The following is a 57,671-nucleotide window of genomic DNA, read 5'->3' on the forward strand; positions in this document are numbered from 1 at the left end:
ATTTTATGTATCTATAATAGATGATAAAACAATCAAAAGATCTAAAACGTTGATCGAATCAATTTTTCTGATCGAAATGCAAGTTACATATATTTTCGAAAATGTTTGACTGGAATGAACAGAAAGCAAAAAAATTGAGTAACGAATGTGAAACGAATGAAACTGAGTGAAAGTTTTCAAAGCAATTCCTAAGGAAAATGATCACTGAAGATAGACAAAATTTAAAAGCAGCAAAAAGAAATAAAAAAGAATTATTCTTGCGTATTGAATAGTCAAAAGGAAACCAAAAATAGTTAGTTTTACCATATAAATATAAGGAAAGAAAAAGCGGGAAATTGACTTGGAGAACCAAGAGCAATACCCGCTTTGATTTTTTAAGAATTCAGATTATTCGTGGTGATGCCCATGCCCGCAGCATTCGTGATCGCCATCTTCATGGTGATGCCCATGTCCGCAGCATTCGTGATCGCCATCTTCATGGTGATGCCCATGTCCGCAGCATTCGTGATCGCCATGTTCATGATGATGCCCATGTCCGCAACATCCGCCGCGTTGGCTTAAGACAATTAATTCACCGTCTTGTAAATCGATGATGACATTTTCAACGACGTCTTTTGCATCACCTTCCATTAAAATTTTTACACCTTGAATATCTTCTGGTTGATCGCCTTCATCAAAGCGAACGAGTTGGAATGTAGGCATTACACCGCAGCAGCCTTCTTGAAGGATGACTTCAAGACCTTCAGCGCCATTTGCGGATAAAATATTATTCAGCTCAACTAAAGCTGGTTCTGTAATTTTCATATTCAGATCCTCCGTCTTCAACAGTTTAGCCTAAACAAATCGTTTTGAAAAATCTAAGACATATAAAATATGGAGAAATGAGAAAGAAAATAACCAAATGGCAGAGGGTCTTTTTCTGATTCGGATTCATGATTTTTTGCACAAGAGTTTTTAAAAATAAAGATGATGAAAACAGAATTGAAATGATTTTGCTTTAAACGTGCTATAATCCGCAACGATGAATGAGAAAAAGAAACAATTATTTATTGAAGGAATGAAAGCCTCGATTCCGATTGCTTCAGGCTACTTTGCGGTTTCGGCAGCGTATGGAATGGCGGCGATTGTTCAAGGTATGACCGTTACGCAAGCGGTGATGACTAGCTTGCTCAATTTGACAAGTGCTGGCCAATTTTCGGGAACGACTTTGATTTGTGCGCAAGCTTCTTTAGTGGAACTTGTGTTAACCCAACTTGTGATTAATGCGCGTTATTTTTTGATGTCCATTTCTTTGGCGCAAAAAACAGGAAACAAGATGCCACTTAAAAAACGATTGATCATGTCGTTTGGCATCACGGATGAAATTTATGCAGTAGCAATATCACAAACAGGCGCTGTGAAATTTGTTTGGTTTTTAGGTTTGATGATCCCGCCAATTATAGGTTGGACACTGGGAACTTTATTGGGCGCAAGTGCAAGTTCAGCATTGCCGGATCAATTAGTCAATGCCCTGGGCTTAGCAATGTATGGGATGTTTATTGCGATCTTTGTTCCTGTGGCAAGAAAAGAACGTCCGATTTTATATTGTGTTTTATTGACGGCATTTGTTAGTGTCGGACTCAATTTAATTCCGGCATTTCGCCAAGTGTCTTCTGGTTATACGTTGATTATGATTACGGTTGTGATTAGTGCGTTTATGGCTTGGCGTTTCCCTAGAGAAGATGCGAATCAAAATGATGATCTAGAAAGTGAGGAAGAATAATGGATTCGCTTTACACGTATAGTGCGATCATCGTGATGGCAGTAGTGACTTATATTATTCGCATGATTCCTATGGCATTGTTCTCGAAGCCAATTCAAAGTCGATTCTTTCAATCGTTTTTATACTATGTGCCCTATGTTGTTTTATGCGCGATGACTTTTCCTGGGGTGTTTTCCTCTTCTTTGTCGACAGTCGCTTGTGTGTTGGGTGTGCTTGTAGCAATTGTTGGTGCGTGGTTTGGAGCAAGTATGTTACAAGTTGCGATTATGGCGGCAGTTGTCGCTTATATCAGTCAATTAATTTTTTAAAAGTAAATTGAAAAAGACGGCATGATGAAAGTTATGCCGTCTTTCTTTTAGTAAAGGAAAAATCAATATTTTGTGATGTTTAGGAAAGGAAAAAAGAAAAAGAGAAGACCAAATTTTTGGAAAAAAGACGAGAAATTGCAAATTAAACGACCAAAATAAGCAAGTTAACGTCCAAAAAGTGGGGATTATTGACTCGAATTTGGCCAAAACGTTCTAAATGGTTTCATGAATAACATATAATGGATACAAGAAGGAGAATATTATGGAAAAACAAGAAAAACTCCAGTATTTCAAAGTCATTTTGACTGCATGTTTTATGGTTGCAGCAAGTACCGGACTTTGTTTCTATTCAAGTGGAGTCTTCTATCAACCGCTCGCAAATGGGTTGAATATCTCTTTGGGTCAAGCTTCAAGTTCAACAACTTTTGTGCTTGTCTTCATGGCTTTAACCGCTTTGTGTGTTCCTTATTTATTGCGAGCAGTAAAACTAGAAACATTGCTGTTGATCGGAACGACAATAAGTTGTGCTGCTGTACTCTTTATTTCGTTTAGCTTTAACCGCTACTTCGTTTATGCATTTTGTTGCTTATTAGGAGTGGGTGCTTCCTTGATTGGTTTAGTACCGGCGACAACTTTAATCAACAACTGGTTCGATCAAAAGAAAAACTGGACGACTTCCATCGTTCTGGCTGCTTCAGCTTTAAGTACCGCACTCTTTTCACCTTTGATGGCATTTAGTGTCGAAATGCTTGGTTGGCGAATGGGATTTGTAATTCAAGCGGTATTGATTTTAGTTTTTATGGCACCAGCTTTATATTGGCGTGTGCCATTGCATCCGGCAACAGCAGGAAAAGTTGCTTATGGACAAGAAGAAGCGCCATCCAATAATAAGAGAAAAGCACCACGCGAGCTATTAATTAGCTTTGCGCTGATCGCAGTGTTCTCGGCATTCTTAGTTGCATTACCGATGCATTATTCTTCGCTTGCCCCTTCCATTGGCAAATCCGCACTCGTTGGCGCAACAGCGCTAAGCTGGTGCATGATCGGAAACTTAGTATTCAAATTGACAGCCGGTTGGTTAGCGGATCGCATTAAACCGGTTCTTGCTTCCGGATTATTGAATATCGTGGCGTTGATTGCCACAATCGGCATTACAATTTTGATTTTAATGCACATTGGCAATGGACTTTATCCACTTTGCTTCTTGTTCGGTAGTGCCTTTGCACTAAACGAATTATCGTTACCATTAATCGTATCAAACCGTGTGGATAAACGTTATTATTCGACGGTTTATGCGATCTTGAACTTCTTATCCACATTAACTACAGCATTGATGATCAGCTTAGTTGGCTTTATGTACGACAAACTGACGTCTTATTTATGGGTATACATCATCGCTATTTTGATGGAAGTTTGCATTGCTGGATTGATCTATTATCTGATTTCTAATGAGAAAATGGATGATTTAGTCACGAATGATTTTACTCGTTCCTTTATTGAGCGGGTGCGTGATGAAAGCAAAAAACGGCAAATGATGAAAGTGGAAAAAGAACGTCAAAAAGCGTTTGAACAAAAAGCACAAGAAACTGACTCATCACAAACAGATGACGATCATCCATCTGCTGTTTTCAACAAACAAATGGCTTTATTTGAAGAAGCACCACATGAAGTTCCATCCAATGATGAACGGGACACTTTGACAGAAGACAATTTAGATGTTCAAGAAACAAACGTAGATGAATCGATCAATCAAAAAGAAGAAACTCCTGTTGAATCAGAAGAAGAACAAGATGATTCTACAAAATAAATCTACAATATAAATATGGAAAAACCAGAGCACTCCAATGGAGAAAAACGCTCTGGTTTTTTTATCGAATATAAAATTTTGCATCGTCATCGCTCGATGAGTTTACAGGGATTTCGACAATATAGCTAGAATAGCCATTGATCGCCGTGGTGTTTTCAATTTGATAAAGACGGGGAAAATCACCATAAGTGAAATGGACGTGTCCATGAAAGAAATAACGCGGTTGATATTGATGAATCAATTGTTTGAATGTTTCAAAGCCTTGATGACATAAATCTTGACCATCATGATATCCCTTTGCGGGGGCATGAGTGACGAGAATATCAAATCCTTTTTGTTTATATAAGGAAAGCCATAACTTATGGACGCGTTTTTTCATTTGTTTTTCGGTGAGCTGATAAGGGTGAGAAGAAAAGCCCATGGCACCGCCTAATCCTAAAATGCGCAGGCCATGCCAGTTGATTAATTGGTCATCGATACCAATACAACCTTGCGGAGGATGTTGAAGATAACGTTCATCGTGGTTACCAGCAACGTATAACACATCGCCATGAAACATTGTGGCGATAAATTCCAAATAACTTGCGGGAAGATCGCCACAAGAGATGATTAAATCGATTCCATCAAAACAATGTTCATCCCATTTTTGATCATATCGACGATCAATCACATCACTCAATAATAAAATTCGTAATTTATTTTGGCTCATGATCCATCTCCTGTGCGACATGAAAAGGCAAGGGATCGATGGAATCTAAACCATGGATTTGGACAACTTTTTCCGCAGAAGGAATCAGTTGGATATCCGTGGGAATCGTTCCGACGATATTATCAACAAGCCAGTTCATCGTGGCAATTTCTTCCATCGACAGTGGCGTGGAATCGGGAACTGGTTTTTGATGACTTTGGGCATTTGTTTCTTCAAAAATATTGAAATTGTTTTGGGCAATATTATTTTTAATCAGTTCAATCATTCGCTTTGTTTCAAAAGGTAACTCTTGACTAAAGCTGACATCAATTAAACCGTTGGAGATGCCTAGCCAATAGTTAATCGAGGATCCTTTAGCCTCATCAAAACGATAAGTCCGATTTAAAATCGATTGAATAATTTGGGTATAGAAGATACTCCATTTCTGTTGGATCGTCGACAAATTAGAGAATTTTGAAGCCCGAACATCGAATAAGCCAAAGCGTTTTCCTTTTTGAATTGCAGGATCGAATTCTTGACCGGCAATATAAATCATATCGATATCCATAGGAAACTCACGATTAGTGGCCATCGTTGTAGTTGACCAATCTAAATACACTTTGGCGTGGGGGCGGACCATCTTGACGCCAAGGGCAAAGGCATTAATATTGGCAATCGCACCATAAATCGGATAATCTGCGATATATCCGATATGACTAGAATGAGATAAAGCGCCAGCAGCGAGTCCTTGTAAAAACATAATTTCATAGCCGCGCGTAGAGTACGAGCGAACGGCCGTGGATTCGGGATTTAAGGAGCAATTCAAAAAGCGAACTTTAGGATATTTGGCCGCAAAGCGATTCGTGATTTGTAACAATAAAGGATGGGAAGTGAAGATCACTTGTGCACCCCATGCAATACTGTTTTCCATTGCTTGAATAATTTCTTCGTTTTGATGGCCAGAATAACATTGAATGGCAACCTGGTTTTGGAGAGCATTCGCCATTTTGTGGAAAGCCTGTTCATGAGTAGCTGTCCAAATGGAAGTTTGCGGATCTCCTTGGCTAATTAAAACGGCTTTAATGGGTTCTTTAAAAGCCGCAAATAGCGATTTATGATCGGAAATTTCTGCTTTGGTCAATAAAGCGGCTTTAGGAGAATGGGGATAAGTTTTAATTGTAGGCAAAATGCGCATTAACTCTTTTTCGATTACAGTATCGGGAATGATTTGACCTTCGGGATATCCATAGACTTCTAAAAATAGTAAAAAGGCATCGCCAGGGGTTGCTGCAATCGGTTCAAGGACGATTTTGGATAAAACTGTTTCAAATGTTTTGAAAAAAGAAGAGAGATCTTCTTTTTGATGATCATTTAGCTCTTCTTGATTGTCTTTGAGAATCAGCTTCAATAATCGATCATAGTTTTTCGCTTTAGACATCAATAATGTTGTGATTCCACTAGCTTGGCGAAAATTTAAATAGGCAGAATATAAATCACTTTGCTCAAGACTTTGGCAATCGACAATCAATTCAATTACGTTTGCTTGAATTAAGGGGTTATTCAACAAGCGGGTAACCGAGACGCGTTTATTTCCTTCTTCAACAAAATAATGACCGAAAAACAGATAAACCGTAATCGCATCATGAAGGCCTTCACTTAAAGCGTATTGATATAAGTTCATCCATTTATTCGCAAATTCAGTGTTGGTCTCTAATAACGGCATAAAGTTTGCCGCAAAAGAATGGGTACGTCCTTCATGACACGTCCCGATGATGGAATGAGTGGGGATTTCTTGTAGACTATGAAATTCTTTTTTGATAATCGTTTGGTCTTTTAAAATATGATCGAGGACGGGAAGATAAGGGTCTTCGTTTAATCTTTTCTTCTCGTTTACACAAGCAAGCGCTTGTTTGCGGGCTTGAAGATAAACATCAGTTACGTTTGTCATATCACAACCTCCATTCTTTTATTATCATTGAGTATTTTGGTTGGGATTTCTATGTCTAATGATTAAAACGTTTCAGAGTGTCAACAGGGCGAAAAAATGAAACGTTTTCGCGCAAATGATTTTGTTTTAAAAAGGGCAAAGAACCGAATAAGCCATTTTAATATCCAACTAGGTCCGTTTGTGATTTCAATAAAATGGATCCTCTACAATGAAAATGTAAAAAGAAAGATATCCTTTTTACATTGAATAAATGGGGCTGTTGCCCGCTAAGAGAGGAAGATTGAAATGGTTTTAAGTGGAGAAGAAATGCAGTTATTAGAAAACTTAGTTGGGCGCAAAGCAGAACGAGTCATTGTTCCCGTAAAAAACGATTCGATCAGCAAGCCTGTAGAAACGATTTTGGTTTTATCGAAAGACAAAGGAATTAAAATTGATTCTTGTTTCCGAACCCAACAAGCAATCGAAACCCCAGAAGCATATCCACAGTTGCGGGTACGCTTAATTCATGAAATTCCACAATATACAGATGGCGATGAAATTGAATTTTCAAATACTGGAGAAATCGTTCGTTCGGTAAAAGTAATCAGCGAACGAGTCAATACGCCTAATGACACAGCAAGCTACACAAAGTCGATTCATATTGAATTAACAGGGTCTCGCGATGTTACAATTACTCGTGAAACATTCCGTTCACCAAGCTTGCGGGTGTATGAACATGAACCAGATTCGCCAATTGAAGAAGAAAAAGATGCGATCATTACTCAATTTGTCCAAACATTCTAATGAGGACTATCGATTCCCAACAATTTATGATGAAACAAGTAGCTACTCATTTAAAAAATGAGTAGCTCTCTTTTTTAGGGAAAATTAGCGAAAATAGAAAACACCGAAAAAGGGTGGTTGACTTGCCTATGAGTGTTTTCTATACTTTCGATGTACTTAATCTCAACGTTGGGGGACGTGGGTTTTGGGTACGATAGGTATAAGGACAATCTATTATCATTAAAAAACGATCATGTATTCATTATATTAATCTCTACTACCTTCTGATGTGTTCATAACTTACGTTTTAACTATCCTTATACCACAACTATCGAGAGGTTTTGTACGGACAAAACCAAAGAAGAGCCTGCGGGCTCTTTTCTTTTTATTCAAAAAAGGCGAATTTTCCTTTTCTAATTTTTGGTACAGGTTTTGTATCGTAATAACCTAAAGCGGCAATGCCATAAACGACCATGGAATCATCAATACCTACTTTTTCTAAAAATGTGCGAAGGTTTTTGGAATCCATATAATGTCTTAATTGGTTAATCCATACTGAACCGATATTTAAACTATGACTGGCAAGAAAGATATTTTCCAAAGCACAAGCATTATCTTCCATGCCATGACTATTATCCTTTAAGTTGGCGGGGATAATTAATGCAGTTGGATGATACATCGTATACGCGTTGTTATTTAATTCAACTTTCATAATATCAATCAATTCATTAATCAAATCTTGATTGGTCACAACCGCAAAGTACCAGGTGTCTTTTCCCATTCCACTTGGAGCGTGAATGGCGCAATCGACAATCAATTCTAAGTCTTCTTTAGAAATCGGTTTGTCATTAAACTGACGAATCGATCTTCTTGTTTGTATTGAATTTATTACTTCATTCATTTTGATCACCTCACCTGTTATTTTATTTTAAATCATCACAAATGGCTTTTAGTTTTGCTTGGCTAGAAAAACTAAAAGCTGATTTCATCAAAGAAAATCAGCTTTTTAGTTAATCTACTTTTAACATGCGATATCCAACCCCAATATGGGTTTGGATAAACTGTGGAGAGCCCTTTTTTGATTCGAGCTTTTTACGCAGTGTGGCCATAAAGACGCGAAGGGAAGCAATATCATTATCCGAATTCGTTCCCCAAATTTTTTGTGTGATGTAGTTATGCGTTAAAACACGACCGACGTTTTTAGACAACAAAGTGAGCAGTTTGAATTCAATAGGGGTTAAATGCAGTTCTTCATTATTGATCAGTGCACAACCTGCCGCATAATCGACTTTTAAAGGACCATTGATAAAGATGGAATTATTGTTTGTAGGTAAAGATTGATTAGATAAGTGTCGTTCTACAACGCGTAAGCGAGCGAGTAATTCGACAATCGAAAATGGTTTTGTTAAATAGTCATCAGCACCGGCGTCTAAAGCGGCGAGCTTATCATCGTCATCACTCCGTGCGGAAATAACAATGATCGGCATATTCGACCAGCTTCTAATTTTATGAATAATTTGAACACCATCGATGTCCGGTAAGCCTAAATCTAAAAACATGACATCTGGATTGTGCGTCGATGCTTCGAGAATTGCATTTTTTCCATCACTGGTCATCAAATACTGATAGTCATGAGATTTGAGGGTTGTCCCAATCAAATTACGGATAGAATTATCGTCTTCAACGACGAGAACAGTAGTTGTTTTCATATTTGATCACCTTGTTTTGTTTTATTATTATAGCGAACAACAACGGGGGAATACAAATCGAATGAACATCACTTTCCTATAAATCAAAGACAAATCCCCCACTCTTTGTTCGTGAGTAGGGGATTCATGTTTAAATAAAAATCAAATTACACCGCTTTTTTTGTCTGGATTTGTTGAACAACTAAAATCTTACGGGCAAAAAGTTCATCAACAATAAAATAGGTTTTATACATTGAAAATTTAATCAATGCTGAAAAGAAGATCCAAACTTGAACTAGGGCTAAAAAAGCAGTTGAGGCTAAAATTGAGTAGGCCGCCCAATCAAGAATTTGCGGGAAAACCCGATGGATGAGCAGTTGACATAATACTGGAATCAACAAGAGGTTCATAAAGGAACAAAAGATTCTTGTTGGCAGTAATAAGATATCTTCCACATTCTCTTTGGATTTAAAGTTAATGGCCGAACGATAAAGAATTACTTTTTTATAGATGTTCGTAAGTTCTGGATTTTGCTGATTTAAAATTTGGTTTAAGGTTGTGTAAAGTTCTTCGTTGCGAATGTAGTGACGCATAAAGATCTCCGTTTTTAATGATATAAATATGAAATTATTTCTTTGCGCATAATGGGGACATATTGTGAAAATACAAGGGATGTACCTGTTACTAACTTAGCCGATTCAATCGCATTCATCAAGTAAAATCACGTGTTTATGACGATTTTCTTTCGAAAATTCAGCGGTAAGAAGAAGATGAAAAAGAAGCGCAAAAAAGAAAAAAGCGCCTTGATTTTCAGGCACTTTTCACAAAAATGAAACTCATTAAACGCTACGTAAAAATAAATTGCTTTTTTATTTCACTTCGATTTTACGATAAAAATGGGCAGTCGAAATTCCCCAAGTTTTTGTGCGGACTTTTTCTAATACGCCAATTTGATCCGGCATCTCTTTTTCTTTTTTGGTTCGGATCACAATTTCTCCATCCTCTTTGATCAAAGCAGCATCACTTAAAGCTTCCATGACAGGGATAAAAATTGAATCAACAGTATAAGGGGGATCGAGATAGATTTTATCGAAAGTTTGTTTTTTGTTTTTTAAATCTTCAATCGCAACGAAGACATCTTGTTCCAATACGCGAATATTGCGATTTTCAAAATGGCATGCTTTGATGTTACGACGAATGACATTGGCGGCTTCTTTTCCTTTTTCAACCATGATGACACAGTGCGCATGGCGACTCATTGCTTCTAGGCCCATTGAACCGGAACCAGAAAAGAGATCGAGAAAGTCGCAATTCGGAATATCAAACTGCCATATATTAAATAGTGCTTGGCGAATCTTATCCGTAACAGGGCGGGTATCTAAACCTTGTGGGGCTTCGATGATTTTGCCACGAGCATCTCCAGAAATAATTCTCATTGTTTATCCATCCTTACTTGCCAATATCCTACCATCAAAGTGCGAATTCACGAATAATAAGAATGTAACAAGTATCAAACGAATGCTTTCATTCCAAAAGAAATCGGCTCTTAAAGGATGATTCGAGTATTAACACTCTCGAATTGAAGAAACAAAAAGCAATTCAAAAAGAAAATGGAGTAAAAACAAGAGAAACAACAAACTAAAAAATAAGTAAAACAAAAGCGATTCGTTTGTGGAAAAATCAATATTTTCACAAGTGTAAAGCAGAGATTTAGAATAACGATTAAAAAACCTTGAATTCATTTTAAATGGATTTGAATCTTTAAATAGGACACAAAATGAACTGTTTAAAACATTGATGTAGGTTGTAAACTTACAGTAAAACTAGAGATTCCTCTAGTTGAATTGGTTTTGCATTCTGGAGGTGAAGAGTATGAATACACGCAATTTACAAATTCATTTAGAAAATAAGCTTTCTTCACTTGCCAGTGCCTGCATGGATAATAATGCGGTAGATGATGGGTTAATCTATGAAATCTTAGCAAACGATGAGATGAGCGACGAAACACGCTTGAATTATATTTGCCAGATCGAAGTTCGCCTACCTTCTAACTGCAAATCAAAACGAAAAACCGAAACGGATTTGAATTCCCTCTATCAAGAACCAGAGGAAGTTCGAAGCCAAAAGCAAGAACGTTGGAATAAACTGCATCAAATCGCAGTCGAATTAAAAACAAATCATGAAAATAAAGAAGTTCCTCGCGAACGCTTCTATCAGCTTGTCAGCATCTTGACTGTAGACCCAAAACCAGCAGGCACTGTTTCGAATCATTCGAAACACGAAAGAGATTGAAAACTTGAATGATCAAGCAGACTCAAATCAAGATAAAGAGTCTGCTTTTTTTCTGTCGATAATTTTAAAAAGGGTAGATCGTGTTGGATTCTTACATACCAATGTCACAAAAATCCATATAAAGCAGCGAGCCTTCATGATTGAAGCAATGTAATCAAATTGATTTATAGCGCAAGATATGGAGTTATATTTTAACTAAAAATACGTTGTATATAACTCGAAATGATGATGTTCGAAAGAGGCCGAAGAGAAAAAAAGAGAATAGGCGAAAAAAATCAGATGGCGAAAAGGGAGAATTCGTCAATTGTCTAACGGATAATTTAGTAAAAAAGTTAGTGCCATTTTTAATGGGCACTAGACCATACACTTTTGAAAAGATTCGTACAATAATAAAAAGAAAAAGATAGACGAGAGGAATGAATATGGAACGCAACCAAACAGTGAAATCCCCGAGTGATGGATTGGAATTAGATATTTTAGAAGTCCTTCCGGATCATGGAACAGTGGTGGGGATTGTTCAAATCGCCCACGGCATGCAAGAACATAAAGAACGCTATCGCGACTTTATGAACTATTTAGCAAGTAAAGGATATGCCGTTGTCTGTGCGGATCATCGCGGACATGGAAAAAGTATTCAATGTCCTGAAGATTTGGGCTATTTCTATGATGAAAGTGGCGATGCAATCGTAGAGGATCTCAATGCGGTTCAAGAAAATTTACGCCAAGAATACCCTGGTGTACCTGTTTTCTTAATTGCCCATTCAATGGGAACTTTAGTCGCTCGAAAATATATTCAATCTTATGATGATCGCATTTCAGCTTTAGTGTTATCAGGGGCAGTGTATAAAAATCCGGCAGCTAAACCAGGTAAAATGTTAGTCAATGTCATTCGCGCATTCAAAGGAGATCGCTACATTTCCAAATTTGTCGCCAATCTTGTGGAAGGTTCGTTTGATAAAGGGATTGCCGGTGAACAGAAAAATCGGTGGTTGTCTTACAATGAAGACAATGTAGATCGCTTCAATGCGGATCCAATTTGTGGCAAACCTTTTACTTTGAATGGCTATGCCAATTTATTGCAGCTCGTCATCGATTGTTATCGAAAAAAAGGCTGGGCATTGAAAAATCCACAATTGCCAATTTTCTTTGTCGCAGGAGCAGAAGATCCGGTGATTGGCAATGCTCAACAATTTATGAAGATGCAACAGTTTTTAAAAGATCGTGGATATCAAAACGTAGCAGGAAAATTATACGAAAAGATGCGTCATGAAATTTTAAATGAGACAGATGGCCAACTCGTTTATGAAGACATCTATACATTTCTTGAAACGCAGCGCAAAGAAGCGACATTAAAATAAATGGATAATAAAGTAGAAAAAAAGGAACAAATCGAGGATAATCGCTCGCTTTGTTCCTTTTTCATTATGGGTTATTCAAGTATGTATTGAATTTCAACGGCATCATATTCCGGTAAAGGAATCGGGGCAGAATAAGCAAAAGTATGCTGATTGGTTGATGCATCGAGATCGACCATTTCGGCAAATACGACTTCTCCTTTATTTTTAAAGAGAATATTGGCATTTCCGTAAAATACACCATCAGAATCAAGGCTGACTTGATATTGAACAACACCATTTTGTTGATCAACGCCATCGGAAATCACTTCGATTCGTGGGTTTTGTTCAGGATGGCGTTTCAAATAGTGCCAAAGGATATTTTCGTATGTCGCATCTTCGCCTTCGTCGAGATAGTAATCATAATCCATAAGACTTGTTGTATAGGAAGATTCATAATCGACATCTACTTGAATATCTTTAGCATCCACACCTTCAAGTTGGGAAGACGTGTAGAGCACGCTCGTCCAAGCGTCTTCTTGGCCATAACCGAGTTCAATGTGCGAAAAATTATACAGTTCTCCATAGTCTTCATTGGCAGTAATTTCTACATCGATAAAAAGAGAGGCATAAATCGCCGGATCATCTTTAGTAAGATGAAAATTGATCATAACGGTATTGTCAGTCGGTTTGGAAACTTGGAATGGTTCGGCACGAACACAAGACGGAAGTCCTTTGTCATGATCAGAAGAAATATATTCTGCTCCAGAAGAAGAAGAGGGAAGAAACATCATCCCCACAAAACTAACCAAGATGGCTAACCAAGAACACAATAACCATTGTCCGGGTTTAAAGCCTTTTTTCTTTGTTGAAGTTTTTTTTCTGGGATTTTGTGGCTTTGTTTCCAAAGAAGAGAAAGAATGATCTTGTTTGGCATCTTCAGGAATTTCAGGAAGATCAGGGAGTTCGGGAATTTGAGGTGGCATTTGATGATTGGAATCGGACATAAAAACCTCCAAGTTCTAGATCAGGTTTACATCAAAATGTAATGAGGAATCAAAGTGAAAATGAATGTAATTTGATTTTATCAAATCTAAATGATGGAGGAATAAAATCAGGGGATTTCAATCATTTTGATCATGAATTTTTGATTTTATGGAGGTCTTTTGACAAGAGGGATGATGTAACGTTTTGATAAAAAATTAGAAAGAAGCAATACAGCGGTAAGAACCATAAAAAAATTATAAAAGTCTAAGGAAGATCAAAAAGAATGATAAAATGTGAATAGTTTTCAATGTAAAAATAAGGATAAAAAATTTTAAACTTCAATCGCATAGAGGATGAGGGATGTTTTATGGCTTCTAGAAATCAACGAACACGAAAAGTTGGATTTTTCAAAAAAAGTATATATGAATTAACAACATGGAATCGGATCTTTTTATTCATTTTGGCGGGAGGAACATTTCTGTTCTCGTTTTTAATGATGATTGGCTCTTTTGGAGTAGGTTACATGCAGAACTCGATTGTACCGTATTGTTATATTTTGGCGACTGTTTTCTCTTTTGGCGCTTTGCTTGGTGGTTTTTGCGGAATCAATACGAGTGAAAAACAGGCCCCTAGAGTGAGTAGACAAACAATTTCTCCGGCACCTAAATCCAAATCAACAAAAGCGAAAATACATAAAAAATATAAAGTCATTTTAAAGAATTTAGAGAACATCCAAAAAGATGCGCAAGAACGCTACAACAGTGTAGAAGAACTTTTACAAGAATATTTTGGGGATTCAACGATTTCGATCGCCCGCTATACCGATGTTTTAACAAAGGCGAATCAAGTATTAGAACAAAATGTTGAACATGCCAATAAGGCCGTGGAATTATTTGGAAACTCCGAACCAACGCCCGCTCGACTTGAGATTTTGACGCATTATGTTCATGATTCACAAGATGTCCTCGATAAAATTAACCAAATCGTAGATGAACTCATCCGCATTCATCAAAGTTCAAGTTTTGAAAAAGGCGATGCCCTTGACGAAAGACTGGATGAACTCGTTCAAACCACGCACTATTATGCCAATAAAAGTGAAGACAAAAATATTGGCCAATAGCGATTTGAGCAAGGACTAAGATTAAAAATCAACAAAAAGCAGAAGATCAATTGTTTGAATAAAAATCTTCTGCTTTTTTTGTGCCAAGAAAAAGAATATAAAAAATGCCCAGTGGCGATTGGCTATCGCTTAGGGCATTGGAAATTTATTCGAGTTTGACTTCAATCACTGTATCCTCTTGGATTGGCGTTGTGGCGGGGATACTTTGCCAGTGGACTCGACCATAGCCATCAGCAGAGATGGATATGCCGGTTAAGTTCCAAAAGGCGGTGATATCTTTTCTTGTCCAGCCGATCATATCCGGCATTTGGCGCGTAGAACCGTTGGTTAATAACATGACGTTATCGTTGGAGTTGATTGTTGTGGAAGGATCAGGGAATTGAGCAACCACAGTATCGCCATCGCCAATGATAATTGTATTCACTTTAGTGCCGGCTAATCTTTCTTGGGCATAATTCAAAGAATGACTCGTTAAAGAAGGCATTGGTGAAGAAACCCATTCTTGATGTTGTTCAGTGACACTGCGATCGGTACCCGTATTGACATTGACCGTTTGCAGGGCACTTTTCATAATTTCTTTAAAAGGATCTGCCGAATAATTTAAGTAGTTCGGACCTTGCATGCCGTAACAAACGAGAACTTTAGGATCATTCGCTGGTGCGGCAGCAATAGTGGAAGACGTATAGTTTTCTTTATCATACGTATGCGTATCTTCATTATAGATTTCCCCGGTACCTGTTTTTAGAGCCATGTCGATCCCTTCAATCGCAAAGCGATCCCCGGTCATTCCTGGATCGAGGACATGACGCATTAAATCGACAACTTGATGCGCGGTATCTGCAGAAACAGGGGTGCCGACAGCTTGTGGAGAATTTTTTTGGATCGTTTCTTCTGTGGAGCTATCGATAATGGAATCAACAATATAAGGTTGCATCATAATGCCATCATTGAAGATCGCGGTATAAGCTTTGCATAATTCCAAAATCGTCATGGAAGAAGCCTGACCAAACCCGGAAGATAAATAGTCGGTTGCCGAGGTGGTGTTTTTGATTCCGACTTGTTCGTTAACGAAGGGAATCCCAGTTTGTTCGAACAAATCGAACTCTTCTAAATAGCGATTGACGGTTTCTTTATTTAAGTGATTCGTGAGCAATTCACAAAGTGCGATGTTCGAAGAAAGAGCCAAACCATCTTCAAAAGTGAGCACACCATGGTCTTTTCCTAAGGCGTCAAGGATCGGTGGGATGGTGGTTTCATATTGTGAAGCAACACGGGTAATTTTTCCGGTAAGAGGATCTTCTGTATAGGCAAATTCACCTGCACGATACGTTTGATTATAAGGATAAACCCCGGCATCAATGGCCATCGCATAGTAGAGTGGTTTAATAATTGAACCAGGCTCTAAAGGATATTCCGAAACTTTATCGATATAGGAAGGAATATCTAAATGGCTATTTTGATCGTAAGTTGGATAAGAAGCCCAAGCGAGAATTTTTCCCGTTTCAACTTCCATAACTAAAGTCCAAGCAGCGGATGCTTTGGAATCTTCCATCGTAAAGCGCATTTGTTCTTCGACGGTTTGTTGTAAAGAGCTATCTAAAGTGAGTTTGACGTGGTCACCATTGACGGCTTCGGTAATTATTTCTCGCGATCCCGGTAATTCTTGGTTCGTATTAGTGGCGCGATATTGTTCTTGACCATCTTCGGATCCAAGATACAGTTCCATGGATTTTTCTAAACCAAGTTTACCAATGATGTTTTGCGCAGTGTCATCATAGGCGGCAAACCCGATTAAGTTCGAGGATAGAGGGGTAATCGGATAATCGCGTTTTGTTGTTTCAATAAAAGAAAGGCCAGGAATTTTCATGGATTCGAGTTTTTCTTTATCTTCACGACTAATTCGTTTCGTTCCAGTCCCCAGCTCGATTTGGCTTTTGCCTTGCATTTGTCCGCGCTCGATTAAGCGCACAAGTGTCTCTTCGTTGACGGCATCGCCAAGAACAGACTTGATGGCAGCGGCAAATGCTTGGGGATCTTCGACATAACTTCCCGTGTTTTGAGCATCGGCGGCAGCTAAAGCTGCTTCTGTTTGTTCAGTGCGACCATTGAGTTCGGCTTTATAGAGTGCGTTTTGCCGTTGTGCTTCGATTAAACGCTCTTCTGCGGCTTTTTCTTCTGGAGTTCGCGTATCAAAGTTTGCGGCTAAAGTATAAGCGATCGTTTGCCTTGCTAAAACTTGATTGGAGCGATCGAGAATGTCTCCTCGAACGCCATTGATCGTTCTAGCTTGAACGGAGTTGCGAATCATGGAATTAATGGCGAGGTTTCCTGACCAAAAATGCTTTTGGGTAACCATTGTATAAAGGAGGGTGCAACAAGCAAGTGCAGCACAACTGATTAAAACGGCACTCACTTGGAAAATATGGCGGTTGGAGGTGCAGTTTTCAGCACTTTTCGCTTGGCGTAAGCGGTGGCGAGCTCGTTTTTTGTTGATCTCTTCATAATCGACACCAGGGATTAAATCGAGTTGTTGGACATCTAAATGTTCGACTTGTTTCTTGTTTTTTCGCTTTTTTTGCATTCCGATCTCCTTTCTATATCTTCAGTTGAAACTATTTTTTTTAAATCTATGGCTCTTATTTTTAGTGGCCAACAAGAGTATATACCATGATAAAACGAGCAGTTAAAAAGAACTTTAAAACTAAAAGATTCTTTTCAACTGCCCGTTTTATTGTTCACTATCGTAGTAATAAACGTTATTTGAGTTTTCGCTGACTTGGCCTTCTAACATCCCTAAGACTCGACTTTTTTCTTGGAGTTGATAAATCTCATCTTTGAGTTCATCAACATTTGCAGAATAAGTAGAGATATCTGATGTGAGCTGTTGGTTTGTTTTTGCAAGGTTATCGGAATAAGAGCGTAACAGTAAGCAAACTCCGATGTAGCCTACAACAGAAAGAAACAACAAGGAATAAAGCACATGTAGAGGGGTGAAGATTTTCTTCTTTTTCTTTTTAGGATTTGTATGTTGATTTGGCTTAGTCATTGTCGATCCTCATAATTCCCCGCAATTTTGCGCTGTGGGCACGCATATTAACGGCTAGTTCATCTTCACTAGCGAGAATAGGTTTGCGATTGATGAGTTGATAATGCAATTGTTCATCGATGTTAACAGGCATACGGCGATTAACTTTTTTAGGAAGTGCTTTGGCAGCAAATGCTTGTTTAACAATGCGGTCTTCTAAAGAGTGGAACGTGATCACAGCCATTTTGCCATTAGGGGCTAATAAGTCTAAGCCTTGTTCGAGCACAGATGTGAGCTGTGGAAGTTCTTGATTAACCTCCATGCGTAGTGCTTGGAAAGTTTGTTTAGCAGGGTGTCCCTTTTTCTTGAGAACAGCAGCAGGAAGTGCGGATTTAATGACATCGACCAATTCAAAGGTTGTTTGAATGGGTGATTCGGAGCGTGCTTGCACAATACGAGCAGCAATCTTAGGGGCAAAAGATTCTTCACCATATTCACGGAGAATTCGAATTAATTCTTCTTTGGAATAAGTGTTGACGATCGTTTTTGCATCTAAAGATTGGCTTTGATTCATTCTCATATCTAAATCGGCATCAAAACGATAGGAAAACCCACGTTCGGGATCATCGAATTGGGGAGAAGACACGCCAAGATCCATTAAGATGCCATCGACGTGGTCAATGTTATATTTTGCGAGTTGTTCTTTCAGTTGTTCAAAGGGAGCGTGAATTAAAGTGAAGTGATCAGAAATGGCTTCTAAACGACTTCTACTTTCATCAATTGCGGTTTGGTCTAAATCGAATGCATAGAGATGACCTTGATCGAGACGTTTAAGAATTTCACTAGAATGACCAGCGCGACCTAGTGTGCAGTCGACATAGATGCCATCTTGTTTGACGTCTAACATATCAATAGATTCCTGTAACAGGACGCTGATGTGTTCCATATAAGTACTCCTGAACTATTCGAGAAATGGCGTTAAATTTTCCGCGAATTTCTCATAAGAAGGAAGCATTTCCTCCTGTAAAGTAAGCCAACGGTCTTTCGACCAAATTTCCACACGATTTGCAATGCCAATGATGTAACACTCTTTTTCTAAAGCAGCGTCTTTCATTAAATTGGCAGGAATCAAGATGCGTCCTTGCGCATCCACTTCTACTTCAGTCGCTTTTGCCATGAAAAAACGCATGAACATTCGTGCATCGGGATTAGTCGAAGGGAGGGAAGAGTATTTAGCATAGAGGTTTGTCCATTCTTGAAGAGGATAAACCGTTAAGCAGCCATCCATTCCGCGAGTGATGTAGACACGTTCACCAAGCTCTTCACGAAATTTGGCCGGCATGATCAGACGGCCTTTACGGTCAATGTTATGTGTGTATTCGCCCATGAACATGTGTCATCACCTCCCCACTTCGTGACACAATTACCTACTTTGTAGGTGCATTATAACCCGAAAATGAGGTTTGCTCAATTTAAAACACGCTGTTTGATGGGGAATTGCGAAAAATAAAAAAACTTTAAAAATCTAAAAAAAACGATAAATAAGGCATGAACGACAATAGCATTCAGAAATCTTGAAAAAGTGGGGGATTGTCCCACTATTTCAAAGGGAAATGGCGCGTTTTGAGAGCGGAACACCCAAAATTTTGAAAAATAGAATGATAAAAATTTTAGGTAGGTGAATTGGAAAATATCAGCAAAAGAAAAAAGTGTATGTTTTTTGAACTCTTTTGGAAAATAATTAAAAAGATAAAAAAGATCAAGGTGAAAGAGAAAGAAGAAAACGATAGAAAAATTGATCCAAAGTGCCAAAATGCCTTTAGAAATGGTGAAAAGAATAACAATGAAAGGGTCAACATAAATTCATTTCGAAAAATGTAAAAAGAATGTGAAGCAAAATATTTGCGTTTTATAATAAAAAGCGAACGAAATGGAGAAAAGAGATGAGTGAGTTAATTTTGAATTTTATCCTCGCTTTGTGTCCTATTATTTTGTTGATCATCATCATGATGGGCTTCAAACAACCGGCGTGGAAAGCGGCCATTGGCGCTGCGATTTTAGCTGCATTCGAAGCCTTCTTCTTCTGGCATCAACCAATTGAAGTCATTGGAATGTCAGCATTAGAAGGAGCAACAATGGCATTATGGCCAATTGTTGTGGTGATCATTGCAGCTGTATTTACATATAACTTAGTGTGTTCGACAGGTGGCATGGATGTCATTAAGTCGATGTTAAAAAGCGTATCTGCTGATAAACGCGTCTTAGTCATTTTAGTGGCTTGGTGTTTTGGTGGATTTATGGAAGGAATGGCTGGTTTTGGTACTGCCATTGCTATCCCGGCCGGCATGTTAATGGCAATGGGTTTCGATCCATTGTTCTCTTGCTTAGTATGCTTGGTTTCAAATGGGTTCCCAACACCTTGGGGATCAATTGGAATTCCGACGATTACCGTTGTCAATTTATTGGGGATGTCAAATTCAATTGACCTTTCCACATTCCAAGTGATGCAAACAGGAATCTTCTTTGTGATTATTCCTTTCTTACTTGTTGTAATGACCACAAAAAGTTTCAAGGCATTAAAAGATATGGTTTGGCTATGTTTAGGTTCCGGACTAGGCTTTGTGATTCCGATGTTTATCGTTTCTAAATTTGTCGGAGCAGAACTTGTTGTTGTAATTGGATCTGTTTGCTCACTTGCAATTACAATTTTATTAGCCAAAACGGTAAAACCAAATCCAGAATACTTGATGGAAGGCCCATCCGGTCAAACGGCAAAATTTACTTTAAAAGAAGCATTGGTGGCTTGTGCCCCATTCATCTTCATTTTTATTTTCTTATTGTCGACCTCTAAACTCGTGTTGCCAATTCATACTTTCTTGGCTCAGTTTGCTTCGACTGTGACATTTATGTCCCCAACAACATTTACTTGGATCAATACGCCAGGGGTATGGATTTTCCTATCCGCAATTTTGGGTGCGATTGTTCAAAAAGCAAGCTTCAAACAGTTTAAAGATGTCTTTATTGCGACACTCAAACAAATGCAGGGTTCCATTATTGTTATGGTGGCTGTTCTTGCGGCCGCAAAAATTATGATTTATTCCGGCATGATTGATGCGATTACTGCATTTGCGATTACCGTGATGCAAGGGGCATATCCTATTATTGCGCCATGGCTGGGTATGTTAGGTACATTTGTTACGGGAAGTGGGACTTCTTCTGGAGTTCTCTTTGGACAAGTGCAAGCCAATGCGGCCACAGCCCTCGAATTGAATCAGTCTTGGATTGTTGGCTTAAACGGACTTGGTGTAGGTGTTGGGAAAATGTTATCCCCACAATCCATTGCGATTGCATTATCAGCTGTTGGAGGATTAAAAGAAGATTCTAAATTATTAAAAATGGTTTTACCTTATGGTGTCGTCTTCTTGATCTTCACTTCAATTATTGCTTTTGTCGGCACATCGCTTGTAGGCTAATCCATAACTTTTAACGATTTAAATCCGCAAATTCCATATTGTATGGAAGATGCGGATTTTTTTTGATGGATAAAGAAAAAAGCCTTCCGCGTGCGGAAGACTGAAGGGGCAATACAAGATTAAATGTCGCGTTCGGTGTAATCAACATCGATCACATTGGGTAAAGATTGTCTGGAATTCATATTCGAACTTGTAGAAGAGCGATTAGAATTCAAATCATTAGGTGTAAATGTTCGTGTGTAGACTTTCACGGAAGGTCTAGAGAACATGAAGAACACCGGCATTAAAAGCATTAAAAATGGAAAAAAGAATCCAAGTAATGGGAAGAATAAAAAGAATAAACCCACTAACATCAATAGAATCATCCACATATAGAAAACCTCCTTGAAAACGAAGTCGGTAAAATTTCAATTCGTTTATCGATGTTCTTAATCTAACATTTCACCTTGTTAGCAATTCAGCAAGATTATGTGAAGTTTTCAATCAATCTAACTCAATGTCAAAAACTCGTTTTTCTGCCGATTGAAGTCGGTAAATCTAGCTTGTAAAAGATGAAGATGTACGATGATTATGATTATTGTGTCACGAAGTTTTCTAAAAACAACAGAAATGCTTCATCATAATCAACAGAAAAGAAAAAGATGTTATATTGGCAAAAAATGTTTTTGGCAGACATGGAATAAGAAAAAATTAAAAAACGATCGAGATAGAGGAAAAAGAGATGAAACAGAACTTTGAACGTTATGAAGTTGTCGCTCAATTTATTTTTGATGAATATTCAAAGATTTACTATGCCCCACTTCGTTACCAAGCAATGCGGCATACAGATTTAGTCGATGGCTGGGTCACTTTATTAGCACAAAGAAGACATTTAGATCTCGAATTATTAAAGATCAGCGCCCTATTACACGATCTTGCCCGATTTTCATACAACGCCCCATTTCAACATGCTCAAAAAGGAGCCAACCTTGCGCGAGAAATTCTAGAGGGCATGAAACAATTTGAAGCGAGCGAAATTGAACAAGTCTGTCAGGCGATTTCTCATCATAGCGATAAACAGCGTATCGATACTCCATTTGACGAAGCGCTTAAAGATGGCGATCTTCTTGCCAGATGGAGTGTGGATCCTAGTGAACAATTCGAGGATGATTTAAAGCAGCGGTTTAATCAATTAAAAGCAGAGTTAAGCTTATAGGCAAAACTCTGCTTTTCTTTAGTCTCCATTTTCGAGAACACATTCTTTAAGTAAGATGGCTTGAACTTGTCCAGAAAAACGACTTGCGAGTTCGTCATTTAAATCGTTTGGGCTCATAAAAGTGAATACCGCATTTTGACCATAATCAACTTGGATTTGTTCTACTTCACGAGTTCGCAAAAAAGCTTCGACTTTTCCGCTGATCGAATAATCAGCTTCCAATTGATAAAAGCCAAGCGTACGTGGTTCAAAAAAGCAGGCTTCTTGTACAGCAAGGGCGACACTACTTGAATAGGCACGAACGAGTCCACCTTTACCAAGTAAAGTACCGCCAAAATAGCGGACAACCACTGCGCCAAGTTGATCGGCTTCGTGATTAAGGAGTACATCTAACATGGGGCGACCGGCTGTTCCGGCTGGTTCACCATCATCGCTAGAGTGCGAAAGGGATCCCGATTTCATTGCACTGCAATAGTGCGTGGCTTGGGGATATTCTTTTTTTGCTTTGGCGATGAGCGCTTTCAAGTCTTCTTGGGTTTTGACGCGTGCTAATAAACAAATAAAGCGACTCTTTTTGACTTCTTGTTGGACGGTGATGTCGTATTTGAGATACATAATGGGCATCCTTTCTAAAAATATCGGAATGAAAATGGTCGATTGACGAAGCTGAATCAAGTTTTCATATTTATTTCAAAAATTTTCTGAAAAATATTTCTGTTTTGTTGATAATGTTTTCTTGGGTTAATAAAATGAAAACACGTTTAAAAAGCAATGACAAGGATCAATCAAAGCAGTGAATTCCTTCAGAAAGCAGTCGGGTGATGCGAGACTGTGGATGATGTCTTTGAGCACTCCCCTTGGAGCTGAAAGAGTGAAATCAGTAGTTCTTTCCGGGAATTCCCGTTATAGATGGTGCGATTGTTAGATCGCGTTGAGAGGTCACAAAGGTTGTGGCAAGAAGAGTGGTACCGCGGATTTTATTCGTCTCTTTGCATTCCAAATGCAAAGAGGCGTTTTTTTATATTTAGGAGGAAATCATATGATGAATGCGAACAAATATTCTCCCGGTTATTTTCCGGTAGAAAAATCCGAATACCGTTGGGTGAAAAAAGATCATCCCGAACATGCACCCATTTGGTGTTCAGTCGATTTGCGGGATGGCAACCAAGCTTTAATCGTACCGATGTCTTTGGAAGAAAAGCTCGAATTCTTCAATATGTTAGTGAAGATCGGATTTAAAGAAATCGAAGTTGGTTTTCCCGCAGCTTCAGAAACGGAATATGAATTTTTGCGAACATTAATCGAACAAGATTTGATTCCTGATGATGTGACCATCCAAGTATTGACGCAATGTCGTGAACATATTATTCGCAAAACTTTCGATGCGATTCAAGGGGCACCACGAGCAGTTGTACATTTTTATAATTCAACATCGAAAGCCCAACGCGAACAAGTCTTTAAAAAATCCAAAGAAGAAATCAAAGAAATCGCACTTGAAGGAGCACGTTTAGTTAAACAACTCTCTCAAGAATATGAAGGAAATTTCTTATTTGAATATTCACCGGAATCATTTACGGGAACAGAACCGGATTATGCCTTGGACGTTTGTAATGCGGTGATCGATATTATGGAACCAACAGTGGAGCGCCCAATGATTATCAACTTACCGGTTACGGTAGAAATGTCCTTACCCCATGTTTATGCCAACCAAATTGAGTATTGTTCAGATCATTTGCATCGTCGGGATGCGGTAATTTTATCCACCCATCCTCATAATGATCGCGGTACTGGGGTTGCGGATACCGAATTAGCTTTGCTTGCAGGTGCCCAACGCGTGGAATGTTGTTTATTTGGAAATGGAGAACGCACAGGCAATGTAGATGCGATCACATTAGCATTAAATCTATATGTATTAGGCGTCGATCCCAAACTTGATTTTTCTAATATGCCAGAAATCGTAGAAATTTATGAAAGAACGACAAGAATGCATGTACATGAACGACAACCTTATGCCGGCTCACTTGTTTTTGCGGCTTTTTCTGGTTCTCATCAAGATGCCATTGCTAAAGGCATGAAGTGCAAAGAAGACGATCCTCAAGGACGTTGGACAGTACCATATTTACCGATCGATCCGCATGATCTGTCTCGTACTTATGATGCCGATGTCATTCGGGTGAATTCGCAATCCGGCAAAGGAGGCATTGGTTATATTCTCGAACATCGTTATGGCTATGATCTGCCGGCTAAAATGCGCGAACACTTTGGTTATACCGTCAAGAGTGTCTCGGATCATCGCCATGCTGAGTTAAAACCAGAAGAAATTTTAGAAGTATTCAAAACAACTTACTTAAATAAAACAGGTCCGATTCTCGAAATGAAAGAAGCGCACTTTATCCAAAGCAAGACTTTGAAAGCAATCGTGACAGTGCTCGTTGATGGTGTTGAACACGAATGGTATGGCGTTGGAAATGGACGCTTGAACGCCGTCAATAATGCGATCAAAGCAGGATTGAACTTAGATTATTCTTTGGAAACATATACTGATCAATCTTTAGGAAAAAGCTCAGATGCTCTTGCGCAAAGTTATATCGGCTTGTTATGGCCAGACGGTAGTCGTTCCTGGGGAGCAGGAAGCGATCCCGATATTTTATATTCCGCAATTTTGGCATTAACTTCTGCCATTAATAATCGCAATCAAGCATAAAAAGAAAAAATCAATGGAGGAATAGACTATGGCAATGACGATGACACAAAAAATTCTGGCAGCACATGCCCATTTAGATGAAGTAAAAGCAGGACAGTTAATTCTTGCCGATTTAGATGGTGTATTAGGAAACGATATTACGACACCGGTCGCAATCGCGGAATTTGAAAAAGCGGGATTTGATTCTGTTTTCGATCCAGAAAAAATCAATGTTGTATTGGATCACTTTGTACCGAATAAAGATATAAAAGCTGCCAAGCAATCAGCAACTTGTCGCTCGTTTTGTAAAGAAAATAAAATTAGCCACTTCTATGATGTCGGGAAAATGGGGATTGAACATGCCTTGTTACCTGAACAAGGACGAGTAACTGCGGGGGATTGTTTAATTGGTGCGGATTCGCACACTTGCACATATGGAGCATTAGGCGCTTTTTCAACCGGTGTTGGATCAACAGATATGGCAGCGGGAATGGCAACGGGAAAAGCATGGTTTAAAGTGCCAAGTGCGATCCAAGTAAAATTGACAGGTCAACTGAACGATTTTGTTTCGGGTAAAGATGTCATTCTCTCGTTAATCGGACAAATTGGCGTCGATGGTGCTTTATACAAATCTTTAGAATTTACTGGGGATGGGGTTAAAGCATTAAGTATGGATGATCGTCTTTGCATTTGTAATATGGCGATTGAAGCGGGCGCAAAAAATGGGATTTTTCCAGTTGATGAACAAACTCTTGCATTTTTAAAAGCACATGGGGCAAACGAACCAAAAATTTATCAAGCAGATGAAGATGCGGTATATGAACAAGTCATCGAAATGGATTTGAGCCAAATCGTACCTGTTGTTTCTTGGCCCCATTTACCAGAAAACACACATCCGGCCAAGGAATCACAAGAGATTGAAATTGATCAAGTTGTGATTGGAAGTTGTACAAATGGGCGCATGGAAGATATGGATGCCACATATCGCATTTTAAAAGGCAACCATGTAAAAGATGGCGTTCGTTGCATTATCATTCCAGCGACGATGGACATTTATAAACAATGTATTGCCAATGGCTACTTAATGGCCTTTATTGAAGCGGGAGCAGTAGTATCGACACCAACATGTGGACCGTGTTTAGGTGGATATATGGGGATTTTGGCACCGAACGAAAGATGTATTTCCACGACGAATCGCAACTTTGTTGGGCGTATGGGAGATAAAACGTCGGAAGTTTATTTAGCAAGTCCTTATACGGCAGCCTATAGCGCACTGACTGGACACATTAGTGATCCACGAGAATTTGAATAAGGGGGAAATTTACATGAATGAAGCAAAAGGAAAAACATTTGTTTATGGGGACAATGTCGATACAGATGTCATTATTCCCGCTCGTTATTTAAATACCCCCGATGCGAAAGCTCTTGCCGAACATTGCATGGAAGATCTCGATGAAAGCTTTGCGAAAAACGTTAAAGAAGGGGATTTGATGATTGCGGGATGGAACTTTGGTTGTGGTTCTAGTCGAGAACACGCACCACTGGCAATTAAAACGTCCGGAATACATTGCGTAATCGCAAAATCATTTGCGCGTATTTTCTATCGGAATGCAATTAATATCGGACTGCCCATTTTAGAATGTGAGGCAGCAGTGGATGGTATTCAACCGGGAGATGAAGTCGAAGTTGATTTTACAACCGGGGTGATTTGCGATAAAACAACCGGTCAATCTTGGCAAGCAGAACCATTCCCGGCATTTATTCAAGACATTATTCGTTGTGGTGGATGGATGAAATATTTGCGCCAAATGCAAGACAGATAGAAAGGGTGGAGTGAAATGAAAAAGAAAATCGGAGTCATTCGTGGTGATTGTTCATCACGGGAAATCGTTGCTCAAACCCTGAGAGTCTTGGATGCAATTGCGCATAAATATGGACATGAATGGGAATATGTCGATGTTGCGATGGGTGGCGATGCCATTGATCGATATGGAAATCCGCTGCCGGATCATGAATTAGAAAAGTGTTTGAATTGTGATGCTGTATTACTTGGTGCTGTCGGGGGACCAAAATGGGAAGGATTGCCTGGAGATCAACGTCCTGAAAAAGGATTGTTGGCCTTGCGTAAAGGAATGGGGCTATTCTCAAATCTGCGTCCGGCAAAAATTTGGCCACAACTCGCCGACGCTTCGCCACTAAAAAAAATAATCACAGATCAAGGAATTGATTTTGTGATTGTTCGCGAACTAACTGGTGGTGTTTATTTTGGCCAACATGAAACAAATGAAGTTGCCGGGGTTCGTCAAGCGATCGACTATATGCCTTATGATGAAAATGAAATTCGTCGTATTGGAAAAGTTGGTTTTGAAACGGCGATGAAACGAAACAAGAAGTTAACACTTGTCGATAAAGCCAATGTATTGGATACATCGCGTTTATGGCGCTCTGTTTTATATGAGATGGCCAAAGATTATCCAGAAGTCGAATTCGATGTGATGTTTGTCGATAACTGCGCGATGCAGATTTGTAAAAATCCAAGTCAGTTCGACGTCATTGTTACGGAAAATATGTTTGGCGATATCCTCTCTGATGAAGCGAGTGAAATTACAGGCTCCATTGGGATGATTCCTTCTTCTTCTTTAGGAGAAGGAACACGAGGATTATATGAACCAATTCATGGTTCAGCACCAGATATTGCGGGCAAAAATATCGTGAACCCCTTGGCATGCATTCTTTCTGCAGCAATGATGCTTCGCTATTCTTTTGGATTAGAAAAAGAAGCAAGTGCGATTGAACAAGCCACAGAAGCGGTTCTTAACGAAGGTTGGCGAACAGCGGACATGTATACTGAAGGAATGAAAAAAGCCTATTGTGATCAAATCACGGACTTATTATTAGAAAAACTGTAGGCGATCAATGAATTGGAAATTGTGGTGGAGAAAACTCCACCCTTTTTCTATTTTGAAGAATTCTCTTAGAGAAAATAAAAAAACGTGGCAACCTGAAAAAGGGCCACGCTAAAGATTATTTTGTTGGTGATACAGGGAGTTGTTGATCAAGGTATTCGAAAGCTTCTTCTACAGTGAGGCAGACTTTGAATAAGTCATAAACGGATTGATCAATAAAACCAGCTTGCGTCATACCTTGCATCATTTTCAGTAGTCCATCGTAGTAATGGTTCGTATTTAATAAGATCAAAGGAAGATCTAATTGTTGGAGTTGTTTCAGCGTTAAAATTTCATAAAATTCTTCTAATGTTCCAATTCCGCCAGGTGTCGTAATGAAAGCACTCGAAAGAGATTCCATAAATGCTTTTCGTTCACGCATTGTTCTTGTATAAAGCGTTTCTTCACCTTCTTGATAAAGAACGCCAGGTTGACGGAAAAAGAAAGGTGCAACCCCGATTGTGTTTCCATTTGTGGCTTTAGCTCCTCTAATGGCGTTGCCCATCATGCCGGTATCACCGGCACCATTGACTAATGTCCAGTTTCTTTTTGCGATTTCTTCGCCAATTTGATAAGCCGTTTTTAAATAGACTTCATCAACATGATTGGACGCTCCACCATAAACACAAATTCCAATTTGACGCATAAATATTCCTCATCTTTCTAATTCAAATTATTGTTTTGGATCTTTTAGTTCAGGAACATGAATAGAGACCCATTTTTGATGAGAAGATTGATCCTCATCAATGTGATCGCAACGAGACCATCCGTTAAGGATTTCGATATAGTCGTGAATCGCTTGCATTTTGATGTCACTTTGTTCAAGCAGTGTGGCGCATTCTAAAAGTTCTTGATTGACGAAAGCAGAATCAGGAAGCTCTTTTTTATAGCGAAGTTGGTGTTCTAAAGCGGCCCATGAATCCATTGCGGTCGTACGCAGTTGAATTTCACATTGGATGCCAATACCTTCGATCGTGGTAATCCCAATCACGTGCAATGAACGATAACCCGAAGGTTTAGGGTGCGCAATGTAATCTTTGATTTCAGTTACTTCAAATTTGGGTAAGTTGGATAAAGCTTCGACGACATCTTCAATATCTTTAAGATATGAACAAATAATGCGGATCCCGACGATATCATGCAAATTGGCACATGCGGATTGAGGTGAAACTTCAAATCCGTAACGGACGAGCTTATTTTGAATGCTGTCGAGTGTTTTTAAACGTCCGGATATATTCCGCAAAACAGTATGGTGACGATTTCGCTCGATCTCATATTTCATGTTTAAGATTTCTTGGGTTAAATGTTCTTGGCAGCCAGCGCAGACTCGTTGTAATTCAAGCCAGTCATCGGCAAGCCAAAGATTATGATCAGTCATGGTCATCTTCCCTTCGCACAAATACATACAAATGATCATTTGAGGATTCAGGATCAAATCGATAATTCATTTCGTTAAATTGTTGAAGTTGAAGGGGGTCTTCAATTTGATTTTGCGCTAGCCAGCGCACCATTGCTCCTCTAGCCATTTTGGCATAGACACCTTTTTCTTTATATTTCCCTTGGTCAAGTTCAAAGAATCGAATGTCAATGAGTTTTTGATAAGTAGAAATGGCTTTTGAGTACTCCTTACTTGCTAAATTAATAATCGTGTCATCATTTAGTTGTTCGACAAGTTTGCTTCCCCAAAATTCGTAGAGGGAACCATCTAGCTTTTGTTGCATCTCTAATCGATAAGGTTCAATTCCGTCTAAAGGACGCAAGACACCATACATCGCACTTAAAATTCGTAAATGCTCATTCACATAATCCCACTGATCGTTTGAAAAAACACCAGGAGCCATATATTGAAATGCAATTCCTTCATAACAAAGTAGTGCAGGAGACTTAGGCAATGTGATTCCATCTTTTTGGAGTTGGAGATTTTGCCAAACAGGTTCTAAGGTTTTTGTAGAACAATGATAGAGATCTAAAAGTTCGTCTTTTGTTTTATTCAATAGGCGACTTAGAAGTTCATCATGTTCAGATTGAAAGGTTGGTTGAGTAAGTGAAAAATCGTGATCTTCACTCAAGCACATTTTTTTAGCAGGGGAAATAATGATCTTCATCTTATAACTGTCCTTTCTGATCTTATGTTGTGAACGATTGAGGTGTACTCCATCATTATGTAGATAAAAGACATACTCCTATATTATAGAGGGTATTTAAATAACGAAAACTGAAAAGCAATAAAAGAATGTTTAAGAATAATAATCAAACGTGAGAATGCAATTTATATTTTAGTATCGAAACCGTAGTTTAATGGCAAATGGAAAAGAAATTAAAAGAAAAATAAAGATCAAAACGAAGAATTAATAACTCTTTATGAGAAGTATATAATTCAGTATGAATAAAATCTGAAAAAAATAATCCGAAAAAACACGATAGGTAAAGCAAGCACAAATAAAAGTGAAATTTTTTTAAAAAATAGGCTTGCAAAGAGATGGGATATGTGGTTGAATAGTCGAGCACTCACCGAGCGGCAACGCCGATGAGGGCACCGACAAAGACTTGGAAAACAACACGAAATAAAGAAATTCAAATTTCGAGTTGACAATCCAAATCTCAAGCGGTATAGTAAACAAGCTTTTTGACCGGGTAGCCGGTTGAAAACAGATGGCTCTTTGAAAACTCAATGACAGACAATTCAAATTCGATAAAAATTATACAACGTCGATTCTGAACAAAAACACTTAATATACTTCAATATATCATTTCACGAAATAAATAAACGCAAATGCGTTTGAGTCAATATCAAATGGAGAGTTTGATCCTGGCTCAGGATGAACGCTGGCGGCATGCCTAATACATGCAAGTCGAACGAGCTACTTCGGTAGCTAGTGGCGAACGGGTGAGTAACACGTAGATAACCTGCCCATACCCGGGGGATACGCTTTGGAAACGAAGTCTAAAACCCCATAGGAAGATTTAAGGCATCTTAAATTTTTGAAATAAGCTTTGGCTTAGGGGATGGATGGATCTGCGGTGCATTAGCTAGTTGGTGAGGTAACAGCTCACCAAGGCAATGATGCATAGCCGGCCTGAGAGGGCGATCGGCCACACTGGGACTGAGACACGGCCCAGACTCCTACGGGAGGCAGCAGTAGGGAATTTTCGTCAATGGGCGCAAGCCTGAACGAGCAATGCCGCGTGGGTGAAGAAGGTCTTCGGATCGTAAAGCTCTGTTGCGAGGGAAAAAGGAAGAGAAGAGGGAATGATTCTCTTTTGATGGTACCTCGCCAGAAAGTCACGGCTAACTACGTGCCAGCAGCCGCGGTAATACGTAGGTGGCGAGCGTTATCCGGAATGATTGGGCGTAAAGGGTGCGCAGGCGGCATATCAAGTCTGAAGTGAAAGGTACGGGCTCAACCTGTACAGGCTTTGGAAACTGGTATGCTCGAGGACAGGAGAGGGCGGTGGAACTCCACGTGTAGCGGTAAAATGCGTAGAGATGTGGAAGAACACCAGTGGCGAAGGCGGCCGCCTGGCCTGTAACTGACGCTCAGGCACGAAAGCGTGGGGAGCAAATAGGATTAGATACCCTAGTAGTCCACGCCCTAAACGATGAGGAGCAGGTGTCGGGGGTAGTACCTCGGTGCCGAAGCTAACGCAATGACTCCTCCGCCTGGGGAGTATGCACGCAAGTGTGAAACTCAAAGGAATTGACGGGGGCCCGCACAAGCGGTGGAGTATGTGGTTTAATTCGAAGCAACGCGAAGAACCTTACCAGGCCTTGACATCCCGAGCGAAGACATAGAGATATGTTAGAGGTTATCTCGGTGACAGGTGGTGCATGGTTGTCGTCAGCTCGTGTCGTGAGATGTTCAGTTAAGTCTGGCAACGAGCGCAACCCTCGTGATGTGTTACTACCATTCAGTTGAGGACTCACATCAGACTGCCGGTGACAAACCGGAGGAAGGCGGGGATGACGTCAAATCATCATGCCCCTTATGGCCTGGGCTACACACGTACTACAATGGCATCTACAGACGGAAGCGAACCTGTGAAGGCAAGCCAATCCGAGAAAAGATGTCCCAGTTCGGATTGAAGTCTGCAACTCGACTTCATGAAGTTGGAATCGCTAGTAATCGCGGATCAGCATGCCGCGGTGAATACGTTCCCGGGCCTTGTACACACCGCCCGTCAAACCATGGAAGCCGGTAACGCCCGAAGCCGATGGCATAACCCGTAAGGGAGTGAGTCGTCGAAGGCGGGACCGATGACTGGGGTTAAGTCGTAACAAGGTATCCCTACGGGAACGTGGGGATGGATCACCTCCTTTCTAAGGAGAAAGTACAAGGGAAGAGTTAAGTGAGTTTGTCATTGAGTTTTGGAAGAGTGATCTTCCAAGGTGAGAGAGGGAGACCTTGATCATCAACCATCGATCTTTGAAAAACGAATGATCAGTATAAGACATAACAGAAGGTCTGACGTAAGTTGTAGAAAACATTACGAAGGTAATCAGAAAAGATAAACCAAGTCAGAAAAACAGTAAACAGTTCTTATAGTGTAAAAAACAATCTCGAAACAAGCATATTTTGAAATTAGATCAAGCAAGGAAGGGCGTACGGAGGATGCCTTGCCACTCTTGAATGAAGAAGGACGTATTAGACTGCGAAAAGTCATGGGGAGCTGTCAAAAAAGCGCCGATCCATGAATATCCGAATGGGGGAACCCGGCTGGAGTCAAGTCCAGTCATCCATACTTGTATGGAGAACAACCCGGTGAACTGAAACATCTAAGTAGCTGGAGGAAAAGAAAACAAAAGTGATTTTCCGAGTAGCGGCGAGCGAAAGGGAAAGAGCCCAAACCGTAGAAATACGGGGTTGTAGGAACGCGAGATACAAAAGGTAAGTGAACTAGAATGTGATGGAAAGCACAGACAAAGAGGGTGAAATTCCCGTATAGGTAAGCGAACTGAGTCGTTAGCGTCTCCTGAGTACGACGAGACACGAGAAATCTTGTCGGAAGCAGGCGGGACCATCCGCCAAGGCTAAATAAGTAAGAGTGAGCGATAGTGAAGAAGTACCGTGAGGGAAAGGTGAAAAGAACCGCGCAAGCGGAGTGAAAGAGAACCTGAAACCGTATGCCTACAAGAAGTCAGAGCCCGTCAAAGGGTGATGGCGTGCCTTTTGTAGAATGAACCGGCGAGTTACTTTTGGATGCGAGGTTAAGCAGGAAAATGCGAAGCCGAAGCGAAAGCGAGTCTGAATAGGGCGAATAGAGTAGACAGAAGTAGACCCGAAACCGGGTGATCTAGCCATGGGCAGGTTGAAGCAAAGGTGAAACTTTGTGGAGGACCGAACCGACTACCGTTGAAAAGTTAGCGGATGACCTGTGGCTAGCGGAGAAATTCCAATCGAACTCGGAGATAGCTGGTTCTCCCCGAAATAGCTTTAGGGCTAGCGTTAATGGAAAGCTGGCGGAGGTAGAGCACTGAATTCATGATGGCCCCATCCCGGGGTACTGAATGGAATCAAACTGCGAATGCCGTCAGTCAATAGTTGGCAGTCAGAGCGTGGGTGATAAGGTCCATGCTCAAGAGGGAAACAGCCCAGACCGCCGGCTAAGGCCCCAAAATGATGACTCAGTGGAAAAGGATGTGGAGATGCACGGACAACTAGGAGGTTGGCTTAGAAGCAGCCATCCTTGAAAGAGTGCGTAATAGCTCACTAGTCGAGTGGCTCTGCGCCGAAAATGTACCGGGGCTAAGTCATCTGCCGAAGCCGCGGATTTAATTAGATATTAAGTGGTAGGGGAGCGTTGCATATTCATTGAAGCAGGATCGTGAGAGTCTGTGGAGGATATGGAAGTGAGAATGCCGGTGTGAGTAGCGAGATGCAGGTGGGAATCCTGCACACCGAAAGCCCAAGGATTCCAGGGGAAGGTTCGTCCGCCCTGGGTTAGTCGGGACCTAATGCATAGCCGAGAGGCGAAGCAGATGGAAAACAGGCGAAGATTCCTGTACCCGTGATAAAGGCGATGGAGTGACAAAGACGGGAAGTGTGACCCCCTTAATGGATTGGGGGCGAAGCGAAGCAGTACAGATCTAGGCAAATCCGGATCAAGATGTACAGAGCGTGAACGGTAAACGAAATCTTCGGAAAGTAGTGAAGCACATGGAGCGGCTTTCAAGAAAAGCTTCTAGCGTTAACTTTATTGCGGCCCGTACCAAAACCGACACAGGTGGGCACGTAGAGAATACGAAGGTGAGCGAGAGAACTGTTGCCAAGGAACTCGGCAAAATGGCCCCGTACGTTCGCAAGAAGGGGCGCTCGAGAGAGCCGCAGTGAAAAGGCCCAAGCGACTGTTTAACTAAAACACAGCTCTATGCAAAGCCGTAAGGCGAAGTATATGGGGTGACACCTGCCCGGTGCTGGAAGGTTAAGGGGATCTGTTCGTCGCAAGACAAAGCAGTGGTCCGAAGCCCCAGTGAACGGCGGCCGTAACTATAACGGTCCTAAGGTAGCGAAATTCCTTGTCAGGTAAGTTCTGACCCGCACGAAAGGTGAAACGATTTGGGCGCTGTCTCGGCAGCAGACTCGGTGAAATCTTAGTACCTGTGAAAATGCAGGTTACCCGCAACTAGACGGAAAGACCCCATGGAGCTTTACTGCAGCCTGGTATTGGGTTTTGGATGATCATGTACAGGATAGGCGGGAGGCAAAGAGATAGGAACGCTAGTTTCTAAGGAGCCGCCGTTGGGATACCGCCCTTGATGATTTGAACCCCTAACGTAGACGAAAGTCACAGACAGTGCCAGGTGGGCAGTTTGACTGGGGCGGTCGCCTCCTAAAGAGTAACGGAGGCGCCCAAAGGTGCGTTCAGTCTGGATGGAAACCAGACAAAGAGTGTAAATGCAGAAGCGCGCTTGACTGCGACACCGACAAGTGGAGCAGGGACGAAAGTCGGGATTAGTGATCCGGCGGTGCCGAATGGAAGGGCCGTCGCTCAACGGATAAAAGCTACCCTGGGGATAACAGGCTGATCCCGCCCAAGAGTTCACATCGACGGCGGGGTTTGGCACCTCGATGTCGGCTCATCGCATCCTGGAGCTGGATTCGGTTCCAAGGGTTGGGCTGTCCGCCCATTAAAGCGGTACGCGAGCTGGGTTCAGAACGTCGTGAGACAGTTCGGTCCCTATCTGTTGTGGGCGAAGGAGATCTGAGGGGAGCTGTCCTTAGTACGAGAGGACCGGGATGGACCTACCACTGGTGCATCGGTTGTCATGCCAATGGCATAGCCGGGTAGCTAAGTAGGGAATGGATAAGCGCTGAAAGCATCTAAGTGCGAAACCAACCCCAAGATAAGATCTGCGGTAAATAAGACCCCTTAAAGACGATAAGGTGATAGGCTGGGAATGGAAGTGAAGTGATTCATGGAGTTGACCAGTACTAATCGGTCGAAAGCTTCATCTAAGATTCGAGAGTATAAGAAAAAAGGTAACTGTAAGAGTTATGTAAATACTGGTCTTCGTTTTTGAAAGATCGATGGAACAATTCAATAGTACAGTGGCGATAGCGGATGGGTCACACCTGATCCCATTTCGAACTCAGAAGTTAAGCCATCTAGCGCCGACGATAGTGAATGCGAAAATAGGAAGCCGCTGGACAAAGAAGAACTGCCTTGATATGAGGCAGTTTTTTTAACGTCTATGAAACTCTGATCACAATAAGAAAAGCCTGTAGTAAGGGAATAACCCAATTTACAGGCTTTTGATTATTTTATGTTCAATCATCGTGGATTTGGATGTTTTGTTAATTTCTTTTCAAAAAATAAAGAAGATAGATCAAAACAAAGACAGATGACAATCGTTTTACTGCAAAAGTCATAGAGATTATGATCAAAATCATTCATGATCCAAAAGTATAGACAAGTGGAAACAGCTAAAAATTCCACAATGAGTATGGCATTTTAAAAATATTTGTAGGCTTTCATATTTTAAATCGTCCCCTTCAACTTAAATCCGAGAATGAATATCCAATAAATGAGGATATAAGCAATACCAAAAAGGATTTCGATCCACAGATTTTGATATTCCATGCAGATTCGATGAATAAAACTCAGAACGAATGGAGTCAATAATCCTAAAACAATTAACTCATTCAAATTATGGCGGCTTAGGTGAATCATGGAAGTGTTCGTTTGTGCATAGTTCTCGAGCTGTACTTTACGAATTTTGTTCGCTAAGTACAGGTAAAGAATGAAATGTCCTATTCCAATGATGACGGTTAGTGGACCAGCAAATGCAAAATTACAATGAACATTGATCCAATGACTGCCACATAAAACAATCGGAAAACATAAAGCGACAATAAGAAATGATTTTAATGTTTGCGATTCAATCATGGTCATTATAAAGCCCTCCTTCTCCTTAAGATTGAGTGTTATATGAGAGATGTAAGTGACTTCTCTTCAATATGATCTAAGCATTTGCACGCATATTTATATATGATTTTTGTAGAAGCGGTGGGTTTCGATGCTCATTCGGTCGATAGTTACGGATGAAGTTAAATTTTAACGGATATGTAATATTGAAACATGTTTTTTTGTTTGACATAATCCTGAATAAGGAGACAAATTATGCCGAATATATTAATTTTGGAAGATGAGAAAATCTATGCTCAAGAAATCACTCGAATGGTTTTGGACGTTTTTCCTTCCGCAAATTTGATGATTTATCCTTGTGTCCCTTCTACCTTACCGATTATCCCGGATCTAGCGATTCTCGATATCGAATTAGAAGGATCAAAAGATGGAATTCAATTTATGCATGAATATGGAAAACAGATTCCAGCAATTTTGTTTTATTCAGTATGTTTTACACGAATTAAAGAATCATTTGGCATAAATGTACTTGGATTTGTGGAAAAAGGAGAAGACGATTCGGTTTTAAAAGAGAAATTACTCCAAGCTAAACAAATTCTTGTTGGAATCCCTGTTGTCTGGCTTCAAGATCAAAATAAGAGATCGATTCCTGTACGAACAGACTTGCTTTGTTCATGTCACCGCATTGATCGCGTGATCTGGTTTACCGATTTGCAGGGAAGAGAACTTCGGACAAAAACTGGTAAATTAGACAGCAGTCAACCTTGGTTTGAAGAACACTTTGTTTGGATCAATCAAGGGGAAGCAGTCAATATTCATCAAATACAATCGATAGAAAAAGACTGTATTACACTTCGAAATGGGAAAAAAGTATATATTAGTCGTCGTTATCGTCGGCGATTTGAAACAGAGGTGAAACGATGATGATTCGCTATGTGCAGATATTGGCTTGGATCATAAAATCGACTTCTACCTATTTTCTTTTAAAAGAAGCTTGCCGATTCCAAGAAAGACGACTTTGGATGATCGTGATTCGAGTATTGATGAATGCGATGTTTTCTTTGTCTATATGGACGATTCATTCTTATCCTTTTTTTATTGGATGGCTGATGCAGATCTTTTGGGATATGTTGATGATTAGTGATTTAAGGCGAAAAGAAAGTAAAGGTGTAATCTTTTGGCGCCATTTAGTCTATGTAGCAACGATTGAAAGTTCATGGCTATTAGGAAGTTGTATATTTGGAGGATGGACGTCATCGTTATTTAGTGTTGAAGGAAATCCAATGGATGCCCTACTTGGGATGACTTGTTCTATTTTCGTGAGCGCTCTTCAATTTTTGGGGATGATGCGCTTCAATCATAATGGTTTTAATCGTCAAATTTCTTTTCTCGTGATAGGAATGATGACGCTGAATGTTTTGAGTGTTCAGATTTTCGATACGATTGGAATCGACAGTATTTACTTTTATTTAGTGATTGTGCTGTATAGTTTTATCTTGATTGTTGCGGTGCAATTTTTGAACAATAAAGAACAATTGCAGAAAAAAGAAGTAGAACTTCAAGCGACTGAGCGAGCAATTGCCAAAGCCAATGTCAAAATCGAAGATCAAACGAATCAACTTCGTGAAATTCGCCATTCTTTAAAAGACCATATGCGCATTATTCAATTGCTCAATCGCCAAAATCGCAATGAAGAAGTAGATCGGTATCTAAGTGAGCTTATTGGTGAGTGTAATGTCAATGAATTTAAATATTATTGCCAAGACATCGTTTTGAATGGATTGTTCAATCAGATGGTTGCTTCCTATCCCAAAATCCATTTTGATATCTTGGTCGACTCGAATGTCGATAAAATCCCGACTGAATTTGTCGAAGCAATTTTTCTTACGATTGATAATGCGATTGATGAACTTGAGCGCCATCAAGATTTATCTAAAACGATCACGATTACACTCCGTCTAGATCAGGAAAAAGTGATCGGAACGATTCGCAATCCGTTGTCTTCAGTCAAATCTTTGCAGACAGAAAAGACGGATTTTGACCATGGAATTGGGTTGGTGAGAATGAAAAAACTGATTCATGAGTTGGATGGAACGATTCAGATTGATCAAGACGCATACTTTGTGGTTACAATGACCATTCCTCAAAAATAAGGGTGAACAATAGAAATGAAAAAGCCGATATTTTTCTTTAGATAAAGAAATAATCGGCTTTTTATATGAGAAGATGGAATTAATATAAATCAGTGCGGCGCAAATCCCAATAAGGGGTACGTTTACGGATTTGATCGACTTGTTTTGGATCAATTTCAATTGTCAATAATCCTGGTTTTTCATCTAATTGATCAAGAATCTTGCCATCTGGCCCGACAACGAGTGAATGCCCATAGCTTGTATACGTGGCATAAGATTTTTTTGCGGGATTGGTCGCAAGATAGAAGACTTGATTTTCCATGGCTCGAGCTTGAAATAAGGGATTCCAGTGAATCGGACCGACTTTATCGTTGAATCCGCAAGGTGCAACGATCATAAAGCAATCCTTTGCGATCGTGCGGGCTGCTTCTGGAAAACGATTATCCATGCAGATGAGAATCCCAATTCTTCCCCATGGGGTTAAAAATGTTTTGAGTTGATTTCCGGGTGTGAAGACATCTTTTTCATAATATGTATGCTTTGATGTATGAACTTCTAATAAGTGGGTTTTATCGGCAATACTGACAATTTCACCATCAGAATTGATGATTGCACATGAATTATAAATTTTTCCTTTATCTTGACGAGGTAATGTGCCAGCAACGATCCAAATGGAAAATGACTTTGCGATTTGTTGGAGAGGATGAATATAGTCATCCCATTCATCTTGGTGTTTTAAAATCTCTGCATTGATAAAAGGGGTATTCCAAAGTTCAGGAAGAACAACAAGATCGGTATGATCGCGCAATGCGGCAAGTTCGATCAGAGAAAGGACTTGTTCTAAAATTTTTTGTTTGGAATCTAAGACGAGGGGTTGAAGTAAAGAGACAATCATAGTCGACCTCTTTCTATTATTTTTTATATAAAGTTTTCTTCTTTGTTTTGCCTTCTCTATAATGGAATCCATGGATATTCAAGGACTATTAAATTGGTATAACAAAGAAAAACGGGATTTACCTTTTCGTCATGAAAAGAATCCTTATCATATTTGGGTTTCAGAGATTATGTCGCAACAGACGAGAATTGAAGCGATGATTCCTTATTATAATCGCTTCGTTGCTCGTTATAAAACGATCACGGATCTAGCGAATGCCCAAGATGAAGAATTAACTAAACTGTGGCAGGGTTTAGGTTATTATGCAAGAGTTCGCAATATGAAAAAAGCAGCCAACGTTTGTGTTGAACAATATGAAGGACAATTGCCAAAAACGAAACAAGAATTGAAGAAACTGCCCGGAATTGGCGATTATACCGCGGGTGCGATTGCATCTATTGCGTATAATGAGTGCTGTACGGCTATTGATGGAAATGTCATTCGTGTCGCTTCTCGTTATTATTGGTTAGAGCAAGACTTTAACAATCCGAAAAATAAGCGGGAACTGGATGCGTTTTTACAAACAAAGCTACCGGAAGAACAATATATGTCGGATTTTACGCAAGCAATGATGGAACTAGGCGCTAGAGTTTGTACGCCTAAAGTTGCTCGTTGTTCAAGTTGCCCGATTCGCTCTTCTTGTATTGGTGCGACCAAAGAAAATCCGTGCGTCTTGCCGGTGGCTAAAAAGAAGTTAGAACAAAAAATAGAAGAAAAAATAGTTTGTATTGTGGCAGGTTGGAAAGATGGACAATGGTGGATTCATCTCAATCAACGCGCGCATCAAGGCTTACTTGCGGGAATGTATGAATTTGATGAAAGTTTTCCAAGCTTTCTTCACAAACAAAAGACGGATTCGCATGGCCTAATTTGTGATCGAAATATGATGGATGATCAAACTGTTTTTCAACGTTTTGATTTAGATCAAGATGAATTTGTCTTTACCCATAAAATATGGAAGATGAAAGCGGAACTTGTCTTATATCCGGTAGGGGATGGCTTTTCGAGTATAGAAGAAATTAAAAACGAAAAGGCAATTCCAACGGCATACGAAAAACTATATCAGCGTGCCTTGGCTTTGTTGCAGAAGATGGAACAAGATGGGCAAATGGGTGCGATTGAAGAATATTTAAGTAAGTTAAGCAGTATAAATAGGAAAGGATAAGTAGATGAGCCAACAAGTAAAAATGGTAGTTTGCGATTTGGACGGAACGTTACTCTTCGATCCCAAGCGCATCACAAAACGAACAAAGAAAACAATTCGCCAATTGCGCAAACAGGGGATTTTATTTGGGATTTGTTCAGGTCGTTCTGCTTTAGCACTGCAACAGAAAGTGAAAACTTGGGGAATCGAAAACGATGTTGATTTCGTTTTGGGATTTAATGGTGCAATGTTTTGGGACCCAAAAACAGGAGTTGTTGAATCGCGATTAGAGTTAAAACCAGAAGACATTCAACCGATTATGGATGCTTGCCAAGGGTATCAATTTACATTTGGTGAATATCAAGGAAACGACATGATTGTAACGGCGATTAACTTTTTAACCAAAGCGATGGGGGGACGTAATGAATTGGGAATGAAACAAGTAACTCCTCAAGAACTCATTCGACCAGCCCTTAAATTTATGGCAGTTGGAATGCCTTGGACATTGAATCGCTGGTGGAAATCGGATCGCAAAGAGACTTTGACTTCCGCTCGTGTTTTTCGTTCTGGTCCATTTTTATTTGAATTCGTGAATCGCGATTTATCTAAACTAGAGGGAATCAAAACTGTTTGTCAAAAGTATGGTGTCCAATTGGATGAAGTGGTCACATTTGGCAATGACAACAATGACGTTGAAATGATTGCGGGAACAATTGGGGTTGCGATGAGTAATGCCAATCAAGCCGTAAAAGAAGTGAGCTCATATATCACGACTTCTAATTTCACAGATGGAGTCGCAAAGTTTATTGAAGCCAATATTCTCAATCCAAACGCTAAACCATTAGTGGCAAAAAACATTCCTTCATCCAAATCATAAAAGAATGTACAACAGGTCTTTTATTCATCTAAAAACAGATGACAAAAGACCTTTTTATTTGGTTATAGGGATTTATAACTGAGTTTGATCATAGCAGAAGAGGGATTTGAAAAAAGAGGAGGATAAGTGCCAATTTGCCGATAAGCAAGGCGTATTTATTAGAGGCTTGCGGCCTTTACCTTTACGGAATGCATAAACAATTGTAAAATAAACAAGTTTAAGTTTGTTTGATAATTTTAAAAGTTAAATACTGTATCAAAAAGATCAAATGAAGATTCGTTCAAAATAAGATAAACTTAAAAAAGCGGATGAAGGGGAAGTAGAGATTTAACCAAAATCCGAAAACAAAATGAATAGAAAGCATTAGAACAAGCTTTGGCATAGGGAAAGAAGATTGCTCTATGTTAAAATAAAATTTACTAAAAATGAGTGAGAGGAGATTTAAATGGCTCTTTTTGGAGGAATGTTCTCAGAAGAAGCTCGAGAACTCAAGCAATTAGAAAAAACTGCAGATAAAGTTCTTTCTTACGATGAAGCAATGAAGAAGCTCACTGATGAGCAACTCAGAAATAAAACAGAAGAATACAGAGAACGTCTGGCTAAAGGCGAAACTCTGGATGATTTATTACCAGAAGCGTTTGCGACTGCTCGTGAAGCAGCTTATCGTGTAATTGGTGAAAAACCATACAAGGTTCAGATTGAAGGTTCTGCAGCAATGCACCGTGGTGACATTGCCGAAATGAAAACAGGTGAAGGTAAAACTTTAACAGCGACAATGGCCGTTTATTTAAACGCATTGACGGGTAAAGGTGTCCATGTCATCACAGTCAACGAATATTTAGCAGGACGTGACGCAGCATGGATGGGGGAAATCTATCGTTTCTTAGGTTTAACTGTTGGTGTGAACAAACGTGAATTATCCCCAGCAGAAAAACGTGAAGCATATGCTTGCGACATTACTTACACAACAAACTCCGAACTTGGATTTGACTACTTACGTGACAACATGGTTACGGATGTTAAAGATCGCGTTTTACGTGGTTTACACGTTGCGATTGTCGACGAAGTAGACTCCGTATTAATCGATGAATCTCGTACACCATTGATTATTTCCGGAGGTAAAAAAGACACTGCAAACTTATATATTGCAGCGGACCGTTTTGTTAAAACATTAACTGCGCCAACATACGAATATGATAAATATTCAAAAGAACAGAAAATTGTTTCTGGTGACTATGACATCGACGAAAAAACACGTCAAGTTATGTTAACTGACACAGGTGTGGAAAAAGGGGAAAAATTCTTCAACTTAGCCAACCTGTATGATATGGAAAACACACAGCTCGTTCACCATATCAACCAAGCTTTAAAAGCAAACTACGTCATGATGAAAGACGTTGAATATGTTGTTAGCGATGAACAAGAAATCGTCATCGTTGACCAGTTCACTGGACGTACAATGCCAGGACGTGCATATTCTGATGGTTTACACCAAGCTATTGAAGCCAAAGAATGCGTGCCAATTAAAGAAGAAACATCAACATTGGCCACAATCACATACCAAAACTTCTTCCGTCTTTATGAAAAATTAGCAGGTATGACAGGTACTGCCAAAACTGAAGAAGAAGAATTCTTAAATACATACAACATGCGCGTTGTTGTCATTCCAACAAACCGTCCAATTGCTCGTCAAGATTTACCAGATGAAATCTATGGCCGTAAAGTGGATAAATATAAAGCACTTGTTCGTAAAGTAAAAGAATTATATGAAAAAGGACAACCAGTCTTAGTCGGAACAATTGCGGTTGAAGTATCCGAATTGTTACACGAAATGTTGAAAGCAGAAGGAATTCCACACGAAGTTCTGAATGCGAAAAACCATGCTCGTGAAGCGGAAATCGTTGCGAAAGCAGGTCGTCCAAAAGCTGTTACAATTGCGACAAACATGGCTGGACGTGGTACAGACATCAAATTAACGAAAGAAAGCCGTGAACTTGGTGGTCTTGCTGTATTAGGTTCTGAACGTCATGAATCCCGTCGTATTGATAACCAGTTACGTGGTCGTTCTGGACGTCAGGGAGATCCTGGATTCTCTAGATTCTACGTTTCTTTAGAAGATGATTTGATGGTTCGTTTCGGAACAGATAAGCTCAAAAACTTATTCTCTTCTCTTGGCGATCAACAAATCGAATCGAAACAAGTGACTCGTTCCATCACAATGGCTCAGAAAAAAGTTGAAGGTTTTAACTTCGATACGCGTAAAAACTTATTAGACTATGATGACGTATTAAGAAGACAACGTGAAATCATCTATGATCAACGAAATAAAGTCCTCGAAAGTGAAAACGTGCATGACATGGTCAAATTGATTTTTGAAAAAGTCATCGATCAAGCTTTACAGGCTAACATCACAGAAAGCCGTAAAAACGAAATCGATTTACCAGGATTAGTTAAATCTTTGGAAATTCTTGGTCTAACTGGCGATCGTGCGATTCATGTAAGTGATTTAGAAGGTAAAGACTACAAACAGCTGCAGGAATACATTTCTACAAAAGTTTGGAACGATTACGAACATGAAATCGAATTAGCAAAAGCACAATTCTTACCATTTGAGAAAAACGTTGTATTACGTAACATTGACCGAAACTGGATTGAACATATCGACCGTATGGATAAATTGAGAAGTGGTATTTACTTACGTTCTTATGCGCAAAACAACCCACTTCAACAATATGTTCAAGAAGGATTTGACATGTTTGAAGATATGAACCGTCGAATCGATCGAGAAATTGCTTCTTACTTATTAAAAGTGCGCATCCGTCAGGAAAAACCACAAAATAAAGTTGAAGAAGCAAGATCTGCTGTGGAGGCAAGAAAAAATGGAACTGTTCGAGCTTAAACAGATTCTTTCTACTCACCTGGAGAAGTTGGACGCTCTAGGTGAGTCACTTTGACTTGCCAAGCAAGAAAGAAAAAATTAAAGAATACGATCAAATGATGTTAGCGGATGGGTTTTGGAGTGATCAGAAAAAAGCTCAAAACATCATCCGTCGGCAAAATTCTCTCAAAGATATCGTCAGCACCTATGCTGAACTAAGAGAGATGTTTGATGGTTTAAATGAAACCGCCGAAGCGCTCAAAGCCGAACTGGATGAAGAACTTCTTGAAATGGCTTCTTTAGAAGCCCAAGAAGCCGTTGAAAAAATGGCTGACTTCGAAGTAAAGGTACTTTTATCTGGAGAATACGATAACTCCAATGCGATTTTGGAATTCCATCCGGGTGCCGGAGGAACAGAATCATGCGACTGGACGGCGATGTTATATCGTATGTATACGCGCTACGCTCAATCGAAAGGCTTTAAAGTCTCGGTATTGGACTACCAAGATGGAGATGAAGCGGGAATCAAATCGGCAACAATTTTAGTCGAAGGTGAAAAAGCATACGGCTATTTAAAAGGCGAAAAAGGTGTTCATCGTTTAGTACGAATTTCGCCATTTGATGCCGGGGCAAGACGTCATACTTCTTTTTCCTCTGTAGAAGTGATGCCGCAATTCAATGATGAAATTGAAATTGAAATTAAACCGGAAGACTTACTCATTGAAACAAAACGAGCTTCAGGTGCGGGAGGTCAGCACATCAATAAAACGGACTCTGCAATCCGTATGGTGCATAAACCAACTGGAATTGTGGCAACTTGCCAATCCGGAAGAAGCCAGATTCAAAACCGTGAAGAAGCGCTCAATATCTTAAAATCTCGTTTGTTACAAAAAGAGATTGAAGAACAACAAAAGAAAATTGCCCAACTCAAAGGTGAAACAAAAGCCAATGAATGGGGAAGCCAAATTCGTTCCTACGTCTTACACCCTTACACAATGGTTAAAGATGCTAGAACGGGTTACGAAACAAGCCAAGCCCAAAGCGTTTTAGATGGAAATCTAGACGGGTTCATCTTTGCTTGGTTAAAATCACAAATTTCTTAAATCGATAAAAACAGGCTGTCTAATTGTGGACAGCCTGTTTTTCGCTTCTTTATGAAATTCTATTTATGATACATTAATAAAAAAAAGGGAAACAGGTGAGGATGATGAAAAAGGTGCGAACAAAAAAGAAAATCGTGATTGTTTTGGAATTAATATTTGTAGTCCTTCTTTGTATAGCTTTATTGCTCCTGTTTCGTTATCAAAATACCTCGACCAAGCGATTGCCCAATCGCTATGCCGGAAATATTGCTCAAGTGCATAGCGCCATTGATTACGATGGGGATGGTCTCGATGATCAAACAGATATTTTACAAGGTGCATTAGATTACATTGCTACTCAACCGAAATACAAAAGTGTGTATTACAACACGGGCTACTCCAATGATGAATATGGCGTATGTACAGATGTTGTGGGTCATGCGCTTAAATCGGCAGGTTATGATTTGATGGTTTTAGTCCAAGAAGATCTTCAAACCAATCCTAATGGTTATTCGATTGATATTCCGGATCAGAATATTGATTTTCGACGCGTCAGAAATTTAAATGTTTATTTTTCACATCGTGCCATCAGTCTAACCACAGATGTTTACGATATTGAACAATGGCAGGGTGGCGATATTGTGATCATGAATGATCATATCGGAATTGTTTCTGATCATCGCAATCAAAATGGCGTGCCCTATATCATCCATCATAATGGACCATGGCAAGATTGATATGAGCAAGATATTTTAGAAGAGAGAACAAATATCATCGCGCACTATCGTATGAGCTAAGAAAAAAACAGATCAAATTTAAGGCGGAATTTAGGCGGTATCAGTACAATAAAAACAGTTAAATATCGCAAAGGAGGAAACATCCATGAAAATCCACTCTAGCGTATTAGAGCTTATTGGAAATACCCCACTTGTAGAAGTGAAAAATATAGAAAAACAAGAACAACTTCCAGCCCGCATTGCTTTGAAATTAGAAGCGAAAAACCCAGGAGGAAGTGTAAAAGATCGTGTTGCTTTAAATATGATTTTAAAAGCAGAACAAGAAGGCTTAATTAAAGAAGGAACAACAATTATCGAAGCAACTTCTGGAAATACCGGAATCGGCTTGGCCATGGTCGCCGCAAGACGTGGTTATGATGTTGTGATCGTTATGCCAGATTCAATGTCCATCGAAAGAAGAAATCTACTCAAGGCATTTGGTGCTAAATTAGAACTGACTCCAGGAGCTAAAGGCATGGCGGGGGCCATTGAACGCGCTAATGAATTAGCCCAAGAACTGGGAAATGTGTTCATTGCTGGTCAATTCGAAAACAAAGCCAATCCCGAAGTGCACTATCTGACAACGGGGCCTGAAATTTGGAATGATACAGATGGAACTGTTGATATTTTTGTATCTGGCGTGGGTACTGGCGGAACGATTAGTGGTACGGGAAAATATTTGAAAGAAGAAAACCCCAATATTCAAATCGTTGCGGTTGAACCAGCTACATCCGCGGTGCTTTCTGGACGAGAAAAAGGAGCACACGGCATTCAAGGAATCGGTGCTGGTTTTATCCCGAATACTTTAGATACAGAAATTTATGATGAAATTATAACGATCGAAGATGAACAAGCTTATCAAGCGGGGCGTCAATTAGCCCAAACAGAAGGAATTTTAGTCGGTATTTCTGCCGGAGCTGCGTTTGCGGCGGCTAAAGAACTCGCAAAACGACCAGAAAACAAAGGGAAACTGATCGTTGCGCTTTTACCTGATACGGGCGATCGCTATTTATCAACGAAACTGTTTAGTGAATAAAAAAGGCAGGTCAGCACGACCTGCCTTTTTTAGAGAATCATTAAAGGTCAATGATATCGTTATGTTTGTTGAATGCTTGGAAAACCAAAATGACTGATTCGACAATTAAAACCCACCCAGTAATGGTCATAATCATGTCAATCACACTTGAAGGTCTAAACATCAAGAAGACTGCGGCCACAAGCATGACGAGCGCAACCGCAAAATCCATGCCCCAAGAAGCAATGCCGGAGCGTTTAAAGATGAATGCTTTTTGGAGTTGAGAAAGTGATTGGATCAAAATAAAGATCCCGGCCAAAATTGGAAACATATTCAACAATAAATTTGGATTCACGGCCAATAGAAACCCGAAAACAAGTGCTGGAATTCCAACAACCATGGCAGAAAGACCGATGGCTTGATCTTTGGCGCTAAAATATGTAAAAAGCTCATAACCACCAAATACACAAGCAAAAATGCCGAGCATGCGGATGGTCGCGGTTAAAATACTTCCAGAAAAGACGCATAAAACTAATCCAAAGAGAAAATACATCAATGCGATCAGAAGTGTCTCTTTTTTAGATGGGGATAAAAAACGTTTCATACTATCTCCTCAACTTTCTAAGTTCATTATTGATCACGATGCCGTGATTTTGATTCAAGATGCCTGACTTTCTGATTGATCTGGGCCAACAATCTAAAAATATAGAACTATCTAAATTATAGAACGAATTTGAACAAATAAATCTTACAATGACAAACGAAAAAAATTAGCAGGCAATGGCGCAGATCGAGATTTTAGGCGCCGTTTTTGAAAAGCATATAAATCGCGTTAGAATGAAGATGGAAATGAAAAGAAATCATTCGTTGATCTAAGTTCAACGTAAAAAGGAGAAAATATGGCAAAAAAAGCTGCAGTAGTAATGGATACAGGATTTGAAGAATTAGAAGCAATGGGACCTATTGCTTTATTACGTCGTGCCGGAATGGAAGTCGATTTAGTGAGCGCTCATAATGGCGATGAAGTAACAGGAAGATTTGGTGTGACTTATAAACCAGCAACACCATTTAAAGACTATGATTTTTCAAATGTTGATGTTCTCATTGTTCCAGGTGGTGGTCATTGGCCAAAAATTGAAGCGAATGAAGAAGTCAAACAAGTGATTCGTCAGTTCTATGATGATCCAAATAAATGGCTTGCGGCAATTTGTGCAGCACCAACGATTCTTGGACGCATGGGACTTTTAAAAGGGAAAAACTATACTTGTTTTACATCTATGGACGAAGACTTTGGTGGAACATATATCGATCAAAGAGCCGTTGTGGATGGTCATTTAATTACGGGTAGATCCGCCGATGCTTCAATTGATTTTGCGTATGCGATCATGGAATCTGTACTGGGAAAAGAAAAAACAGAAGAAGTGAAAGCCTCTATCTTTGCTCACTAATCTAAAAACAATAAAAGAATAAGAAAAGGGAGAATAGAACGAAAAGAATCTATTCTCCCTTTTTTAGTGAGTTTTATTTTTGGGATTCTGTTGGTGTTTCTTGTAAGAATGTTTTGATCTTTTGACCATCTAAGAATCCTTCCAAGTAGAGTTTATGTAAGTTTGTTGAATCACGAGCCAAGGTGTCGATGCCCATTGTATCGGCAGGAGCAACAATCAAAACTTTACCTTCTTTTTCCATTTCTTTAGCTTGGGCAACGATTTGGTTATATCGATCTGCACGAGTCCGTAAACCTTCAGCAGCTTGTGGGTAATGTTTCATAAAGGCTGCTAGGGTAGCATCCTTGAGCGGTTTACGATCGACGTCGGAAGGTTTGGTTAAAACGATGACGATTTTGTCAGCGCCCATTTCTAATGCTTTTTCCAAAGGAATGGTGTCAGATAAAGCACCATCAAAGAACGGAACACCAGCAATCATATACGGTTTATTGACCACTGGAATGGAGCAGCTCGCTTTGAAGATATCGTATTGGTTTTCTTCTAACCAACGACGATCAAAATAGGCCGGTTTACCAGTGATCGCATTTGTTGCCACAACGATCATTTGCGTATTTGATTTTTTGAACGTTGCGTAGTCTAATGGGAATTCGCCATCCGTATTGGAAAGCGTACTGTAAATGTAATCAAGATCGACAAAAGAACCTGTTTTGAAGAAGTTATGAACAGACATATATTCAGGACGAGCCGAGTATTCCCGATAGAACATGTAGTTTCGGCCGATTTGGTTGGCTAGATAACTAGCAATATTAGCAGAGCCAGCACTAATGCCAATTGCGATATCAAATTGGATTTCATCCATTAAACAAGCATCAAACACACCAGCGGCATACATGCCACGCATACCACCGCCAACATCAATAACTGCAGTTTTCATATTCAATATCCTTTCGAATGATTATTTTTTAATTCTTCATCATTATAGAGCGAGAGGAGGATAAATCAGGCATGACATGCTTTTCAAATTTCAATACTTAAGTTGCTATTTTAAAAAATGAGTTTTTGAAAAAAGGCCGATAAAGATGATTCTTGATTTCGATCTCTGCATGAACTACAATAATTCTACGTGTGTGCCCGTAGCTCAATGGATAGAGTGACAGATTCCGATTCTGGCGGTTGGAGGTTCGAGTCCTCTCGGGCGCGCCATTTTTTTATTTATTCTCAATCATGGATGTCCATATAGCTCAGCAGGATAGAGCGATCGCCTCCTAAGCGATAGGTCGAAGGTTCGAATCCTTTTATGGACGCCAGCCAACAATGCTGTAAGACTTTACGTTTAAGGTTTTACAGCTTTTTGTTTTCCGGAAACCATTGATCGAATAAAAGAGAAGTATTCGGATTATGTAATGCCTATCGACAATATGCGTTTTATGGTTAGACCTAAAGATAGATAATGAAGGACGAATAGAATGATTACTTATGAAGACGCGAAAGCGAAGAAGATTATATCGACGGTTTTGGTATCGTTATTCTAAAAGACAATGGAGAATCGTTTGGATGGACGAATTACATTTTAGATTTGCATTCTGACCCCAAACCGAAAGAGATCGATTTTTTATGGATATAGTTTACAGCATCGGAAAAATAGTGAAAAAAAACGATTTATAAAACGATATAACATATGGATGAAATGAGGATATTTATTGCGTATATGGATATTCTATCTCCATCAAATTTATTGAGATCTCCATCATTTGACGATAGAATGATGGAGATAAATCTGAAATGAAGGAGATTCCTATGAGAAATTTTGATTTCGTTGTAAGTCCTGCAAAGTTGTTAACACCTGAAATTGTTCAGATGGTTAGCAGCATCCATGAACATAAAGGCAAACAGGAATTATTTCTCGAAGCCAATGTAGATGAATTGAAAACACTCTTAGAAGTTGCATTGATTCAGAGTACGGGAGCATCCAACCGAATCGAAGGTATATTTACAAGCGATAAGCGTTTGGAAGAATTGGTAAGTCAAAAATCAGCCCCCCGCAACCGATCTGAGCAGGAAATTGCTGGTTATCGTGAAGTGCTTTCTGCAATTCACGAAGGTTATGAATATATCAATCCAAGACCGAGCGTTATTTTGCAGTTACATCGAGATCTGTACTCCTATTCACAGGGATCTGCTGGTGGAAGTTATAAGAATTCCGATAATGTAATTGCAGAAACAGATGCCGAGGGTCATCAGAAGGCACGTTTTATTCCAGTTCCTGCATTTCAGACTGCTGAAGCGATGGAAGAACTTTGCGCTCGCTTCTTTGAAGCATGGGAAGCTGACCGCATTGACAAACTGGTTTTGATTCCCATGTTCATTCTGGACTTTCTGTGCATCCATCCTTTCAATGACGGAAATGGTAGGATGAGCCGTTTGTTGACCACTCTGCTTTTTTATAAGGCGGGATACATCGTTGGAAAATATGTCAGTATGGAAATGCTGATTGAAAAGACAAAAGAAACATATTATGAAGCACTTCAAGCAAGTTCTACTGGCTGGCATGAGGGCGAAAACAGCTATGAGCCTTTTGTTAAATATTATCTGGGTATCATGTTGAAAGCATACAATGAATTCGAAAGCCGTGTAGAGCATTTGAAGCATCGGAGTCTTTCTAAGCCTGATAGAATTAAAGCGGTTATTGATAACAAGGTTGGCAAAATTACAAAGAAAGAAATCATGGATCTTTGTCCGGATATAAGCAAAATTACCGTGGAAAGGACTTTGACGAATCTGGTTAAGAGTGGGTATATCGTAAAAGTTGGTGCAGGTCCATCTACTGGTTATGTCCGTGTTTAAAAATATGAAAAGCAGCTTATAAATTTGTCAGTCAAAAACGCATGGACAAACCAACTCGTATGCGGGACATTAATTGTAGACAAGAAAATATCTTGTACTTACGATAGGAAAGTTGAATTGAATACTGTTTAACCATGATCGAATGTACGAAGCATGGTGGTCATATAATAGATGTCGATGGTAATATCAAGCCATTCCCCGATTATTAGCTGAAGCAAACAATCAGCTGACTTTCAGAGCTTGACAGAGGGGTGTTCAGAATAACTCAAATTGAATCGCAAACAGTTTTATATAGTGTCCTACTTGGTTTTCCCTTACCTCATATTGATAGAGAGTGACAATAGGTTGGAGCCCTCCTAAGCGATAGGTCGAAGGTTCGAATCCTTTTATGGACGCCAGCCAACAATGCTGAAAGCCTAAAGATCAAAGGCTTTCGGCTTTTTTTATCGCAACAATGCTGATGTTGTTTGTTTTTTATTTTCCCTTACCCTGCGAACAATCCCTTAAATATTGCTTCAAATTAAGGGTAAGTCATATTTGCAAAGTAAAATAGAAGCAAAGGGTAATGTTTAAATCAAAAAAACGAAAGAATAAAGTTCAAACTTTGTTCAGATTTATATGTAGTTGGATTTCATAATCCGCCTCTAATATAACGATTGAAAAGAGAGGCGGATATTTATGGCAGCAAAATCAACAAAATATATCACGATCGGTGGAACAGCGTTCTTGATTTTATTTCTGTACTATTTGATCTCGAATGGCTGTTTAACAAATCCTGATCAGCTAGAACTTGTGATTAAAAGTTTTGGCATTTTAGCTCCGATATTTTTCTTAACCCTTCAAATTATTCAAGTGATCATCCCGATTATTCCAGGTGGAATTACTGCGGGAATTGGCGTGATCTTGTTTGGGCCTTTTTGGGGATTTGTCTTAAATTATGCCGGCTCGATGATGGGGTCTATTATTGCCTTTATCATGGTGAAGCACTATGGGCATGATTTCATCTTAAAATTCACAGATCAAAAAACATATGATCAATATATTGGCTGGTTAGATAAAGGGAAAAAGTTTGATCGATTCTTTTCGTTTGCGATCTTAGTTCCAGGATTTCCTGATGATCTTCTGTGTATGATTGCGGGTTTGACAAGTATGAGTCTTAAAAAATTTATTTTCATTATCGCAACTTGTAAACCTTTAGCCTTAATCGCTTATTCATGGGGGATTAAAGAAATTATTATGAGAATTGGCACAATGTTTTAGTTGAAGATTGAAATCGCAGAACAATCAGTTTGTAATTGAGAATAGAAAAAATGAAGGGGCGTGAATGTGTTGGAATACAATATTTTAGTTGTTGAAGACGAAAGTGGGATTAGAGAAACGATTAAGATTTTTTTGGAAAACCAAGGTTATCATGTTTTTACTGCCCAAAACGGAGTAGAAGGCTTAGAGATTATTCAAAATACGGATATTCATTTAGCAGTTGTCGATATCATGATGCCTGTTATGGATGGGATGACGATGGTATTAAAACTAAGAGAAAAATATGATATGCCCGTCATTTTCTTAAGCGCAAAATCGGAAGATATCGATAAAATCAAAGGTTTAAATGTTGGGGCGGATGACTATATCACCAAACCATTTGAACCTTTAGAATTAATTGCGCGAGTGAATTCGAACTTAAGAAGATATACGCAAATTTTAAAATTAAAACAAGGTTATCAAGAAGAAGCTAATCAAGAAATCTTGCAAGTGGGGGATTTGGTTCTCAATAAAGAAACAAAACAAGTGACCATTCGCAATCAAGAATTACATTTAACTTTAAAAGAATTTCAGATTTTAGAATTATTTATGAGTCAGCCTGGAAGAGTGTTCTCCAGTGAACAAATCTATGAAAGTGTTTGGAAAGAGATGGCGGTGAACACCGATACGATCATGGTTCATATCCGCCGATTACGTAAAAAAATTGAAGAAGATCCTAAAAATCCGGAATACATCAAAGTTGTATGGGGAATTGGATATAAGATCGAAAAAATGTGAGAAAGAGTATGAAGAAAAGAAATAATATTTTTACAATCATACTGACAACAATTTTAGCCCTCATGAGCTTTATGGCGATTAGTTTTTATGATAATTCCAATACAAGAGATATCGATCGAATTAAAGATATTGAATATTATTTTTCGGATGAATTCCAATACACAACTTTAGGATTAACGATGCAACTCGATTCATCGTATACGCCTCTACAATTCTCTGATGAAGTTGATGAGGGGAAAAAGGAATATTTGAAAAGTGAATTTAATAATCAATTAGAAGATATTAGAAGTTTTTTGCATATGGATAAAGATTTTTTCTATCTTGCAAAAAACACGAAAACCCAACAAGTTGTGACCAATATTGAGAATTATGATCCAAACACATTTAACTTAGATGATTATGGCTACACAATCCATGTTAATTACGATAAAGAGGGGTATTGCACAACAGAAGGTCCGATTGCTCTTGTGTTTTCTGACCTTGAAGCAGATGAGTTATTCGATCGATATACACAATTTGAATATGAAGATCAATTCTCTGAAGCATTAGGAAATGATGTCTCTGTCAATAAACCAAAGAACGTGGATATCTATTATATGTTTTCAAAAGATATCCAGTCTTTTGATGGATTATCGGGCTATTTAAATTCATGGGAACACTATAATGCCTTTAGTGCGGTAATTTACTGCATATTCGCAGCTTTTTTGATTTTGTTGATCCTTTTCTATCCAATTCGATATGTGCAACAAGCTAACCCTTTTAAAACCGTGAAGGAATGGAGTTTTGAAATCAACTTAGTCACATGGACGAGTATTGTCTCTTTCTCCTTTTTAGCAATCTTAGTGCTAGCGGGAACAACGATTAATGGCCAACTGAGCTATTTGTTGTCGAGCTTTGGAATTGGATATGCAAATCCATTGTTGTTGGTGATCAACTTTGTTGTTTGGTATTTATCTTTACTCGTTGTGGCCATCGGGGCATTCTTGATTAAGTACATCGTCACTTATGGTCCAATCCGCTATATCAAAGATCACACATTGGTGTCAAAATTCTTTGCATATATCAAAGAGAAGCTAAATCTAATTTCAGAAATCGAACTGACATCACCAATGAATACAACGATCATGAAGTATGTGTTGATTAATGGAGCGATTACCATCTTTATTGCAATCTGGAACGTTCCATTGTCGATTGTATTTGCGATTGTCTATACATTTATACTTTTCTTTTATGTCAAAAAGAAAACGCAAGAAATACAGTCTAACTACAATACTCTTTTAAATTCTATTCAAAATATCATTTCTGAAGATTTTGATACGATCACAGAAAAAGATTTCGGTATATTTGAATCTAGCAAAAAAGAGTTGAGTCAACTGAGCAAAAACTTTGAATTGGCGATTCAAGAAAAAGTGAAATCAGAAAAAATGAAAACCGAATTGATTTCAAATGTCTCGCATGATTTAAAAACACCACTGACTTGCATCAAAAACTATCTCGTGTTATTGAAAGATGATGACATTACATTGGAAAATAAACATTATTATCTAGAACAACTGAATTTGTATACGAATAGACTGAAGAACTTGATTGAAGACTTATTTGAAATCAGCAAAGTCGATAGTGGCAATATCAATCTGAATATCCAAGAATTAGATATCGTTTCCTTACTTAATCAAGCTTATCTAGAAAATGAAGATATGTTAGAGTCTAAAGACATCACTTTCATCAAAAAATCGAATGCCGAAAAGCTGGTACTCAATCTAGATAGTGATAAAACATATCGTGTGTTTGAAAACTTGCTGACGAATATTGATAAATATGCATTGCCAGGCAGTCGTGCTTATTTGACATTGACGGAATTGCCCGATCAAGTCGAAATTGAATTCTCTAATATTTCCGAAGTGGCGATGGATTTTACTTCTGAAGAAATCACAGAACGCTTTGTACGTGGGGATAAGTCGCGTTCCAAACAAGGCAGTGGATTAGGTTTAGCGATCGCTCGTAGTTTTACCGAAGCCCAAGGGGGAACATTCAAGATCACAATTGATTGTGATTTATTTAAAGTGAAGATCACATTCCCTAAAAATGAAATGAGCAAAGAAAATAGAACAGAACAATAAACATGAAGCCGTCTTGATCGTAAAGAAAAAGACGGCTTTTATTCTGCGTGAATTTTGAGTGTTGTAGGTAAAACAGAAAAAGTGAATGGATAAAGATAGATTTTTTTCAGACAATGTTTAGTTCTATAGCCGATCATAGTTTAGACCTCTTTTAAATACTGTGTATAGAAAGAAGGTCGGTTTTATGTTCACCTTGATCACTTCCACAATCAGTTTTATCTGTCTATTGAGCTTTTTTGTTTATGAATTGAATCAAACGAGTTTAAATAGCACAATTAAAACTTTGCTTGCTATGTTGTTCTCACTGCCGGCATTCAAAGTGAATAGTGTCTTATTTATATTTGAAGTACATTTCGTTGTGTTCACTTTGTTATTTGAATTTTGTTTTAAAAAGTTGATGAAAACAGATCGAACAAATTATAAAGGATTTTTTCTATGCATCCCGATTCCATTTGTTCTTGCAATGTTATTTATGTGTTATGGCTCGTATAATATGAATCATATTCTGAAAACGGAATACACGATTGATACGCAAAAATCTTTATCTAAAGATTACAAAATTGCGATGATTTCCGATTTGCATTATCCAAACTCGACAAATAAAGAAGAGCTTTCTTCTCTTGTTAAACGAATCGCCAAGGAAAAACCTGACTTTGTGATGTTGTGTGGCGATATCATTGATGAACATACGACACCACAAGAAAGAATCGATACCTTTGAAACACTCGGACAATTGAGTCAAACTTCCCAAGTGTTTTATGTTTATGGAAATCATGACACAGGGAAACATTCGTTTTATAACCGTATTGCCAGTGACCAACTAGAATCGTTGATTGAGAACAATGGGATTCGTGTTTTAAATGATGAACAAATTATCATCCATGATGAAGTCTCCATTATCGGTAGAAAAGACTATAGTTTACAGAACCGGATAGATCTGCCGGAATATTTTATAGACGATAAAACGTACAATATCGTTTTGGATCATCAACCTAAAAATTTAACAGAATGTAGTCAAAATAAAGTGGATCTACATTTATCGGGTCATACGCATGCAGGACAAATCTTTCCGCTATACTATGTATACGAATTATTGAATATTAATGAAATGAACTATGGTTTAAAACAAGTGGATCAAATGTCTGCCATCAATACGTCTGGTGTTTCTGGCTGGGGATTTGCGATTCGCACCGAACATCATAGTGAATTTGTGATCGTTAATATACATTAGATAATTTAAATCAGGGGGATTTAATGGAGCACAAATACGATAAATTGTTGAAAGCCACGATTTGGATTTATGTCATCACATTGATCGGGGCATTTGTTTATAATTTTCAAATTAAGAATATGCAAGGAGTAGGGATGAGCGTTGTCGCCATGTTTACCCCTTGGATCGTACCGATCGCCTTTAAAGTTCTAAAATTAAAAGCAACCAATGAAGTGTATATTTTGAATGTTGTATTCGTCTATTTTGCTTCATTGATCGGTAGTTGCCTAGGTGGATATACTGTTCCATTCTTTGATAAAATTGTGCATTTTTTTAGTGGCATCTTGATGTCTGTTGTCGCAATGATGATGTTTAGTTGGATCAAGCAAGAAGAAAAGATTAAAGATCCAAAAGATGTTTGTATCTTGTATTTATTTATCAATGCAGCCAATTTAGCTGTTGCTGCACTGTGGGAATTCTATGAATACTTCATGCTGATTTTCTTCAATAATGATTGTATCAATCACTATACAACAGGGGTTCATGACTCGATTACGGATATGTTATGTGCATTTGTTGGAGGCTTATTGATCACGTATCTTGTCTTTCGCTATTACAAGATGGGGAAAAAAGGATTCTTTATTGAATTGCATCAAAACTTTTATAAGCACAACAACAAAAATGGTGAGAATATAGAAAAAGGGTTCAACTAGTTTGAACTCTTTTTTTCGAACAAGATAGCCTGTTGGCTAGGCGTTTGCATTCTCATGGCAATAAAGATTGAGGTGTGTTA

Annotated in this window: 49 protein-coding genes, 2 tRNA genes, 3 rRNA genes and 1 other annotated feature; of the genes, 33 read left to right on the plus strand and 21 right to left on the minus strand. The window is 39.1% G+C overall.

Going from position 1 to position 57,671, the window contains the following annotated elements:
* Nucleotides 1–387 precede the first annotated feature (387 nt).
* Nucleotides 388–804, minus strand: a complete 417-nt coding sequence (locus ALLST_RS10870; RefSeq protein WP_019891985.1) for a hypothetical protein — start codon at nucleotides 802–804, stop codon at nucleotides 388–390.
* Between the two features lie 217 nt (nucleotides 805–1,021).
* Between ALLST_RS10870 and ALLST_RS0100390 the strand changes: the two genes are divergently transcribed.
* The 3 genes from ALLST_RS0100390 to ALLST_RS0100400 all read left to right on the plus strand — a co-directional run bounded on the left by ALLST_RS0100390 (nucleotide 1,022) and on the right by ALLST_RS0100400 (nucleotide 3,877).
* Nucleotides 1,022–1,762 carry an AzlC family ABC transporter permease gene (locus tag ALLST_RS0100390; protein ID WP_019891986.1) on the plus strand — a complete coding sequence of 247 codons (741 nt, stop codon included), beginning with the start codon at nucleotides 1,022–1,024 and terminating at the stop codon, nucleotides 1,760–1,762.
* Nucleotides 1,762–2,070: a branched-chain amino acid transport AzlD family protein gene (locus ALLST_RS0100395; RefSeq protein WP_019891987.1), complete on the plus strand. Its 309-nt coding sequence runs from the start codon at nucleotides 1,762–1,764 to the stop codon at nucleotides 2,068–2,070. The genes ALLST_RS0100390 and ALLST_RS0100395 overlap by 1 nt, the downstream gene beginning before the upstream one ends.
* 262 nt (nucleotides 2,071–2,332) lie before the next feature.
* Nucleotides 2,333–3,877 (plus strand): MFS transporter, encoded by a 1,545-nt coding sequence (locus ALLST_RS0100400; RefSeq protein ID WP_019891988.1) that lies wholly within the window; start codon nucleotides 2,333–2,335, stop codon nucleotides 3,875–3,877.
* A gap of 61 nt (nucleotides 3,878–3,938) precedes the next feature.
* Here the strand turns inward: ALLST_RS0100400 and ALLST_RS0100405 are convergent, their stop codons facing one another.
* Both ALLST_RS0100405 and ALLST_RS0100410 read right to left on the minus strand, forming a co-directional pair.
* Nucleotides 3,939–4,586, minus strand: a complete 648-nt coding sequence (locus ALLST_RS0100405) for a metallophosphoesterase family protein (protein WP_019891989.1) — start codon at nucleotides 4,584–4,586, stop codon at nucleotides 3,939–3,941.
* Nucleotides 4,573–6,513: a BMP family ABC transporter substrate-binding protein gene (locus ALLST_RS0100410; RefSeq protein ID WP_019891990.1), complete on the minus strand. Its 1,941-nt coding sequence runs from the start codon at nucleotides 6,511–6,513 to the stop codon at nucleotides 4,573–4,575. Before ALLST_RS0100410 ends, ALLST_RS0100405 begins: the two co-directional genes overlap by 14 nt.
* Before the next feature lie 285 nt (nucleotides 6,514–6,798).
* Here ALLST_RS0100410 and ALLST_RS0100415 point away from each other — a divergent pair, with 285 nt between their 5' ends.
* Nucleotides 6,799–7,296 carry a hypothetical protein gene (locus tag ALLST_RS0100415; protein ID WP_019891991.1) on the plus strand — a complete coding sequence of 166 codons (498 nt, stop codon included), beginning with the start codon at nucleotides 6,799–6,801 and terminating at the stop codon, nucleotides 7,294–7,296.
* Between the two features lie 364 nt (nucleotides 7,297–7,660).
* Here the strand turns inward: ALLST_RS0100415 and ALLST_RS0100420 are convergent, their stop codons facing one another.
* The 4 genes from ALLST_RS0100420 to rsmD form a co-directional block, all read right to left on the minus strand.
* On the minus strand, nucleotides 7,661–8,176 hold the full coding sequence (locus tag ALLST_RS0100420; protein WP_019891992.1) for a nitroreductase: 516 nt from the start codon (nucleotides 8,174–8,176) through the stop codon (nucleotides 7,661–7,663).
* 109 nt (nucleotides 8,177–8,285) lie between these two features.
* Complete coding sequence (locus ALLST_RS0100425) at nucleotides 8,286–8,984, minus strand: response regulator (protein ID WP_019891993.1); 699 nt, start codon at nucleotides 8,982–8,984, stop codon at nucleotides 8,286–8,288.
* 146 nt (nucleotides 8,985–9,130) lie between these two features.
* A complete protein-coding gene (locus ALLST_RS0100430; protein WP_019891994.1) occupies nucleotides 9,131–9,556 on the minus strand; it encodes a hypothetical protein in 426 nt (141 codons plus the stop codon).
* Nucleotides 9,557–9,832: 276 nt separating this feature from the next.
* A complete protein-coding gene (rsmD, locus tag ALLST_RS0100435; RefSeq protein ID WP_019891995.1) occupies nucleotides 9,833–10,399 on the minus strand; it encodes a 16S rRNA (guanine(966)-N(2))-methyltransferase RsmD in 567 nt (188 codons plus the stop codon).
* Nucleotides 10,400–10,835: 436 nt separating this feature from the next.
* Between rsmD and ALLST_RS0100440 the strand changes: the two genes are divergently transcribed.
* Nucleotides 10,836–11,255: a hypothetical protein gene (locus tag ALLST_RS0100440; RefSeq protein ID WP_019891996.1), complete on the plus strand. Its 420-nt coding sequence runs from the start codon at nucleotides 10,836–10,838 to the stop codon at nucleotides 11,253–11,255.
* A gap of 422 nt (nucleotides 11,256–11,677) precedes the next feature.
* Nucleotides 11,678–12,613, plus strand: a complete 936-nt coding sequence (locus ALLST_RS0100445) for an alpha/beta fold hydrolase (protein WP_019891998.1) — start codon at nucleotides 11,678–11,680, stop codon at nucleotides 12,611–12,613.
* A 71-nt stretch (nucleotides 12,614–12,684) separates the two neighbouring features.
* On the opposite strand, the gene ALLST_RS0100450 is transcribed toward ALLST_RS0100445, so the two are convergent.
* Nucleotides 12,685–13,596 (minus strand): hypothetical protein, encoded by a 912-nt coding sequence (locus ALLST_RS0100450; protein WP_019891999.1) that lies wholly within the window; start codon nucleotides 13,594–13,596, stop codon nucleotides 12,685–12,687.
* Between the two features lie 347 nt (nucleotides 13,597–13,943).
* On the opposite strand from ALLST_RS0100450, the gene ALLST_RS0100455 reads away from it, so the two are divergent.
* Complete coding sequence (locus ALLST_RS0100455; RefSeq protein ID WP_019892000.1) at nucleotides 13,944–14,696, plus strand: hypothetical protein; 753 nt, start codon at nucleotides 13,944–13,946, stop codon at nucleotides 14,694–14,696.
* 145 nt (nucleotides 14,697–14,841) lie between these two features.
* Here the strand turns inward: ALLST_RS0100455 and ALLST_RS09600 are convergent, their stop codons facing one another.
* The 4 genes from ALLST_RS09600 to mraZ form a co-directional block, all read right to left on the minus strand.
* Complete coding sequence (locus ALLST_RS09600; RefSeq protein ID WP_019892001.1) at nucleotides 14,842–17,277, minus strand: penicillin-binding protein; 2,436 nt, start codon at nucleotides 17,275–17,277, stop codon at nucleotides 14,842–14,844.
* A 147-nt stretch (nucleotides 17,278–17,424) separates the two neighbouring features.
* Nucleotides 17,425–17,742 carry a PilN family protein gene (locus ALLST_RS0100465; protein WP_019892002.1) on the minus strand — a complete coding sequence of 106 codons (318 nt, stop codon included), beginning with the start codon at nucleotides 17,740–17,742 and terminating at the stop codon, nucleotides 17,425–17,427.
* Complete coding sequence (gene rsmH, locus ALLST_RS0100470) at nucleotides 17,735–18,667, minus strand: 16S rRNA (cytosine(1402)-N(4))-methyltransferase RsmH (protein ID WP_019892004.1); 933 nt, start codon at nucleotides 18,665–18,667, stop codon at nucleotides 17,735–17,737. The genes ALLST_RS0100465 and rsmH overlap by 8 nt, the downstream gene beginning before the upstream one ends.
* Nucleotides 18,668–18,682: 15 nt before the next feature.
* The gene (gene mraZ, locus ALLST_RS0100475) at nucleotides 18,683–19,114 is read right to left on the minus strand and encodes a division/cell wall cluster transcriptional repressor MraZ (RefSeq protein WP_019892005.1); all 432 of its coding nucleotides are present in this window, start codon (nucleotides 19,112–19,114) and stop codon (nucleotides 18,683–18,685) included.
* 550 nt (nucleotides 19,115–19,664) lie between these two features.
* Here mraZ and ALLST_RS0100485 point away from each other — a divergent pair.
* The gene (locus ALLST_RS0100485; protein WP_019892007.1) at nucleotides 19,665–21,194 is read left to right on the plus strand and encodes an L-lactate permease; all 1,530 of its coding nucleotides are present in this window, start codon (nucleotides 19,665–19,667) and stop codon (nucleotides 21,192–21,194) included.
* A 119-nt stretch (nucleotides 21,195–21,313) separates the two neighbouring features.
* On the opposite strand, the gene ALLST_RS0100490 is transcribed toward ALLST_RS0100485, so the two are convergent.
* On the minus strand, nucleotides 21,314–21,565 hold the full coding sequence (locus ALLST_RS0100490; protein ID WP_019892008.1) for a hypothetical protein: 252 nt from the start codon (nucleotides 21,563–21,565) through the stop codon (nucleotides 21,314–21,316).
* Between the two features lie 350 nt (nucleotides 21,566–21,915).
* Here ALLST_RS0100490 and ALLST_RS0100500 point away from each other — a divergent pair, with 350 nt between their 5' ends.
* A complete protein-coding gene (locus tag ALLST_RS0100500) occupies nucleotides 21,916–22,389 on the plus strand; it encodes an HD domain-containing protein (protein WP_019892010.1) in 474 nt (157 codons plus the stop codon).
* 18 nt (nucleotides 22,390–22,407) lie between these two features.
* Here the strand turns inward: ALLST_RS0100500 and ALLST_RS0100505 are convergent, their stop codons facing one another.
* Complete coding sequence (locus ALLST_RS0100505; RefSeq protein ID WP_019892011.1) at nucleotides 22,408–23,004, minus strand: IMPACT family protein; 597 nt, start codon at nucleotides 23,002–23,004, stop codon at nucleotides 22,408–22,410.
* Between the two features lie 147 nt (nucleotides 23,005–23,151).
* Nucleotides 23,152–23,381, plus strand: a binding site (T-box leader).
* 47 nt (nucleotides 23,382–23,428) lie between these two features.
* On the opposite strand from ALLST_RS0100505, the gene ALLST_RS0100510 reads away from it, so the two are divergent.
* From ALLST_RS0100510 to leuB, 4 genes are read left to right on the plus strand one after another with little or no spacing between them, the layout of a single operon-like run.
* The gene (locus ALLST_RS0100510) at nucleotides 23,429–25,093 is read left to right on the plus strand and encodes a 2-isopropylmalate synthase (protein WP_019892012.1); all 1,665 of its coding nucleotides are present in this window, start codon (nucleotides 23,429–23,431) and stop codon (nucleotides 25,091–25,093) included.
* A 28-nt stretch (nucleotides 25,094–25,121) separates the two neighbouring features.
* The gene (leuC, locus tag ALLST_RS0100515) at nucleotides 25,122–26,384 is read left to right on the plus strand and encodes a 3-isopropylmalate dehydratase large subunit (RefSeq protein ID WP_019892013.1); all 1,263 of its coding nucleotides are present in this window, start codon (nucleotides 25,122–25,124) and stop codon (nucleotides 26,382–26,384) included.
* A 13-nt stretch (nucleotides 26,385–26,397) separates the two neighbouring features.
* Nucleotides 26,398–26,895, plus strand: coding sequence for a 3-isopropylmalate dehydratase small subunit (leuD, locus tag ALLST_RS0100520; RefSeq protein WP_019892014.1), 498 nt, complete (start codon nucleotides 26,398–26,400; stop codon nucleotides 26,893–26,895).
* A 15-nt stretch (nucleotides 26,896–26,910) separates the two neighbouring features.
* Nucleotides 26,911–27,981 carry a 3-isopropylmalate dehydrogenase gene (leuB, locus tag ALLST_RS0100525; RefSeq protein WP_019892016.1) on the plus strand — a complete coding sequence of 357 codons (1,071 nt, stop codon included), beginning with the start codon at nucleotides 26,911–26,913 and terminating at the stop codon, nucleotides 27,979–27,981.
* Nucleotides 27,982–28,096: 115 nt separating this feature from the next.
* Here leuB and ALLST_RS09605 read toward each other — a convergent pair whose 3' ends face one another.
* From ALLST_RS09605 to yaaA, 3 genes are read right to left on the minus strand one after another with little or no spacing between them, the layout of a single operon-like run.
* A complete protein-coding gene (locus ALLST_RS09605) occupies nucleotides 28,097–28,663 on the minus strand; it encodes an LOG family protein (RefSeq protein WP_019892017.1) in 567 nt (188 codons plus the stop codon).
* Nucleotides 28,664–28,690: 27 nt separating this feature from the next.
* On the minus strand, nucleotides 28,691–29,395 hold the full coding sequence (locus ALLST_RS09610; RefSeq protein WP_019892018.1) for a GTP pyrophosphokinase: 705 nt from the start codon (nucleotides 29,393–29,395) through the stop codon (nucleotides 28,691–28,693).
* On the minus strand, nucleotides 29,388–30,122 hold the full coding sequence (gene yaaA / locus ALLST_RS0100540) for a peroxide stress protein YaaA (protein ID WP_019892019.1): 735 nt from the start codon (nucleotides 30,120–30,122) through the stop codon (nucleotides 29,388–29,390). The genes ALLST_RS09610 and yaaA overlap by 8 nt, the downstream gene beginning before the upstream one ends.
* A 686-nt stretch (nucleotides 30,123–30,808) precedes the next feature.
* On the opposite strand from yaaA, the gene ALLST_RS09615 reads away from it, so the two are divergent.
* From ALLST_RS09615 to rrf, 3 genes are all read left to right on the plus strand, one after another.
* Nucleotides 30,809–32,335 (plus strand): 16S ribosomal RNA (locus tag ALLST_RS09615).
* 265 nt (nucleotides 32,336–32,600) lie between these two features.
* Nucleotides 32,601–35,471: ribosomal RNA gene (locus ALLST_RS0100550) — 23S ribosomal RNA — on the plus strand.
* A gap of 89 nt (nucleotides 35,472–35,560) precedes the next feature.
* A 5S ribosomal RNA gene (gene rrf / locus ALLST_RS0100555) occupies nucleotides 35,561–35,665 on the plus strand.
* The 16S, 23S and 5S rRNA genes sit together here, the layout of an rRNA operon.
* A gap of 329 nt (nucleotides 35,666–35,994) precedes the next feature.
* Here the strand turns inward: rrf and ALLST_RS0100560 are convergent.
* Nucleotides 35,995–36,408 carry a hypothetical protein gene (locus ALLST_RS0100560; protein WP_019892020.1) on the minus strand — a complete coding sequence of 138 codons (414 nt, stop codon included), beginning with the start codon at nucleotides 36,406–36,408 and terminating at the stop codon, nucleotides 35,995–35,997.
* 228 nt (nucleotides 36,409–36,636) lie between these two features.
* Here ALLST_RS0100560 and ALLST_RS0100565 point away from each other — a divergent pair, with 228 nt between their 5' ends.
* Together ALLST_RS0100565 and ALLST_RS0100570 are read left to right on the plus strand one after the other, a co-directional pair.
* Nucleotides 36,637–37,305 carry a LytR/AlgR family response regulator transcription factor gene (locus tag ALLST_RS0100565; RefSeq protein WP_019892021.1) on the plus strand — a complete coding sequence of 223 codons (669 nt, stop codon included), beginning with the start codon at nucleotides 36,637–36,639 and terminating at the stop codon, nucleotides 37,303–37,305.
* Nucleotides 37,302–38,534 carry a GHKL domain-containing protein gene (locus ALLST_RS0100570; protein WP_019892022.1) on the plus strand — a complete coding sequence of 411 codons (1,233 nt, stop codon included), beginning with the start codon at nucleotides 37,302–37,304 and terminating at the stop codon, nucleotides 38,532–38,534. Before ALLST_RS0100565 ends, ALLST_RS0100570 begins: the two co-directional genes overlap by 4 nt.
* Before the next feature lie 79 nt (nucleotides 38,535–38,613).
* Here ALLST_RS0100570 and ALLST_RS0100575 read toward each other — a convergent pair whose 3' ends face one another.
* Nucleotides 38,614–39,408: a nitrilase-related carbon-nitrogen hydrolase gene (locus ALLST_RS0100575; RefSeq protein ID WP_019892023.1), complete on the minus strand. Its 795-nt coding sequence runs from the start codon at nucleotides 39,406–39,408 to the stop codon at nucleotides 38,614–38,616.
* 70 nt (nucleotides 39,409–39,478) lie between these two features.
* Here ALLST_RS0100575 and mutY point away from each other — a divergent pair, with 70 nt between their 5' ends.
* The 6 genes from mutY to cysK all read left to right on the plus strand — a co-directional run bounded on the left by mutY (nucleotide 39,479) and on the right by cysK (nucleotide 47,240).
* Nucleotides 39,479–40,612 carry an A/G-specific adenine glycosylase gene (mutY, locus tag ALLST_RS09620; protein ID WP_169336049.1) on the plus strand — a complete coding sequence of 378 codons (1,134 nt, stop codon included), beginning with the start codon at nucleotides 39,479–39,481 and terminating at the stop codon, nucleotides 40,610–40,612.
* Between the two features lie 4 nt (nucleotides 40,613–40,616).
* Nucleotides 40,617–41,468 carry a Cof-type HAD-IIB family hydrolase gene (locus tag ALLST_RS0100585; protein ID WP_019892025.1) on the plus strand — a complete coding sequence of 284 codons (852 nt, stop codon included), beginning with the start codon at nucleotides 40,617–40,619 and terminating at the stop codon, nucleotides 41,466–41,468.
* 445 nt (nucleotides 41,469–41,913) lie between these two features.
* Complete coding sequence (gene secA / locus ALLST_RS0100590) at nucleotides 41,914–44,367, plus strand: preprotein translocase subunit SecA (RefSeq protein WP_019892026.1); 2,454 nt, start codon at nucleotides 41,914–41,916, stop codon at nucleotides 44,365–44,367.
* A protein-coding gene (prfB, locus tag ALLST_RS0100595; RefSeq protein ID WP_156816539.1) for a peptide chain release factor 2 occupies nucleotides 44,348–45,449 on the plus strand; the annotation gives its coding sequence in 2 pieces (ribosomal slippage) (nucleotides 44,348–44,419 and nucleotides 44,421–45,449; 1,101 coding nt in all). Before secA ends, prfB begins: the two co-directional genes overlap by 20 nt.
* 101 nt (nucleotides 45,450–45,550) lie before the next feature.
* Nucleotides 45,551–46,165, plus strand: coding sequence for a DUF1287 domain-containing protein (locus ALLST_RS10730; protein ID WP_019892030.1), 615 nt, complete (start codon nucleotides 45,551–45,553; stop codon nucleotides 46,163–46,165).
* Between the two features lie 145 nt (nucleotides 46,166–46,310).
* Nucleotides 46,311–47,240: a cysteine synthase A gene (gene cysK, locus ALLST_RS0100605; RefSeq protein WP_019892031.1), complete on the plus strand. Its 930-nt coding sequence runs from the start codon at nucleotides 46,311–46,313 to the stop codon at nucleotides 47,238–47,240.
* A 40-nt stretch (nucleotides 47,241–47,280) separates the two neighbouring features.
* Here the strand turns inward: cysK and ALLST_RS0100610 are convergent, their stop codons facing one another.
* Nucleotides 47,281–47,823, minus strand: a complete 543-nt coding sequence (locus ALLST_RS0100610; protein WP_019892032.1) for an HdeD family acid-resistance protein — start codon at nucleotides 47,821–47,823, stop codon at nucleotides 47,281–47,283.
* A gap of 295 nt (nucleotides 47,824–48,118) precedes the next feature.
* Here ALLST_RS0100610 and ALLST_RS0100615 point away from each other — a divergent pair, with 295 nt between their 5' ends.
* Nucleotides 48,119–48,667, plus strand: coding sequence for a DJ-1/PfpI family protein (locus ALLST_RS0100615; RefSeq protein WP_019892033.1), 549 nt, complete (start codon nucleotides 48,119–48,121; stop codon nucleotides 48,665–48,667).
* Between the two features lie 73 nt (nucleotides 48,668–48,740).
* On the opposite strand, the gene ALLST_RS0100620 is transcribed toward ALLST_RS0100615, so the two are convergent.
* Nucleotides 48,741–49,601, minus strand: coding sequence for a patatin-like phospholipase family protein (locus tag ALLST_RS0100620; protein ID WP_019892034.1), 861 nt, complete (start codon nucleotides 49,599–49,601; stop codon nucleotides 48,741–48,743).
* Between the two features lie 193 nt (nucleotides 49,602–49,794).
* Between ALLST_RS0100620 and ALLST_RS0100625 the strand changes: the two genes are divergently transcribed.
* From ALLST_RS0100625 to ALLST_RS09630, 8 genes are all read left to right on the plus strand, one after another.
* A tRNA-Arg gene (locus ALLST_RS0100625) sits at nucleotides 49,795–49,870 on the plus strand.
* A gap of 27 nt (nucleotides 49,871–49,897) precedes the next feature.
* Nucleotides 49,898–49,974: transfer RNA gene (locus ALLST_RS0100630), tRNA-Arg, on the plus strand.
* A 490-nt stretch (nucleotides 49,975–50,464) separates the two neighbouring features.
* Nucleotides 50,465–51,511 carry a Fic family protein gene (locus ALLST_RS0100635; protein WP_019892035.1) on the plus strand — a complete coding sequence of 349 codons (1,047 nt, stop codon included), beginning with the start codon at nucleotides 50,465–50,467 and terminating at the stop codon, nucleotides 51,509–51,511.
* 678 nt (nucleotides 51,512–52,189) lie between these two features.
* A complete protein-coding gene (locus tag ALLST_RS0100640) occupies nucleotides 52,190–52,771 on the plus strand; it encodes a TVP38/TMEM64 family protein (RefSeq protein WP_019892036.1) in 582 nt (193 codons plus the stop codon).
* Nucleotides 52,772–52,840: 69 nt separating this feature from the next.
* The gene (locus tag ALLST_RS0100645; protein WP_026472716.1) at nucleotides 52,841–53,548 is read left to right on the plus strand and encodes a response regulator transcription factor; all 708 of its coding nucleotides are present in this window, start codon (nucleotides 52,841–52,843) and stop codon (nucleotides 53,546–53,548) included.
* A gap of 8 nt (nucleotides 53,549–53,556) precedes the next feature.
* Nucleotides 53,557–55,668 carry a sensor histidine kinase gene (locus ALLST_RS0100650; RefSeq protein ID WP_019892039.1) on the plus strand — a complete coding sequence of 704 codons (2,112 nt, stop codon included), beginning with the start codon at nucleotides 53,557–53,559 and terminating at the stop codon, nucleotides 55,666–55,668.
* A 184-nt stretch (nucleotides 55,669–55,852) separates the two neighbouring features.
* Entirely contained in the window at nucleotides 55,853–56,899 is a 1,047-nt protein-coding gene (locus ALLST_RS0100660) for a metallophosphoesterase (RefSeq protein WP_019892042.1), read from the plus strand.
* 23 nt (nucleotides 56,900–56,922) lie between these two features.
* A complete protein-coding gene (locus ALLST_RS09630) occupies nucleotides 56,923–57,591 on the plus strand; it encodes a DUF2238 domain-containing protein (protein ID WP_019892043.1) in 669 nt (222 codons plus the stop codon).
* Nucleotides 57,592–57,671: the final 80 nt, after the last annotated feature.

The sequence above is a fragment of the Allobaculum stercoricanis DSM 13633 genome (assembly GCF_000384195.1).
GTDB classification, from domain to species: Bacteria; Bacillota_I; Bacilli_A; order Erysipelotrichales; family Erysipelotrichaceae; genus Allobaculum; species Allobaculum stercoricanis.

Excerpts from the sequence above, each read along its gene's own strand:
- ALLST_RS0100490 (WP_019892008.1), bottom strand. The coding sequence starts at position 21,565 with ATGTGGATGATTCTATTGATGTTAGTGGGTTTATTCTTTTTATTCTTC.
- ALLST_RS0100565 (WP_019892021.1), top strand. The coding sequence starts at position 36,637 with ATGCCGAATATATTAATTTTGGAAGATGAGAAAATCTATGCTCAAGAA.
- ALLST_RS0100420 (WP_019891992.1), bottom strand. The coding sequence starts at position 8,176 with ATGAATGAAGTAATAAATTCAATACAAACAAGAAGATCGATTCGTCAG.
- ALLST_RS0100415 (WP_019891991.1), top strand. The coding sequence starts at position 6,799 with ATGGTTTTAAGTGGAGAAGAAATGCAGTTATTAGAAAACTTAGTTGGG.
- ALLST_RS09600 (WP_019892001.1), bottom strand. The coding sequence starts at position 17,277 with ATGCAAAAAAAGCGAAAAAACAAGAAACAAGTCGAACATTTAGATGTC.
- leuC (WP_019892013.1), top strand. The coding sequence starts at position 25,122 with ATGGCAATGACGATGACACAAAAAATTCTGGCAGCACATGCCCATTTA.
- ALLST_RS0100660 (WP_019892042.1), top strand. The coding sequence starts at position 55,853 with ATGTTCACCTTGATCACTTCCACAATCAGTTTTATCTGTCTATTGAGC.
- mraZ (WP_019892005.1), bottom strand. The coding sequence starts at position 19,114 with ATGTTCATGGGCGAATACACACATAACATTGACCGTAAAGGCCGTCTG.
- ALLST_RS09630 (WP_019892043.1), top strand. The coding sequence starts at position 56,923 with ATGGAGCACAAATACGATAAATTGTTGAAAGCCACGATTTGGATTTAT.
- ALLST_RS10730 (WP_019892030.1), top strand. The coding sequence starts at position 45,551 with ATGATGAAAAAGGTGCGAACAAAAAAGAAAATCGTGATTGTTTTGGAA.
- rsmH (WP_019892004.1), bottom strand. The coding sequence starts at position 18,667 with ATGGAACACATCAGCGTCCTGTTACAGGAATCTATTGATATGTTAGAC.
- ALLST_RS0100450 (WP_019891999.1), bottom strand. The coding sequence starts at position 13,596 with ATGTCCGATTCCAATCATCAAATGCCACCTCAAATTCCCGAACTCCCT.
- ALLST_RS09605 (WP_019892017.1), bottom strand. The coding sequence starts at position 28,663 with ATGCGTCAAATTGGAATTTGTGTTTATGGTGGAGCGTCCAATCATGTT.
- ALLST_RS10870 (WP_019891985.1), bottom strand. The coding sequence starts at position 804 with ATGAAAATTACAGAACCAGCTTTAGTTGAGCTGAATAATATTTTATCC.
- ALLST_RS0100615 (WP_019892033.1), top strand. The coding sequence starts at position 48,119 with ATGGCAAAAAAAGCTGCAGTAGTAATGGATACAGGATTTGAAGAATTA.
- ALLST_RS0100455 (WP_019892000.1), top strand. The coding sequence starts at position 13,944 with ATGGCTTCTAGAAATCAACGAACACGAAAAGTTGGATTTTTCAAAAAA.
- ALLST_RS0100400 (WP_019891988.1), top strand. The coding sequence starts at position 2,333 with ATGGAAAAACAAGAAAAACTCCAGTATTTCAAAGTCATTTTGACTGCA.
- ALLST_RS0100395 (WP_019891987.1), top strand. The coding sequence starts at position 1,762 with ATGGATTCGCTTTACACGTATAGTGCGATCATCGTGATGGCAGTAGTG.
- ALLST_RS0100560 (WP_019892020.1), bottom strand. The coding sequence starts at position 36,408 with ATGACCATGATTGAATCGCAAACATTAAAATCATTTCTTATTGTCGCT.
- ALLST_RS0100510 (WP_019892012.1), top strand. The coding sequence starts at position 23,429 with ATGATGAATGCGAACAAATATTCTCCCGGTTATTTTCCGGTAGAAAAA.
- ALLST_RS0100585 (WP_019892025.1), top strand. The coding sequence starts at position 40,617 with ATGAGCCAACAAGTAAAAATGGTAGTTTGCGATTTGGACGGAACGTTA.
- ALLST_RS0100445 (WP_019891998.1), top strand. The coding sequence starts at position 11,678 with ATGGAACGCAACCAAACAGTGAAATCCCCGAGTGATGGATTGGAATTA.
- ALLST_RS0100425 (WP_019891993.1), bottom strand. The coding sequence starts at position 8,984 with ATGAAAACAACTACTGTTCTCGTCGTTGAAGACGATAATTCTATCCGT.
- ALLST_RS0100410 (WP_019891990.1), bottom strand. The coding sequence starts at position 6,513 with ATGACAAACGTAACTGATGTTTATCTTCAAGCCCGCAAACAAGCGCTT.
- ALLST_RS0100390 (WP_019891986.1), top strand. The coding sequence starts at position 1,022 with ATGAATGAGAAAAAGAAACAATTATTTATTGAAGGAATGAAAGCCTCG.
- leuB (WP_019892016.1), top strand. The coding sequence starts at position 26,911 with ATGAAAAAGAAAATCGGAGTCATTCGTGGTGATTGTTCATCACGGGAA.
- ALLST_RS0100465 (WP_019892002.1), bottom strand. The coding sequence starts at position 17,742 with ATGACTAAGCCAAATCAACATACAAATCCTAAAAAGAAAAAGAAGAAA.
- ALLST_RS0100440 (WP_019891996.1), top strand. The coding sequence starts at position 10,836 with ATGAATACACGCAATTTACAAATTCATTTAGAAAATAAGCTTTCTTCA.
- cysK (WP_019892031.1), top strand. The coding sequence starts at position 46,311 with ATGAAAATCCACTCTAGCGTATTAGAGCTTATTGGAAATACCCCACTT.
- ALLST_RS0100635 (WP_019892035.1), top strand. The coding sequence starts at position 50,465 with ATGAGAAATTTTGATTTCGTTGTAAGTCCTGCAAAGTTGTTAACACCT.
- yaaA (WP_019892019.1), bottom strand. The coding sequence starts at position 30,122 with ATGAAGATCATTATTTCCCCTGCTAAAAAAATGTGCTTGAGTGAAGAT.
- mutY (WP_169336049.1), top strand. The coding sequence starts at position 39,479 with ATGGATATTCAAGGACTATTAAATTGGTATAACAAAGAAAAACGGGAT.
- ALLST_RS0100575 (WP_019892023.1), bottom strand. The coding sequence starts at position 39,408 with ATGATTGTCTCTTTACTTCAACCCCTCGTCTTAGATTCCAAACAAAAA.
- ALLST_RS0100610 (WP_019892032.1), bottom strand. The coding sequence starts at position 47,823 with ATGAAACGTTTTTTATCCCCATCTAAAAAAGAGACACTTCTGATCGCA.
- ALLST_RS0100500 (WP_019892010.1), top strand. The coding sequence starts at position 21,916 with ATGAAACAGAACTTTGAACGTTATGAAGTTGTCGCTCAATTTATTTTT.
- ALLST_RS0100640 (WP_019892036.1), top strand. The coding sequence starts at position 52,190 with ATGGCAGCAAAATCAACAAAATATATCACGATCGGTGGAACAGCGTTC.
- ALLST_RS0100505 (WP_019892011.1), bottom strand. The coding sequence starts at position 23,004 with ATGTATCTCAAATACGACATCACCGTCCAACAAGAAGTCAAAAAGAGT.
- ALLST_RS0100650 (WP_019892039.1), top strand. The coding sequence starts at position 53,557 with ATGAAGAAAAGAAATAATATTTTTACAATCATACTGACAACAATTTTA.
- ALLST_RS09610 (WP_019892018.1), bottom strand. The coding sequence starts at position 29,395 with ATGACTGATCATAATCTTTGGCTTGCCGATGACTGGCTTGAATTACAA.
- secA (WP_019892026.1), top strand. The coding sequence starts at position 41,914 with ATGGCTCTTTTTGGAGGAATGTTCTCAGAAGAAGCTCGAGAACTCAAG.
- leuD (WP_019892014.1), top strand. The coding sequence starts at position 26,398 with ATGAATGAAGCAAAAGGAAAAACATTTGTTTATGGGGACAATGTCGAT.
- ALLST_RS0100485 (WP_019892007.1), top strand. The coding sequence starts at position 19,665 with ATGAGTGAGTTAATTTTGAATTTTATCCTCGCTTTGTGTCCTATTATT.
- rsmD (WP_019891995.1), bottom strand. The coding sequence starts at position 10,399 with ATGAGAATTATTTCTGGAGATGCTCGTGGCAAAATCATCGAAGCCCCA.
- ALLST_RS0100620 (WP_019892034.1), bottom strand. The coding sequence starts at position 49,601 with ATGAAAACTGCAGTTATTGATGTTGGCGGTGGTATGCGTGGCATGTAT.
- ALLST_RS0100570 (WP_019892022.1), top strand. The coding sequence starts at position 37,302 with ATGATGATTCGCTATGTGCAGATATTGGCTTGGATCATAAAATCGACT.
- ALLST_RS0100405 (WP_019891989.1), bottom strand. The coding sequence starts at position 4,586 with ATGAGCCAAAATAAATTACGAATTTTATTATTGAGTGATGTGATTGAT.
- ALLST_RS0100430 (WP_019891994.1), bottom strand. The coding sequence starts at position 9,556 with ATGCGTCACTACATTCGCAACGAAGAACTTTACACAACCTTAAACCAA.